Source organism: Microvirga vignae (assembly GCF_001017175.1).
Classification (GTDB): domain Bacteria; phylum Pseudomonadota; class Alphaproteobacteria; order Rhizobiales; family Beijerinckiaceae; genus Microvirga; species Microvirga vignae.
Genome location: NZ_LCYG01000028.1, coordinates 1 through 55,140, shown reverse-complemented (window position 1 = coordinate 55,140; position 55,140 = coordinate 1). Strand labels below are relative to the sequence as shown.

Annotated in this window: 59 protein-coding genes and 1 other RNA gene (1 of these 60 only partly in view); 34 read left to right on the top strand and 26 right to left on the bottom strand. The window is 63.7% G+C overall.

Annotated features, from left to right (window positions below; all coding sequences use genetic code 11):
* The 3 genes from AA309_RS11870 to AA309_RS11860 all read right to left on the bottom strand — a co-directional run.
* Positions 1-1,174, bottom strand: the 5' portion of a protein-coding gene (locus AA309_RS11870) for a peptidoglycan L,D-endopeptidase MepK (protein ID WP_244470330.1). 491 nt of this gene lie to the left of the window's left edge; 1,174 of the gene's 1,665 nt are visible here — the first part of the coding sequence; its start codon is at positions 1,172-1,174; its stop codon lies off the left edge, out of view.
* A 139-nt stretch (positions 1,175-1,313) separates the two neighbouring features.
* Positions 1,314-3,089, bottom strand: coding sequence for a L,D-transpeptidase family protein (locus AA309_RS11865; RefSeq protein ID WP_047189230.1), 1,776 nt, complete (start codon positions 3,087-3,089; stop codon positions 1,314-1,316).
* A 108-nt stretch (positions 3,090-3,197) separates the two neighbouring features.
* Positions 3,198-4,232, bottom strand: coding sequence for a sigma-54-dependent transcriptional regulator (locus tag AA309_RS11860; RefSeq protein ID WP_052954653.1), 1,035 nt, complete (start codon positions 4,230-4,232; stop codon positions 3,198-3,200).
* A 191-nt stretch (positions 4,233-4,423) separates the two neighbouring features.
* Here AA309_RS11860 and AA309_RS11855 point away from each other — a divergent pair, with 191 nt between their 5' ends.
* The 8 genes from AA309_RS11855 to AA309_RS31920 all read left to right on the top strand — a co-directional run bounded on the left by AA309_RS11855 (position 4,424) and on the right by AA309_RS31920 (position 13,233).
* Complete coding sequence (locus tag AA309_RS11855) at positions 4,424-6,247, top strand: M3 family oligoendopeptidase (RefSeq protein WP_425286869.1); 1,824 nt, start codon at positions 4,424-4,426, stop codon at positions 6,245-6,247.
* Between the two features lie 88 nt (positions 6,248-6,335).
* A complete protein-coding gene (locus AA309_RS11850; protein WP_047189228.1) occupies positions 6,336-7,703 on the top strand; it encodes an ABC1 kinase family protein in 1,368 nt (455 codons plus the stop codon).
* 129 nt (positions 7,704-7,832) lie between these two features.
* A complete protein-coding gene (locus tag AA309_RS11845) occupies positions 7,833-9,050 on the top strand; it encodes a glycosyltransferase (protein WP_047189227.1) in 1,218 nt (405 codons plus the stop codon).
* Positions 9,051-9,161: 111 nt separating this feature from the next.
* Positions 9,162-9,455, top strand: coding sequence for an aa3-type cytochrome c oxidase subunit IV (locus tag AA309_RS11840; protein WP_047189226.1), 294 nt, complete (start codon positions 9,162-9,164; stop codon positions 9,453-9,455).
* Between the two features lie 62 nt (positions 9,456-9,517).
* Positions 9,518-10,654: a Re/Si-specific NAD(P)(+) transhydrogenase subunit alpha gene (locus AA309_RS11835; protein ID WP_047189225.1), complete on the top strand. Its 1,137-nt coding sequence runs from the start codon at positions 9,518-9,520 to the stop codon at positions 10,652-10,654.
* Positions 10,655-10,671: 17 nt separating this feature from the next.
* Entirely contained in the window at positions 10,672-11,121 is a 450-nt protein-coding gene (locus AA309_RS11830) for an NAD(P) transhydrogenase subunit alpha part 2 (RefSeq protein ID WP_047189224.1), read from the top strand.
* Positions 11,122-11,125: 4 nt separating this feature from the next.
* The gene (locus AA309_RS11825; RefSeq protein WP_047189223.1) at positions 11,126-12,523 is read left to right on the top strand and encodes an NAD(P)(+) transhydrogenase (Re/Si-specific) subunit beta; all 1,398 of its coding nucleotides are present in this window, start codon (positions 11,126-11,128) and stop codon (positions 12,521-12,523) included.
* A gap of 230 nt (positions 12,524-12,753) precedes the next feature.
* On the top strand, positions 12,754-13,233 hold the full coding sequence (locus AA309_RS31920) for a GNAT family N-acetyltransferase (RefSeq protein ID WP_052954652.1): 480 nt from the start codon (positions 12,754-12,756) through the stop codon (positions 13,231-13,233).
* Here the strand turns inward: AA309_RS31920 and AA309_RS11815 are convergent.
* The 7 genes from AA309_RS11815 to AA309_RS11790 all read right to left on the bottom strand — a co-directional run bounded on the left by AA309_RS11815 (position 13,203) and on the right by AA309_RS11790 (position 17,314).
* The gene (locus tag AA309_RS11815; RefSeq protein ID WP_160310442.1) at positions 13,203-13,763 is read right to left on the bottom strand and encodes a nucleotidyltransferase family protein; all 561 of its coding nucleotides are present in this window, start codon (positions 13,761-13,763) and stop codon (positions 13,203-13,205) included. The two genes, AA309_RS31920 and AA309_RS11815, sit on opposite strands and share 31 nt — an antisense overlap.
* Positions 13,718-13,918 carry a hypothetical protein gene (locus tag AA309_RS35660; protein WP_052954650.1) on the bottom strand — a complete coding sequence of 67 codons (201 nt, stop codon included), beginning with the start codon at positions 13,916-13,918 and terminating at the stop codon, positions 13,718-13,720. Before AA309_RS35660 ends, AA309_RS11815 begins: the two co-directional genes overlap by 46 nt.
* Before the next feature lie 19 nt (positions 13,919-13,937).
* Complete coding sequence (locus AA309_RS11810; protein WP_047189222.1) at positions 13,938-14,801, bottom strand: tetratricopeptide repeat protein; 864 nt, start codon at positions 14,799-14,801, stop codon at positions 13,938-13,940.
* 239 nt (positions 14,802-15,040) lie between these two features.
* Positions 15,041-15,274 carry a 30S ribosomal protein S21 gene (gene rpsU / locus AA309_RS11805; protein WP_047189221.1) on the bottom strand — a complete coding sequence of 78 codons (234 nt, stop codon included), beginning with the start codon at positions 15,272-15,274 and terminating at the stop codon, positions 15,041-15,043.
* A gap of 167 nt (positions 15,275-15,441) precedes the next feature.
* Positions 15,442-16,521: a 5-(carboxyamino)imidazole ribonucleotide synthase gene (locus tag AA309_RS11800; protein ID WP_084731129.1), complete on the bottom strand. Its 1,080-nt coding sequence runs from the start codon at positions 16,519-16,521 to the stop codon at positions 15,442-15,444.
* Between the two features lie 4 nt (positions 16,522-16,525).
* A complete protein-coding gene (gene purE, locus AA309_RS11795; RefSeq protein ID WP_047189219.1) occupies positions 16,526-17,017 on the bottom strand; it encodes a 5-(carboxyamino)imidazole ribonucleotide mutase in 492 nt (163 codons plus the stop codon).
* Between the two features lie 96 nt (positions 17,018-17,113).
* A complete protein-coding gene (locus AA309_RS11790) occupies positions 17,114-17,314 on the bottom strand; it encodes a YdcH family protein (RefSeq protein WP_047189218.1) in 201 nt (66 codons plus the stop codon).
* Between the two features lie 187 nt (positions 17,315-17,501).
* Here AA309_RS11790 and AA309_RS11785 point away from each other — a divergent pair, with 187 nt between their 5' ends.
* The gene (locus AA309_RS11785; protein WP_047189217.1) at positions 17,502-17,684 is read left to right on the top strand and encodes a YdcH family protein; all 183 of its coding nucleotides are present in this window, start codon (positions 17,502-17,504) and stop codon (positions 17,682-17,684) included.
* A gap of 75 nt (positions 17,685-17,759) precedes the next feature.
* Here the strand turns inward: AA309_RS11785 and AA309_RS11780 are convergent, their stop codons facing one another.
* Positions 17,760-18,518: a sulfite exporter TauE/SafE family protein gene (locus AA309_RS11780; protein WP_047189216.1), complete on the bottom strand. Its 759-nt coding sequence runs from the start codon at positions 18,516-18,518 to the stop codon at positions 17,760-17,762.
* Positions 18,519-18,795: 277 nt separating this feature from the next.
* Between AA309_RS11780 and AA309_RS11775 the strand changes: the two genes are divergently transcribed.
* Together AA309_RS11775 and AA309_RS11770 are read left to right on the top strand one after the other, a co-directional pair.
* Positions 18,796-20,709 (top strand): propionyl-CoA synthetase, encoded by a 1,914-nt coding sequence (locus tag AA309_RS11775; protein ID WP_047189215.1) that lies wholly within the window; start codon positions 18,796-18,798, stop codon positions 20,707-20,709.
* Positions 20,710-20,720: 11 nt separating this feature from the next.
* Positions 20,721-20,933 carry a hypothetical protein gene (locus tag AA309_RS11770; RefSeq protein WP_047189214.1) on the top strand — a complete coding sequence of 71 codons (213 nt, stop codon included), beginning with the start codon at positions 20,721-20,723 and terminating at the stop codon, positions 20,931-20,933.
* Positions 20,934-21,102: 169 nt separating this feature from the next.
* On the opposite strand, the gene AA309_RS11765 is transcribed toward AA309_RS11770, so the two are convergent.
* Positions 21,103-21,816: a DUF1013 domain-containing protein gene (locus tag AA309_RS11765; protein ID WP_047189213.1), complete on the bottom strand. Its 714-nt coding sequence runs from the start codon at positions 21,814-21,816 to the stop codon at positions 21,103-21,105.
* 150 nt (positions 21,817-21,966) lie between these two features.
* A complete protein-coding gene (locus AA309_RS11760) occupies positions 21,967-22,965 on the bottom strand; it encodes an NAD(P)H-quinone oxidoreductase (protein WP_047189212.1) in 999 nt (332 codons plus the stop codon).
* Between the two features lie 102 nt (positions 22,966-23,067).
* On the opposite strand from AA309_RS11760, the gene AA309_RS11755 reads away from it, so the two are divergent.
* A complete protein-coding gene (locus AA309_RS11755) occupies positions 23,068-23,274 on the top strand; it encodes a DUF1192 domain-containing protein (protein ID WP_047189211.1) in 207 nt (68 codons plus the stop codon).
* A gap of 265 nt (positions 23,275-23,539) precedes the next feature.
* Positions 23,540-24,070, top strand: a complete 531-nt coding sequence (gene rcdA / locus AA309_RS11750; RefSeq protein ID WP_047189257.1) for a protease adaptor protein RcdA — start codon at positions 23,540-23,542, stop codon at positions 24,068-24,070.
* A gap of 212 nt (positions 24,071-24,282) precedes the next feature.
* Here rcdA and rpmE read toward each other — a convergent pair whose 3' ends face one another.
* Positions 24,283-24,522, bottom strand: a complete 240-nt coding sequence (gene rpmE / locus AA309_RS11745) for a 50S ribosomal protein L31 (protein ID WP_047189210.1) — start codon at positions 24,520-24,522, stop codon at positions 24,283-24,285.
* A gap of 256 nt (positions 24,523-24,778) precedes the next feature.
* Here rpmE and AA309_RS11740 point away from each other — a divergent pair, with 256 nt between their 5' ends.
* A complete protein-coding gene (locus tag AA309_RS11740; protein ID WP_047189256.1) occupies positions 24,779-26,578 on the top strand; it encodes an ABC transporter transmembrane domain-containing protein in 1,800 nt (599 codons plus the stop codon).
* 88 nt (positions 26,579-26,666) lie between these two features.
* Positions 26,667-26,846: a DUF3606 domain-containing protein gene (locus tag AA309_RS11735; RefSeq protein WP_047189209.1), complete on the top strand. Its 180-nt coding sequence runs from the start codon at positions 26,667-26,669 to the stop codon at positions 26,844-26,846.
* 2 nt (positions 26,847-26,848) lie between these two features.
* Here the strand turns inward: AA309_RS11735 and AA309_RS11730 are convergent, their stop codons facing one another.
* The 9 genes from AA309_RS11730 to tkt form a co-directional block, all read right to left on the bottom strand.
* Positions 26,849-27,877 (bottom strand): peptidoglycan -binding protein, encoded by a 1,029-nt coding sequence (locus tag AA309_RS11730; protein ID WP_047189208.1) that lies wholly within the window; start codon positions 27,875-27,877, stop codon positions 26,849-26,851.
* A complete protein-coding gene (locus AA309_RS11725) occupies positions 27,877-28,836 on the bottom strand; it encodes a MotA/TolQ/ExbB proton channel family protein (protein WP_047189207.1) in 960 nt (319 codons plus the stop codon). The genes AA309_RS11730 and AA309_RS11725 overlap by 1 nt, the downstream gene beginning before the upstream one ends.
* A 116-nt stretch (positions 28,837-28,952) precedes the next feature.
* A complete protein-coding gene (locus AA309_RS11720) occupies positions 28,953-29,747 on the bottom strand; it encodes an inositol monophosphatase family protein (protein ID WP_047189206.1) in 795 nt (264 codons plus the stop codon).
* A gap of 272 nt (positions 29,748-30,019) precedes the next feature.
* Positions 30,020-30,919, bottom strand: coding sequence for a tetratricopeptide repeat protein (locus AA309_RS11715; RefSeq protein ID WP_047189205.1), 900 nt, complete (start codon positions 30,917-30,919; stop codon positions 30,020-30,022).
* Entirely contained in the window at positions 30,919-31,569 is a 651-nt protein-coding gene (locus AA309_RS11710; RefSeq protein ID WP_047189204.1) for a thiamine phosphate synthase, read from the bottom strand. The genes AA309_RS11715 and AA309_RS11710 overlap by 1 nt, the downstream gene beginning before the upstream one ends.
* Before the next feature lie 186 nt (positions 31,570-31,755).
* A complete protein-coding gene (gene fba / locus AA309_RS11705; RefSeq protein ID WP_047189203.1) occupies positions 31,756-32,844 on the bottom strand; it encodes a class II fructose-bisphosphate aldolase in 1,089 nt (362 codons plus the stop codon).
* A gap of 120 nt (positions 32,845-32,964) precedes the next feature.
* On the bottom strand, positions 32,965-34,155 hold the full coding sequence (locus AA309_RS11700) for a phosphoglycerate kinase (RefSeq protein WP_047189202.1): 1,191 nt from the start codon (positions 34,153-34,155) through the stop codon (positions 32,965-32,967).
* A 13-nt stretch (positions 34,156-34,168) separates the two neighbouring features.
* Entirely contained in the window at positions 34,169-35,176 is a 1,008-nt protein-coding gene (gene gap / locus AA309_RS11695; protein ID WP_047189201.1) for a type I glyceraldehyde-3-phosphate dehydrogenase, read from the bottom strand.
* Between the two features lie 43 nt (positions 35,177-35,219).
* Positions 35,220-37,154: a transketolase gene (gene tkt, locus AA309_RS11690; protein WP_047189255.1), complete on the bottom strand. Its 1,935-nt coding sequence runs from the start codon at positions 37,152-37,154 to the stop codon at positions 35,220-35,222.
* Between the two features lie 353 nt (positions 37,155-37,507).
* Here tkt and AA309_RS11685 point away from each other — a divergent pair, with 353 nt between their 5' ends.
* Both AA309_RS11685 and AA309_RS11680 read left to right on the top strand, forming a co-directional pair.
* Positions 37,508-37,816 carry a DUF4164 domain-containing protein gene (locus tag AA309_RS11685; protein ID WP_047189200.1) on the top strand — a complete coding sequence of 103 codons (309 nt, stop codon included), beginning with the start codon at positions 37,508-37,510 and terminating at the stop codon, positions 37,814-37,816.
* Between the two features lie 2 nt (positions 37,817-37,818).
* Complete coding sequence (locus tag AA309_RS11680) at positions 37,819-38,241, top strand: cell division protein ZapA (RefSeq protein WP_047189199.1); 423 nt, start codon at positions 37,819-37,821, stop codon at positions 38,239-38,241.
* Positions 38,242-38,309: 68 nt separating this feature from the next.
* Here AA309_RS11680 and AA309_RS11675 read toward each other — a convergent pair whose 3' ends face one another.
* On the bottom strand, positions 38,310-38,594 hold the full coding sequence (locus AA309_RS11675; protein ID WP_150117510.1) for a hypothetical protein: 285 nt from the start codon (positions 38,592-38,594) through the stop codon (positions 38,310-38,312).
* A 183-nt stretch (positions 38,595-38,777) separates the two neighbouring features.
* Here AA309_RS11675 and ssrS point away from each other — a divergent pair.
* From ssrS to tolB, 13 genes are all read left to right on the top strand, one after another.
* A non-coding RNA gene (gene ssrS, locus AA309_RS33035) (6S RNA) lies at positions 38,778-38,934 on the top strand.
* Between the two features lie 4 nt (positions 38,935-38,938).
* Positions 38,939-39,523, top strand: coding sequence for a 5-formyltetrahydrofolate cyclo-ligase (locus AA309_RS11670; protein WP_047189197.1), 585 nt, complete (start codon positions 38,939-38,941; stop codon positions 39,521-39,523).
* A 9-nt stretch (positions 39,524-39,532) separates the two neighbouring features.
* Positions 39,533-40,354, top strand: coding sequence for a TIGR00282 family metallophosphoesterase (locus AA309_RS11665; RefSeq protein WP_047189196.1), 822 nt, complete (start codon positions 39,533-39,535; stop codon positions 40,352-40,354).
* 72 nt (positions 40,355-40,426) lie between these two features.
* Positions 40,427-41,119 carry an exopolysaccharide biosynthesis protein gene (locus AA309_RS11660; protein ID WP_047189195.1) on the top strand — a complete coding sequence of 231 codons (693 nt, stop codon included), beginning with the start codon at positions 40,427-40,429 and terminating at the stop codon, positions 41,117-41,119.
* Between the two features lie 130 nt (positions 41,120-41,249).
* Complete coding sequence (locus AA309_RS11655) at positions 41,250-41,996, top strand: YebC/PmpR family DNA-binding transcriptional regulator (RefSeq protein WP_047189194.1); 747 nt, start codon at positions 41,250-41,252, stop codon at positions 41,994-41,996.
* A 111-nt stretch (positions 41,997-42,107) separates the two neighbouring features.
* Positions 42,108-42,611, top strand: coding sequence for a crossover junction endodeoxyribonuclease RuvC (gene ruvC, locus AA309_RS11650; protein ID WP_047189193.1), 504 nt, complete (start codon positions 42,108-42,110; stop codon positions 42,609-42,611).
* 136 nt (positions 42,612-42,747) lie between these two features.
* On the top strand, positions 42,748-43,365 hold the full coding sequence (gene ruvA, locus AA309_RS11645; RefSeq protein ID WP_047189192.1) for a Holliday junction branch migration protein RuvA: 618 nt from the start codon (positions 42,748-42,750) through the stop codon (positions 43,363-43,365).
* Positions 43,366-43,474: 109 nt separating this feature from the next.
* Complete coding sequence (gene ruvB / locus AA309_RS11640; protein ID WP_047189191.1) at positions 43,475-44,521, top strand: Holliday junction branch migration DNA helicase RuvB; 1,047 nt, start codon at positions 43,475-43,477, stop codon at positions 44,519-44,521.
* Entirely contained in the window at positions 44,514-44,969 is a 456-nt protein-coding gene (gene ybgC, locus AA309_RS11635; RefSeq protein ID WP_200901980.1) for a tol-pal system-associated acyl-CoA thioesterase, read from the top strand. The genes ruvB and ybgC overlap by 8 nt, the downstream gene beginning before the upstream one ends.
* Before the next feature lie 649 nt (positions 44,970-45,618).
* Positions 45,619-46,338 carry a protein TolQ gene (tolQ, locus tag AA309_RS11630; RefSeq protein WP_047189190.1) on the top strand — a complete coding sequence of 240 codons (720 nt, stop codon included), beginning with the start codon at positions 45,619-45,621 and terminating at the stop codon, positions 46,336-46,338.
* A gap of 18 nt (positions 46,339-46,356) precedes the next feature.
* Entirely contained in the window at positions 46,357-46,803 is a 447-nt protein-coding gene (locus AA309_RS11625) for an ExbD/TolR family protein (RefSeq protein ID WP_047189189.1), read from the top strand.
* Positions 46,804-46,831: 28 nt separating this feature from the next.
* Complete coding sequence (gene tolA / locus AA309_RS11620) at positions 46,832-47,956, top strand: cell envelope integrity protein TolA (RefSeq protein WP_047189188.1); 1,125 nt, start codon at positions 46,832-46,834, stop codon at positions 47,954-47,956.
* Positions 47,957-47,989: 33 nt separating this feature from the next.
* Positions 47,990-49,318, top strand: coding sequence for a Tol-Pal system beta propeller repeat protein TolB (gene tolB / locus AA309_RS11615; RefSeq protein ID WP_084731123.1), 1,329 nt, complete (start codon positions 47,990-47,992; stop codon positions 49,316-49,318).
* 202 nt (positions 49,319-49,520) lie between these two features.
* On the opposite strand, the gene AA309_RS11610 is transcribed toward tolB, so the two are convergent.
* Both AA309_RS11610 and AA309_RS11605 read right to left on the bottom strand, forming a co-directional pair.
* On the bottom strand, positions 49,521-50,141 hold the full coding sequence (locus tag AA309_RS11610; protein ID WP_047189187.1) for an HdeD family acid-resistance protein: 621 nt from the start codon (positions 50,139-50,141) through the stop codon (positions 49,521-49,523).
* 73 nt (positions 50,142-50,214) lie between these two features.
* Positions 50,215-51,717 carry a phospholipase D-like domain-containing protein gene (locus AA309_RS11605; RefSeq protein WP_244470329.1) on the bottom strand — a complete coding sequence of 501 codons (1,503 nt, stop codon included), beginning with the start codon at positions 51,715-51,717 and terminating at the stop codon, positions 50,215-50,217.
* 231 nt (positions 51,718-51,948) lie between these two features.
* On the opposite strand from AA309_RS11605, the gene pal reads away from it, so the two are divergent.
* The 4 genes from pal to AA309_RS11585 form a co-directional block, all read left to right on the top strand.
* Positions 51,949-52,446: a peptidoglycan-associated lipoprotein Pal gene (gene pal / locus AA309_RS11600; RefSeq protein ID WP_150117509.1), complete on the top strand. Its 498-nt coding sequence runs from the start codon at positions 51,949-51,951 to the stop codon at positions 52,444-52,446.
* A gap of 109 nt (positions 52,447-52,555) precedes the next feature.
* Complete coding sequence (gene ybgF, locus AA309_RS11595; RefSeq protein ID WP_047189185.1) at positions 52,556-53,506, top strand: tol-pal system protein YbgF; 951 nt, start codon at positions 52,556-52,558, stop codon at positions 53,504-53,506.
* A gap of 30 nt (positions 53,507-53,536) precedes the next feature.
* Positions 53,537-54,550, top strand: a complete 1,014-nt coding sequence (tilS, locus tag AA309_RS11590) for a tRNA lysidine(34) synthetase TilS (protein ID WP_244470328.1) — start codon at positions 53,537-53,539, stop codon at positions 54,548-54,550.
* A 153-nt stretch (positions 54,551-54,703) separates the two neighbouring features.
* Positions 54,704-55,140 (top strand): ATP-dependent metallopeptidase FtsH/Yme1/Tma family protein (locus AA309_RS11585; protein ID WP_047189184.1); only part of this gene is annotated, 437 nt, incomplete at its 3' end.

Here is a 55,140-nt window from a genome sequence, read left to right as displayed (position 1 = left end):
TGGCAATCGACATCTCGTTCTGCGCTCCCGGTCCCTGTTGCCATGCGAGCGTCGGGCCGCTTGGCGTATCGACCGTGCTCGGCATGCCGCTGATGCGCGTCGGCGGCAGAGGAGCCGATGCAGGAGGTGACAGATCCTCGCGTAGGGCCGGTGCCATTGCGGCCACCACGGCAGGTGCCGGAGCAGGCTCGGGCCGCGCCTGCGCCACCATCACAGGAGCCTGGCGCGCAACCGGCGCGTTCCTGTTCTCGTATTGCTGCAGGACGGTCTGGGGCGACACATCGTCCGTATAGGAGCTGCCCGGCGGATAGCTGGTGCTGCGCGATGCCACGAGCGTGCGGCCTGGGCGGGAAGCGGTGCGGATCTCCTCCGCATCCTCCTCCTCATCCTCAAGACCGAACAGGGTCGCCCAGAAGCTCTTGCGGCGCGGCTGCTGGGCGGCAATCGCCTCTTCCGCATCCGCATAAGCCGAGTAGCCCGCCACAGTGCCGCCCTTGGCCAGCACTTCGGCACGGGCCATGTCGTAGCCGGGCAAAGGCCTGCCATCGGCCGGAATATGCACCGTCTTGCCGTCGGGGAACAGGCCCACGAGCTGATCGCGCGTCATGCGTGGCCAGGCGCGAACGCTGCCCACATCGAGATGGACGAACGGCGTATAGGCATTGGGATAATAGCCGACGCCACCATTCTGGAGCTTCATGCCGACGGCGCGCAGGCGCGCGGCAGACACGTCGGGCAGATAGAAGTCCATGGCCTTGCCCTGCATGTGCTGGCTGTTCTTGGCCACGGCACTGGAACGCCGGCGCAGCATGGAATTGGTCTGAGGCGATCGGTAAGCCGAGTTCACGTGCACGGGCGCGCTGGAACCTACCTCTCGATAGACCTCCCACACCGTATCGAACAGGCGCGGGTCCATGCGAGTCGGCTCGTCGCGCCGCCAGTCGCGCAGGAACCAGTTGAGCTGCTGCAGGGCGGCAGAATCGTACTGGCCGTTGCGCCGGAACGTCACGGTGAGAGTTTCCTTGGTGTTGTTGTGATAGAAGGTCAACGTGCGCGTATCGCCGTTGGCGATGGCATCCTGCGTGCCGCGCACGCCGCCGACCATGACGGCCAAGAAGGCCGCAAGACCAATGCCGGCGCGACGCACCAAGCCGTCCGAACGCAATACTCTCACTGGGATACTCGTCTCGTACTCGCTGCACTCGGGGCAGTGCAGTAATCACTTATAGTGAAAGGATCTTTGCCGAAGACGGTTACGTTGAAGTTAAATAGGCCACAAAAAAGCGGCCTTTAAAGGCCGCTTTTGAAGGAAATCAGGGAGCGAGGCTGAGAGCCGCCCGGACCTTCTGATCCAGGCCGTAGAGATCGGGGAAAGACTTGAGCCCGCCCTTCTCGTCAGCCGCGAGCGTAAAGTAAGCCAGGTGCACGGGTAGGGGTTTCGGCAGGAACACCGTGCGTTCGCCCTTGCCGATCAGGCCCCGCAGCTTCTCCTCGGTCCATTTGCCGCCCTCGCCCATGATCTCTTCCGCAAGCGCGAAGGGCTTGTCCACGCGCACGCAGCCATGGCTGAAGGCGCGTTTGGAGGCCGAGAACAGATTGCGGTTGGGTGTATCGTGCAGATAGACCGCGTGCTGGTTGGGGAACATGAACTTCACGAAGCCCAGCGCGTTGCGCTCGCCCGGCGGCTGCTGCACCATGATGCGATCACCCCTGCGGATGATCTTGTAGCCCTTCCTCGCGGCGTAATACGGATCGTTCGCGAGAGCAGGTAAAATCTCTTTCTTCATGATGGACGGCGGGATCGTCCAGGACGGGTTGACCACGAGGTACTTCATGTCCTCGGAGAAGATCGGTGTCTGCGATTGCTCCTTACCGACAATCACCCGCGTCTCGTGTGCAACCTTGCCGCCCTCCATGAGCTGCAGGCGGAATTCCGGTACATTCACCATGATGTGGCGTGCCCCAAGGTCCTCGGGCAGCCAGCGCCAGCGCTCCATATTGGCGATCAATCCCGCCTCCCGCTGCGCCAGCGAGGGGCCGGACAAGGCAGCGACCGTCTGCGGCGTGAGAATGCCGTTGGTGGGCAGGCCCTTTTCCTTCTGGAAAGCCGCGACCGCTGAGGCCAGACGCTCGTCATAGACATTCTGGTTCCGGTCGTCCTTCAGATTAAAGCGGGCGCGGATCAGCGGTACGCGCGGATCTTTCATGCCGACCCGAAGCGCCGGGCCCTTGGGCACACGCACGCTCGGCTGCGAGGGATGATTGGCGCGCAGTTCCGCAAGCCGCTCTTTGAGAGCACGATAGCCCGCATGCGGCGGGTTATAGGAGGCAAGCGCCGCATTCGCGTCCTTTGCGAAGGCGACTTTCGTCAGAACGTCGTCGGCACTGGGAATCGCCAGTTTCGGCGTCACCAGCCGCGAGAGGCTGGACGGCTCGATGCGTCCGCCGCGGGCGTCGCGTGCGTAGCGGATCACGGAAGCCGAGAGCTTGAGGTCGGCTTCTGCCCATTGAGAGGGAGAGGCGTCTTTCCGCAGCTTCAGATCGGGCAGGGGATAGGCCGCTGAATCGAGCCCGTCCTCGTCGGCAGCCTTGAGCCGCGCGACGGCCCCCATGGCGGCGGGTGTGAAAGCGCCATCCTGCGCCCAGGCCAAAGGACGCTCGGCCTGCGCATAGAAGGATGTCAGAGCCTCGCGTTCCTTCTTGCTCAAGCCCAGATCGCGCATGGCTGCATCATCGGCGAGCAAGCCTTCCATCATGATGCGCAGCACATCCTGCTGCATGAGTGCGGTGACGGGTGCGGCATCAGGTAAGGGGATCTCGATAGCGGGAGCCGGCTTCAGACCGGCAGTGTCGAGGGTCACCGGCGCGGGATCGGGCACAGGGATCGCCTGGAGGGCCGTGTTCTCCTTTTCCGTTGCGGGAGGCATCGACACATCGTGGAACGATGGTTCGGCGGGGCTCAGTGCAAGAACAGGCTGGGGCGCATCGGTCGTGCCGCTCGTAACGGTCTGCGCCATTGCGGAGAGAGACAAGAGTGACGCCGATCCGATCAGGCCCAGCCATAATGCCGTCTTGCGCAAATCACGCATGACCCATCTCCCTTATCGCAATGGGTTGGAGGACGTTGCATCCTCCGCCTTCAAATGAGATTCGTCAGTGTGCGGGCACACGTCTGCTACGCTTAACGCACGAAGGCGTCATGCGGCTGCATCGCTTAAACCAAGTTCTTTCAATTTTCGGTAAAGGGTCGAGCGGCCGATTCCGAGATGACGTGAGATAGCCGACAGATGCCCTTGATAATGCTGAAGGGCAAAGCGGATCGCGCGCTCTTCCAGCTCCGCCAATGTCAGCATGTCGCCGCTCTCACGAATCAGCGAAAGCGCGTGCGGAGCAGGTTTCTCAGGCGGTTCCTGCATGCGAATGGGCGCAAGCGTTCTTGCCGCCGGAACCGGCGGGATCTCAATGCGGAAGCCCTCCACATGGGCCGCAATTTGGGGAAACTCGCTAGGTGTCAGAAAAGCTCCATCGGCGAGGATCACCGCGCGATAGACGGCATTTTCGAGTTGTCGGAGATTACCCGGCCAGTCGTAGCGGGTCAGCAAGGTCAGTGCATCCGCCGACAATCCCCGGATCTTCTTCCCTTCGTCCTTTGCAAAGCGCTCGGCGAAAAAGTGAGCCCATTCGGCGATCGTTTCGCGCCGAGCCCTTAAAGGACGTAGAGCAAGAGGCATCGCTTGGAGGCGATAATAGAGGTCTTGGCTAAATCGACCTTTGCGCACCTCGTCGGCCAGGTTGAAGCCAGCGCTCGCGATGATCCGCACATCGAGGCGGCGGGCCGGCCGCGAGGCTGTATCCTGGTGGAAAATCGTCTCCGTCAGCTGGGTTTGAGCTTCCTGCGACAGGTGCTCCACGCCTTCGATGAACAGCGTGCCGCCATTGGCTTCCTTCAGGTGCCGGAGGAGGCTGGCCTCCTGAGTGCTTCCCTCCCAGAAGGCCTCTTCCGTCAGCAGACTGATGAAGGGGCGGGTCCTGCGATCGCTGTTCTCGTGGATCGCCATGGCCAGCGCCTTGGCACCGCTGCCGGCCTCCGTCTCGATCAAGACTGGGAGGGCCGAACGTGCCCCCCGGTCGGCGAGCCGAGCCGTCCTTTCCCGCTCCGAGCTCGTGACGAAACCGGCCGTGCCCTGGCGAAGAGCTCGGATATCGTCTGCGAAGAACCGGTGGAGGGGCATGAGGGAACAAGTTTCAAGGGAATCGCTCCCGGCGATGCTGGGCGACAAGGGTAAACCGGGACTTAACGCCGGCCGCTTTTGAGGGGGACCCTTCCCCCAAACGCCTGGGTTGATCCGAGAGGCTAGGCAGCCAATATGTGGTGCAACCTCTTTCAACCTTTCTTTCAGCAATGTCCCAGAAAGCTTCTCCCGTGAATCAGCCATCCTCAACCGGCGCCGCTCAGGTCGATCTCGGCTCACTTCCTGAGTGGAACCTGTCCCACCTCTACCCGGGCATGGACAGCGAGGCGTTCAAGAGCGATCTCGCGAAAGCCGCGGAAGAGTGCAAGGCCTTCGCCGAGGCCTATCGCGGCAAGCTCGACGGGATCGCTCGGACCGAGAACGCTCCCCAGGTCCTTACTGACGTGATCAAGCGTTATGAAGCGCTGGAGGACCTGCTTGGACGTCTCATGTCCTATGCCGGACTCATCTATTCCGGGGATACGACCGATCCGGTTCGGGCCAAGTTCTATGGCGACACGCAGGAGAGCCTCACCGCGGCCTCGACGGAACTGCTCTTCTTCGGGCTCGAGCTGAACCGTATCGAGGATGAGGTGCTGGACACGGCGGTGGCTCAGGCCCCGCTGTCTCACTACAAGCCCTGGATCGAGGACCTGCGGAAGGACAAGCCCTATCAGCTCGAGGACAAGATCGAGCAGCTTTTCCATGAAAAGTCTGTGACGGGCCGCTCCGCCTGGAACCGCCTGTTCGACGAGACCATCGCCTCCTTACGCTTCACCGTGCGCGGCGAGGAGCTTCCCATCGAGCCGACCCTCAACAGGTTGCAGGATCCGGACGAGAGCGTGCGCAAGGATGCCTCCGATGCGCTCGCCAAGACCTTCAAGGCGAATCTTCGCACCTTCACGCTGGTCACGAACACACTCGCCAAGGACAAGGAAATCTCCGACCGTTGGCGCGGCTTCCAGGATGTGGCGGATTCCCGTCACCTCGCCAACCGCGTCGAGCGCGAGGTGGTGAATGCCCTGGTCGCCGCCGTGCGCGAAGCCTATCCGCGCCTGTCGCATCGCTATTACTCGCTGAAAGCCAAGTGGTTTAACAAGGACAAGCTCGACCATTGGGATCGCAACGCGCCGCTTCCCAAAGTCGAGCAGCGCACCATTCCCTGGAACGAGGCGCGTGAGACCGTGCTGTCCGCCTATTCCGCCTTCTCGCCGCGCATGGCCGACATCGCCCGCCGCTTCTTCGACGAAGGCTGGATCGATGCGCCGACGCGCCCCGGCAAGGCGCCGGGTGCGTTCGCACATCCGACCGTGCCGTCTGCACACCCTTACGTGCTGCTCAACTACCAGGGCAAGCCGCGAGATGTGATGACGCTCGCCCACGAGTTAGGCCACGGCGTGCATCAGGTTCTCGCCGCGCCTAACGGTGCGCTGATGGCACCGACGCCGTTGACGCTCGCGGAAACGGCGAGCGTGTTCGGTGAGATGCTCACCTTCCGCCGCCTGCTCGACCAGACCAAGGACCCGGTGCAGCGAAAGGCGATGCTGGCGGCCAAGGTCGAGGACATGATCAACACGGTCGTACGCCAGATCGCGTTCTACTCCTTCGAGCGCAAGGTGCATCTGGAGCGCCGCAACGGTGAGCTCACCGCCGATAAGCTCTGCGAACTCTGGATGTCCGTGCAGGACGAGAGCCTTGGTCCGGCAATCCGCCTCGGTCCCGGCTACGAGACCTTCTGGACTTATATCCCGCACTTCATCCACTCGCCGTTCTACGTCTATGCCTATGCCTTCGGCGATTGCCTGGTGAATTCGCTCTACGGCATCTACGAGCGCTCGAACGAGGGCTTCGTGGATCGCTATTTTGCGCTGCTCTCAGCCGGCGGCTCCAAGCCGTACTCGGAGCTTCTCGCCCCGTTCGGCCTCGACGCCCGCGATCCGTCCTTCTGGCAGATCGGTCTGTCCATGATCGAGCGGCTCATCGGCGAGCTGGAGGCGATGGAAAAGGCGGCGTGATGCCCGCGTCGGCGCAATAGGCTTGAGGCGCTCCTTCATTAAAGAGCGCTCAAGCCCATTTGTGACGTCATCGGAAAGAACTGTTTTTATGGCTGAACGCGACAACGAAGCAAACCGCTTCTCCGCCCGTGCTGCGCGCTATGCGCGGGTGGGTGCCAACATGGGCGGTGTGGCCGCGCGCATGGCGGGAGCACGCCTCTTCGGCGGCGATGCGCGGGATGCCTCCAATGCGGCGGCGCTCGCGCAGGCCCTGGGCGGTCTGAAAGGACCGATCATGAAGGTGGCGCAGCTGCTTGCCACCATTCCCGATCTCATTCCGCCGGAATACGCCTCCGAACTGCAGAAGCTGCAGAGCGAAGCGCCCCCCATGGGCGCGGCTTTCGTCAAGCGGCGCATGCAGGCTGAACTCGGGCCCCAATGGCAGAGCCGCTTCGGCTCCTTCGACTTGAACCCATCGGCCGCAGCGTCGCTCGGCCAGGTTCATCGTGCCATGACGAAGGACGGCGAGAATCTCGCGTGCAAGCTGCAATATCCCGACATGCAATCGGCCGTGGAAGCGGATCTGAAGCAGCTCGAATTCGTGTTCGCCCTGCATCGGCGCATGGATCCCGCCATCGATACGCGTGAGATCGCGAAGGAAATCGGCGAGCGCGTGCGCGAGGAACTCGATTACGAGCGCGAGGCCAGGCACGCCTCGCTCTATGCCAAGGCTCTGGCGGACGTGGACGATGTGCACGTTCCGCAGGTTCATCCAGAGTTATCGACCAAACGGCTCTTGTCTCTGCAGTGGCTTGAGGGCGAGAAGATCCTGCAATTCGTGGAGAGCCCGGTCGAGATCCGCAATCGTCTCGCGATTGCGATGTTCAAAGCATGGTGGCACCCCTTCAGCCACGCCGCCGTCATTCACGGCGATCCTCACCTTGGCAATTACACCGTGTTCTCCGAAGGCCGAGAGGCGAGGGGGATCAACCTTCTCGATTACGGCTGCATCCGCATCTTCCATCCCCGTTTCGTCGGCGGCGTGGTCGATCTCTATCGCGGGCTCCAGACGAATGATCGCACCCGGATCGTCCATGCCTACGAGACCTGGGGCTTCAAGAACCTGTCGAACGAGCTGATCGACATTCTCAACATCTGGGCGCGCTTCATCTACGCACCGCTTCTCGACGACCGCGTCCGCACGGTGGCAGACGGTGTGAAGCCCGGCGAATACGGCCGCCGCCAGGCTTTCGAGGTCCACAAGGCGCTTAAAGAAAAGGGGCCGGTCACGGTCCCGCGCGAGTTCGTCTTCATGGACCGGGCGGCGGTGGGCTTGGGGGCCGTGTTCCTGCATCTCAGGGCCGAGCTGAATTACCACCAGCTGTTCGAGGCCGAGATCGCGCGCTTCTCCCTTGAGGGGCTGGCACAACGCCAAACCGAGATTCTCGGCGCCTCCGGTTTACCGATTCCGCTGTAATCAAGTTGCGTCTTGCGCGGAACGGCCTTACAGGCCTTAACCCAGCGCATCGTGCGGCACCCGAGGTCCGCGTCAGCAAAAATGGACCCGGTTCCCGCTATAACGATGCTCTAGCGTCAGGGGCAGCCCATGAAGATCGTTTTCGTTCACCAGAATTTTCCAGGCCAATTCCTGCGCCTGTCCCAGAGCTTCGTTGCCGAAGGGCACGAGGTCGTGGCACTGGGTATGACCAAGCAATGCGCTCTCAAGGGCGTGAAATATTATCCCTATAACCCGGCTCCCGGCCCTGAGGACCCGCAGTTCGAGGCTCGCTTCTCCCCGGTCATTCCCCGCCTGCGACGGGCCTATGGCGTCGCGCACAAGGCACGGGAGCTTGCGAGCCGGGGCTTTGAGCCCGACGTGGTGGTGGTCAATACGGGCTGGGGCGAAAACCTGTTCCTGAAGGATGTTTGGCCGAAAGCCAAGCATGTGGCCTATTTCGAATATTACTACCACGCCAAGGGCCAGGATCTCGACTTCGATCCCGAGTTCCCTGTCACCGACGAAGAGGTAATCTGGCGGCTCCGCCTAAAGAACTCCATGCAGCTCGGCGCGCTCGACGCCGCCGACCTCGCCGTCGCCCCGACGAAATACCAGCGCGATACCTTCCCGACCTATCTGCATGATCGCGTCGCCATCATTCACGACGGCATCGACACCGAGCGGCTCGTGCCCAATCCCACCATGGGCATTCAGATCGGCAAGGACGGCCCCAAGCTGAGCCGCCAGAAGCCCGTGGTCACCTATGTCACCCGCAACATCGAGCCGATGCGCGGGGCGCATATCGTCTTCAAGAGCCTGCCCTACCTGCTCGATGTCGACCCCGAGCTTCGGGTCGTCGTCATCGGCGGCAAGGGCAACAGCTATTCGGGCAGGGCCCCGGGCGGCAAGTCCTGGTACGACCACTTCGTGTCAAAGATCGATCGGCCGGTGGACTGGTCGCGCGTCCATCTCGTCGGAAACCTGCCGTACGACCAGTTCGTGAAGGTGCTCCAGGTCTCCTCGGCCCATATCTACATGACCTATCCTTTCGTCCTATCCTGGTCCTCCATTGAGGCCATGGCGCTCGAATGCCGGATCGTGGCCTCGGATACGGCCCCGGTCCGCGAGATCATCACGGATGGGGTGAATGGGCGTCTCTTCCCCTTCTTCGACCACAGGGCGCTCGCCGAGCGGGTGCGCGAAACCTTGATCGACAAGGAGAAATCCGCCGCCATTGCGAAGGAGGCCCGCCGGATCGCGGTGGAGCGCTACGACTACGAGACGGTCTGCCTGCCGCAATGGCGCGAGTTCTTGGGGATAATATAACGCTCCCGCGCGTTCATAAAGTTTTCCTGAGTGCGTCGCGAAAGATTGCGGCGCCTCACCGCATGCGCTAAACGCAGCAATTAACAACCGATGCTAATAGGGCGTTGAACCATGGCCGATACAAAACATGCGCCGCATGGGGGTTATAGTCCGGAGATGGACGGCCCTGCCCATGAGGTGACCTACAACGGGTTCGTGCGGTTTGCCGAGATCGGCACGGCCGTCGTCGTCTGTCACGTTCTGGCTCTGGCCGTTGGCGGCATCAAGCATGCCTGGCTGACGGCGATTTTCGGGGTCATCCTGTCACTTGCTGCGGGGGCAATCGGGGCAATCGCTCCCTCGATCGGGGTTCGTGCCCCGGCCGCCGTGGGCGTGCTTCTGCTTCTGGCACTCTTCCTCTACTGAGCAGCAAAAGGCCCTGTTTCCAGGGCCTTTTCTTTGTCTCAACCGATCGCAAGGGGGCATTTATGCGAATCGCCGTTCTTTCCGAAACCGAGGGAGCGGAGACTCGCGTCGCCGCAACGCCAGACACGGTCAAGAAGTACAAAGGCCTTGGTGCCGACGTGGTGGTCCAGGCTGGAGCCGGCACCAAGGCCGGCATCACGGATGCCGAGTTCGAGGCGTCCGGCGCTGCAATCGCGCCCTCCCGTGAGGAATCCTTGAGGGATGCCGACATCATCCTGAAGGTCCGCCGCCCTGCCGACGGCGAACTCGCCGGCGCGAAGCCCGGCGCGCTTCTGATTGCCATCATGGACCCTTACGGCCAGGACGCGGCTTTGAAAAACCTGGCCGATGCCCAGGTCGCTGCCTTCGCCATGGAGCTGATGCCGCGCATCACGCGTGCGCAGGTGATGGACGTCCTCTCCTCCCAGGCGAATCTCGCCGGCTATCGCGCCGTGGTCGACGCCACTGCCGAATATGGCCGTGCCATGCCGATGATGATGACCGCAGCCGGCACGGTTCCGGCGGCCCGCGTCTTCGTCATGGGTGCAGGCGTCGCAGGCCTCCAGGCCATCGCCACCGCCCGCCGCCTCGGCGCGGTGGTGACCGCCACCGACGTGCGCCCCGCCGCCAAGGAGCAGGTGGAAAGTCTCGGCGCCAAGTTCGTTGCGGTCGAAGACGAGGAGTTCAAGCAGGCCGAGACGGCCGGCGGCTACGCCAAGGAGATGTCGGCGGAGTATCAGGCGAAGCAGGCGGCGTTGGTCGCCTCCCACATCGCCAAGCAGGACATCGTCATCACCACGGCCCTCATTCCGGGCCGTCCTGCGCCGAAGCTCGTGACGAAGGCTATGGTGGAATCCATGAAGCCCGGCTCGGTGATCGTCGATCTCGCGGTCGAGCGCGGCGGCAATTGCGAGGTCTCCAAGCCCGGCAAGGTGGCGGACCACAAAGGCGTGAAGATCGTGGGCCATCTCAATGTGCCCGGCCGTCTCGCCGCCACGGCCTCCAGCCTCTACGCGAAGAATCTCTATGCCTTCGTCGAGACCCTCGTCGACAAGGAGAGCAAGGCGCTCTCCGTCAAATGGGACGACGAGCTCGTCAAGGCGACCTGCCTGACCCGGGACGGCGCGGTGATTCACCCCGCCTTCCAGCCCAAAGCTTAAGTTACCAGGGGGATCTCATGGCGACACTCACGCCCGAACAGGCCGTCGAGCAGGCCCGCACAGCGGCCGAAACCGCGCAGCGCGCCGCAGAGCAAGCGCAAGTCCTAGCCGATCAGGTGGCCGCTGCCGCAGGTGCGGCCGTCGCCACCGTCACGCACGGCGCGGTGGATCCCACCGTGTTTCGTCTGGCCATCTTCGTGCTGGCGATCTTCGTCGGCTACTACGTGGTCTGGCAGGTGACGCCTGCCTTGCACACGCCGCTCATGTCGGTGACGAACGCGATCTCCTCGGTGATCGTGGTCGGCGCGCTGCTGGCCGTGGGCGTCAATGTGGCCGATGGCCTTGGCGACGGCCCGATCTGGGCGCGGGCGCTCGGTTTCGTCGGCCTCATCCTGGCAAGCATCAACATCTTCGGCGGCTTCCTGGTGACCCAGCGCATGCTCGCCATGTACCGCAAGAAGGGTTGAGGCCATGTCGGCGAATCTTGCCTCGATCCTCTATCTGGTCTCCGGCGTCCTCTTCGTCCTGGCGCTGCGCGGCCTCTCTCATCCCACCACCTCCCGCCAGGGCAATCTCTTCGGCATGGTGGGCATGGGAATTGCCATTCTCACCACGCTCATGGTGCAGCCCCCGGAAGGCTTTGGCGGCTGGTTCCTAGCCTTCTGGGGCCTCGCGATCGGCGGCGCCATCGGCGCGGTGGTGGCCAAGCGCGTGCCCATGACGGCGATGCCGCAGCTGGTGGCCGCCTTCCACTCCCTCGTGGGCCTTGCCGCCGTTCTCGTCGCCGCTGGCGCGCTCTATGCGCCGCAGGCCTTCGGCATCGGTGCTCCCGGCGCGATCCATGGCGGCTCGCTCTTCGAGATGGGGCTGGGCGTCGCCATCGGCGCCATCACCTTCACCGGTTCGGTGATCGCGTTTTTGAAGCTTGACGGTCGCATGTCCGGCAAGCCGATCCTGCTGCCGAGCCGCCACTTCATCAACATCGGCCTGGGGCTGGCGCTGCTGGTGCTGCTCGTCATGTTCATCCGCACCGAGAGCCACACTCTCTTCTGGCTTATCGTGCTGGTGTCCTTCGTGCTCGGCGTCACGCTCATCATCCCCATCGGCGGTGCGGACATGCCCGTCGTGGTGTCGATGCTCAACTCCTATTCGGGCTGGGCAGCCGCGGGCATCGGCTTCACCCTGGGCAATCTCGCGCTCATCATCACGGGCGCGCTGGTCGGCTCGTCGGGTGCGATCCTGTCCTACATCATGTGCAAGGGCATGAACCGCTCCTTCATCTCCGTCATCCTCGGCGGCTTCGGCGGCGAGACGGCGGGTGCTGCCGGCGGCGCGGTCGAGGCGCGTCCGGTGAAGCAGGGTTCGGCGGACGATGCGGCCTTCATCATGAAGAACGCGTCCAAGGTCATCATCGTGCCGGGCTATGGCATGGCGGTGGCGCAGGCGCAGCATGCCCTTCGCGAAATGTCGGACAAGCTGAAGGAAGAAGGCGTCGAGGTGAAATACGCCATTCACCCGGTGGCGGGTCGCATGCCCGGCCACATGAACGTGCTGCTCGCCGAGGCCAATGTGCCGTACGACGAGGTGTTCGAGCTGGAAGACATCAACGGCGAGTTCACGCAGGCTGACGTGGCCTTCGTGATCGGCGCCAACGACGTCACGAACCCGGCTGCGAAGACCGATCCTTCCTCGCCGATCTTCGGCATGCCGATCCTCGATGTGGAGAAGGCCAAGACCGTGCTCTTCATCAAGCGCGGCATGGGCTCGGGCTATGCGGGCGTGGAGAACGAGCTGTTCTTCCGCGACAACACCATGATGCTCTTCGGCGATGCCAAGAAGGTGGTGGACGAGATTCTGAAGAGTCTCTGATTCTGCTCGTCGGTTGTGAACAGGCCGGGCTTCAAGCCGGGCCTTTTTCGTTGCGCATTCGTCATCCCCGTCCCCGGACTTGATCCGGGGGTCAGTCCCGGGCATCCACGTCTCAGCCCGCAGAAGGCGTGGATGGCCGTAAACCAAGTGCGGCCATGACGAAGTGGGCATGACGAGAGAGACGAAAGCTGGTTTAAGAGGGGCCCTCGCAAGCCGTCCCGGATTCCGTCATGCCCTCCATCACCCTGCGCACAGCTCTGCCTCAAGACCGCGACACGGTCGTGGAGCTGATCCATCAGCTCAATGTCTTCGAGGCCGATCTCGTGGGCGACCGGCGGCGCGACTACGATGGAGCCAATGCCTATTACGACGAGCTCATGATTCGGCTCTCGCGGCGCAATGGGCGGATCGTTCTGGCCGAAGCGGGCGGCATTGTCGTGGGCGTCATGGGTTTTTCGCTCGATCAGGACGCAGCCTATGTCGCCGCAGAAGTCCGCAGCCACGGCACCGTGACGGATCTCATCATCCATGAGGAATGGCGCGGGAAGGGGATCGGCCGGATGCTGCTGAGGGAGGCCGAACGCCTCACGAAAGAGGCGGGCCTGACGCGCCTGATGATTGGCGCTCTCGTCGCGAACGAGCGTGCCGTGCGCACCTACAGCCAGTTCGGCTTCGAGCCTTACGTGTCGTTCCTGAAGAAGGAGCTATGAAGCGGATCGCATGGCCACTCGCTCGTCAGGAGGGTGAGCCTAGGCCAGCGGGCTGCCCAGTCCTTGGCCTGTATGCGCGCGCGGTAGATATCCATCTTGTGAGCAGACGCAGGCGTCGGCCTTACGATCAGGTTGACGAGATCATTGATGCCGCGAGGCGCGATGATCTCGACACGGCCTCGGACCGTTCTCGCTGCAATCGCGGTGGCGGTCTCCGGCCAGCGGGCGGTGGCATCGAACACGCTCGGGTAAGGCGCGTCCCCGTTACGTTGATGCATGCGGGCTTGGTTCTTCACCTCCCTAGAGCCGTTTCCCCTTACGTGGAATCGGCTCTCCTCATTGTTCTGCCGCATTTTCTGACGGCGAACCGGATCCACTTCGCCGGAAAATGCTCTAGGAACGCCCGGCGCAAGCAACTGGAGCCTGTTTGCAATGGCAACATCATGCGCTTCATGAGTATTGGCGGGATCGAGGAAAATCACGTCTACATCGTTAAGCCGCGAGGCATCGATGCGGCGGTCGTGAAGCACATCCCAAACGGCACTGCGGAGAAGCCTGCGCCGATCCAGCTATCCGGCAGATTTAGGCTCTCCACATGCAAAAGAAGCACATGCAGATCCGCATGCGCTTCCAGAAGTCGTGCAATATCGGTGACGCTCCGCAGGGGAGGGGCGGGGAGCTTCATGCCGATTCCCCGCTCCGGATTACCGGAACAGCGTCGCCACGCCGCCCTGGAGGCGGGAGTTGCCCTGGCGGGCCACCGAGTTCGAGCTGTCGAGGGCGAGGGCGCGGGAATAGCTCTCGATCGCGCCCTGGCGATCACCCTTGCGTTCCATCGCCACGCCACGCCAAGCCCAGGAATCGGCATCCTTGTTGTTCACGTTGAGCGCCGCGTTGAAATCCTCGATGGCCTTGTCGAACTGGTTCGTCGCCACGTAGCTCTGGCCGCGGGCCGCGTAAGGAGCCGCCACGAAGGGGTTGCGGTCGATGGTGGCGTCAAAGTCCAGGATCGCCTGCGGGTGCATGCCCTGGCGTTGATAGAGCAGGCCGCGCGAATGGAGCGCCTCGGCCGATTCGGGCAGGAGGCGGGTGGCCATGTTCAGGTCGTTCAGGGCTTCCTGATAGGCGCCCTGCGTCCGCAGCAGGTTGGCGCGGCCGATATAGGCCGGGCCGTAATTCGGGTCGGCCTGGATGGAGCGGGTGAAGTCCGCCAACGCCTGATCGTTCCGGTTTGTCTGACGCAGCGCCAAGGCGCGGTTCGCATAGGCTGGGGCGTAGTTGGGGTCGAGCTGGATCGCCTTGGTAAAGTCGGCCGTGGCGTCGCTGTAACGGCCCACGCGGGCATAGGCCGCGCCGCGGGTGTTATAGGCGCTCGGATCGTTCGGGTTGCGCTGGATGACATCGGACAGGGACGCGATGTTCACTTGGCTCGTGCCTTGCGTATCCTCTTCCACCACGGCGATCCGCTGGGTGGGGGCGCCGCCTCCCACCGTGCTGCAGGCTGCAAGGCTCAGGGCGGTCAGGGCCAGGCTCAAGGGCGCAAAACGGCGAATCGATGGGGCGATCACCTTTGTCTCCAACTTCTTTACTCAACAAGGTGAGGGATGGTTTAGCGGATAAACCTTAACAGCCGTGAAACACGGCAACACAAAGGCAGTATCAAGGAAAATAGTCCGTTAACCGTCAGAAGTTCGGGTCAAAAGGTCGCCGAAGCGGGGCCCAGACATGCAAACAGCGCCCCTGATTGCGCAGAAGGCGCTGATTCACAATCGACGGGCTGGCCTCGAGAAGAGGCCGGCGTAAAGCGTTAGCGAGCCGAAGTGCGCGGCTTGGAAGGCAGAAGGCCTTCGCGCTGCATGCGCTTGCGGATGAGCTTGCGAGCGCGGCGGACGGCCTCGGCCTTCTCGCGGGCCTTCTTCTCAGACGGCTTCTCGTAATGACCGCGGAGCTTCATCTCGCGGAAGATGCCCTCACGCTGCATCTTCTTCTTGAGAGCGCGGAGCGCCTGATCGACGTTGTTATCCCGGACAAGAACCTGCACGCGAATTCCTCGTGTTTTGAACCGTTTCGATTGTGTAAAAGAAAACGAGGCGCGTCATGCGCACCTCAATCTGGCTGGCGTCGATACCAGAAGAAGCCTTGCCTGTCCAGGGTTCCTTACGACAAAAGCGCCGCGCCAGGACATCAACGTCTGGGCTTTTGAAAGGTTCAGGCCTTTTCAGGAAAAACCCGGGTTACATGGCCCATCTTGCGGCCGGCCCTGGCCTCCGCCTTGCCGTAAAGGTGCAGATAGGCGCCGGGCTCGGCCAGAATCCGCTCCCATTCGTCCGCGTCATGGCCGATGAGGTTCTGCATCTCCACACGGCCCAGACGCGCGGCCGAGCCGAGAGGCCAGCCGCAGACCGCCCGGATATGCTGCTCGAACTGGGACGTCGAGGCCCCGCCGAGGGTCCAGTGGCCGGAATTGTGCACCCGGGGGGCGATTTCGTTCACCACCAGGCGCTCCCGGCCGTTTTCCGTCACAAGGAACAGCTCGACAGCCAGCACACCCACATAGTCGAGGGCATCGGCAATGCTCTTCGCAATCCGCATGGCTTCGGCTTCGGTCGCGGCTGAAACGCCCGCCGGGACCCGCGTCGTGTCGAGGATGTGGTGGCGGTGCTCGTTGGCGCAGAGATCATAGGCGGCGAAGGCTCCGGTGGCCGTGCGGGCTGCCACCACGGAGACCTCCCGGTCGAAGGGCACGAAGCCTTCGAGAATGCAGGGCGTGCGGCCCAGCTCGGCCCAGGCGGCGACGGGATCAGTCTCGGGCCGGATCATCATCTGGCCCTTGCCGTCATAGCCGAAGCGCCGGGTCTTGAGCACAGCGGGGCGGCCCAGCCGTTCCGCGGCCTCATTCAGCTCCGCCGCGTTGGAGAAGCCTGCAAAGGGAGCAACCGAAATGCCAAGTCCGGAGATGAAGGTCTTTTCCAGGAAACGGTCCTGCGACACGGCCAGAGCCTGAGCATTGGGCGCGAGCAGCGTATGGGCGCTCAACGTTGCGGCTGTCTCGCTGGGGACGTTCTCGAATTCATACGTCACCACATCCACGGCCTTGGCGAAGCGTACCAGGGCGGCTTCGTCCTCGTAGGGAGCGATGGTGACTTCCGCCGCGACGTCGAAGGCAGGGCTGTTCTCTTCCGGGGCGTAGATATGGGTTTTCAGGCCGAGCTGAGCCGCAGCCATGGCCATCATGCGGCCAAGCTGCCCGCCGCCTAAGATTCCGATGGTGCAGCCTGGACGGATCATGAGGTTAGCCTTCGTCGGAGGGGCGCTCTGTGACGCTGTCGCTCTGGCGCTTGCGCCAAGCATCGAGCCGTTCGGCAAGAGCGGGGTCGTGGAGAGCGAGCACGGCGGCGGACAGAAGCGCCGCGTTCACGGCGCCCGCCCTGCCGATGGCGAGCGTTCCCACCGGGATGCCGGCCGGCATCTGCACGATGGAGAGCAGGCTGTCCTGGCCCGACAGCGCCTTCGATTCGACCGGAACGCCGAAGACGGGGAGGGGGGTCATGGAGGCGGTCATACCGGGGAGATGTGCTGCCCCCCCTGCGCCTGCGATGATCACCTGGAAGCCTTCCGCCTTGGCGCCCTTGGCGAAAGCGACGAGCCGGTCCGGCGTGCGATGGGCGGAAACGATGCGGGCGTCGTAAGCGATGCCGAGCGCGTCCAGGGTCTCGGCGGCATGGCGCATGGTCGCCCAGTCCGACTGACTGCCCATGATGATGGCAACGGGGGCTTGCGCCATGATGTGCTCCGGCTTTCAAGGCCTGCGAATCTGAAAGCCGGACATAGCGAAGGCTCTCACGGCAGGCAAGCATTTGCGGCTGAAAGCGGGGCTTTATCAGGCAATGATGTCGGGCGTGAGCTGGTCTTCCAAACGGATGATCTGGTCCTTCAGGACGAGCTTGCGCTTCTTCAGGCGCTGAACCTGGAGCTGGTCCCCGGCGATCATGCTCTCGAGGGCGTCGATGGCCATGTCGAGATCACGGTGCTCCTGCTTGAGGCGCGCCAATTCCGCTTCCAATTCAGCCAGTTCGGTCATTGAAAATCAATCCAGATGTCCGTGTCCTAAAGGGACCCGGCGAGAGGGCGGAATTATGCTCCCAAGCCTCCCGAAGGGCAAGCTGAGGGGCGCATCTTCTACTCACGATTTTGCAAATTTTGCCTTCGACTCGCCACAGTGAGTCTGGCTAAATAAGTTTGTCAGGTATCGAACAGGAGGAACTGACATGCCGCTGCAGAACCATCTGACGGAGCTTGAGCGTAAGCATCGGGCTCTCGAGCGCGAGATCCAGGATGCTCTCAACAGTCCATCCATGGATGACATGAGACTCGCAGAGCTGAAGCGGAAGAAACTCCAACTGAAGGATGAGATCGCTCGCCTGAGAAGTTCAGATACGGCGGTGCATTAAAGACGATCTTCAAAACACCCCCACCGAAAGCCGTCGCTTCCTTTGAGGAGCGGCGGCTTTTCCTTGGGAGGGACCCTAGATGAGTGTGCCCGCGCCGTCATAGATGAGCTTTGCACCTACCAGCACCAGCAGAATGTAGACGGCCGTGTAGAAGCTCTGGCCGGACACGCGCCGCACGAGCAGGACGCCTGCCCAGGTCGAGGCGATCGCCACCGGAAAAAGCGCAGCTGCGGTCGTCAGATTTTCCATCGTGAACTGGCCAAGCGCCATATAGGGCGGCACCTTGATCCAGTTGATGATCGCGAACACGACGGCACCCGTTCCGACGAAGACGTCCCGCGGCAGCTTTTGTGGCATCACGTAGATCTGGAAAGGGGGGCCGCCCGCATGCGCGATCATGCTGGTAAAGCCCGTCACCCAACCCCAGAAGAGGCCACGCGGGGTATCGGCCGGGGCCGCTTCTGGCGGGGTGGCGCTGCGTTCCAGCACCATCCGGCGGATCGCAAAGGCGACGGAGATCACACCGACGGAGAGCTTGATCGCAGCATCCGACACCTGCGCCGCCAGGAGATATCCCGTGAGGATGCCCGACATCGCTCCCGCCACCAGCAGCACCACGTTGCGCTTGTCCCATGTGTAACGATAGGCCCAGACGGAGACGACATCCTGCACGATGAGAAGCGGCAGCGTGATGGCGGCCGCCTGCACCGGCGAGACCACCAGCGCCATCAGCGGCAGGGAGAGAAGCCCGAGCCCCGAGAAGCCGCCCTTGGCAAGGCCCATGAGCGTAACAGCCGGAATGGCGGCGGCATAGAAGAGGGGATTGGTGATCATCCGAAGCCTTGAGAGAACTCGCCGAAAGTCGCTTAGAACATCGGACCCAGAAGTGGAATGCACTTTTGGGTTCCAATTGATGCTCCCTTTCAGGCGGCGCATCGTTGGGTGCGGAACCGGGGTCCGCGTCAGCGACCCGAAGGGCCACGTCAGTCAAAACCGGGGCCACTTTTCCTCACCATGCGCTAGCCGAAAGTCGCCGCTGACCACGGCTTCTTTGCCTGCTACCACAACAGCAAACACAAGTCTCATGCGGTGACAGCAACTGGGAAACGCCATGCCATCAACCCAAAGCCGCTATCATGAGGTCTATGCGCGCTGGAAGTCCGATCCGGAAGGCTTCTGGCGCGAGGCCGGCCGGGAGATCGACTGGTTCAAGCCTGCCGATAAGGTGTTCGACGCCCAAGCAGGTGCCTATGGCCGCTGGTTCGATGGCGCACTGTGCAACACCTGCTACAACGCCGTCGACCGTCATGCGGAAACGCGCGGCGATCAGCCCGCCATCATCTACGACAGCCCCGTCACCAACTCGAAGCGCAGCATCTCTTACGCCGAACTGAAGGACGAGGTGTCCGCGCTCGCGGCCGTGCTGCACGACATGGGTGTCGGACGAGGCGACCGGGTCATCATCTACATGCCGATGATTCCTGAGGCTGCATTCGCGATGCTGGCCTGCGCGCGCATCGGTGCGATCCATTCCGTGGTGTTTGGCGGCTTTGCGGCGAAGGAGCTTGCAACCCGCATCGATGACGCGAAGCCGAAGGTCATTCTCTCCGCCTCCTGTGGCATTGAGGGCTCGAAGGTCGTGGCTTACAAGCCGCTGCTCGATGAGGCGATCCAGCTCGCTGCCACCAAGCCCGATGCTTGCCTGATCTATCAACGCCAGCAGCTCGAATGCTCGCGCATTGAAGGACGCGATCTCGATTGGGCGCAGGAAGTTGTCAACACCAGGGCTGCAGGCAGGCACGCCGATTGCGTGCCGGTTGCCGCCACGGATCCGCTCTACGTGCTCTACACCTCCGGCACCACCGGCAAGCCGAAGGGCGTGGTGCGCGACAATGGCGGCTACATGGTCGCGCTCAAATGGACCATGAGCAATTTCTACGGCGTGAAGCCCGGCGAAGTGTTCTGGGCGGCATCCGACGTCGGCTGGGTCGTGGGCCATTCCTACATCGTCTACGGCCCGCTGCTGCATGGCTGCACCGCAATCCTCTACGAGGGCAAGCCCGTGGGCACGCCGGATGCGGGCGCCTATTGGCGCGTGATCTCCGACCACAAGGTCGTCACGCTCTTTACTGCGCCTACCGCCTTCCGCGCGATCAAGAAGGAAGATCCGAATGCGGATCTTCTCAAGAAATACGACCTCTCGCATTTCCGCGCTCTTTTCCTCGCAGGCGAGCGGGCGGACCCCGACACGGTACGATGGGCCGAGAACATTCTCAACGTGCCCGTAATCGACCATTGGTGGCAGACGGAGACGGGCTGGCCAGTCGCGGGCAATGCGCTCGGTCTTGGTGCGCTGCCCGTCAAGCACGGTTCGCCCACGGTGGCGATGCCGGGATATGCGCTCGACGTGCTCGACGAGGGCGGCAAGTCCGTGGGGCCTGGCATCATGGGCACAATCGCCATCAAGCTGCCGCTGCCTCCCGGCTGCCTGCCGACGCTCTGGCAGGCGGATGAACGCTTCAAGGAATCCTATCTCACCACCTATCCCGGCTACTACAACACCTCGGATGCCGGCTACATCGACGAGGACGGCTATGTCTGGGTCATGGGGCGCACCGACGACATCATCAACGTGGCGGGCCATCGTCTCTCCACTGGCGGTATGGAGGAGGTTCTCGCGTCCCATCCGGCGGTCGCCGAATGCGCGGTGATCGGCGTGAAGGATGCACTGAAAGGCGAGGTTCCTTGTGGCTTCGTGGTGCTGAAATCCGGCGTCCAGCAAACGTCTGCCGAGGTCGAGAAGGAGCTGGTGGGCCTCGTGCGCGACAAGATAGGCCCCGTGGCGGCCTTCAGGCTCGCCATCACCGTGCCACGCCTGCCCAAGACGCGTTCCGGCAAGATCCTGCGCGGTACCATGAAGAAGATCGCCGATGGCGATGAGTGGAACATGCCCGCCACCATCGACGATCCCGCGATTCTTGAAGAGATCAGCGACGTGCTCAGGAATAGGGGCGTAGCGCACTGAAAGGCGTGAGGATGACGAAACCGTCGAAGGAGGATGCCGAGGCGCGCTTCGAGGCGCTTCTGGCGCAGGTGCTCACGACCGATGAGGAAGCCCGGCAGCATGCGGCACTGAAGAACGCACGCGGCTCCGCGAGGCAGGAAGCTGTCAGCGCCAAGGCCACATTCGAAAAGAACCGGGAGAGAGCCCCCAAGGCACGCAAGCGTGAGCCCAAGCGGCGCGCTTAAGCTCCTGACTTCACCGTGTCATGGCCGTCCCCGGACTCGATCCGGGGACCAGTCCCGGCCATCCACGTCTTAGGAACTCTTGCGCATGGAAGGCGTGGATCCCCGGGACAAGCCCGAGATGACGGCAGGTGGAATGAAAAAGGCCCGGAGCGTTCCGGGCCTTTTTGTCTTATTCCTCGTCATCCGAGCGCTTGAGCTGCTTGAGCTTGGCGAAGACCGAGTTGACGTCGATGTCTTCTTCCTGCGGCTTCGGGCGGCTCATGTCGGCGAAGGGCTCGTTGCGAGCGGGCTCGGCGGTGGAGATCTCCGCCGGCATCAGGGTGCCACCGTGATCCTGCGGCTCCACATGCGGACGGTCCTTGGCGGCGCGTTGCACCTCGAAGTCCAGGTCGATCTGCGAGCAGAGGCCCAGCGTCACCGGGTCCATGGGGGAGAGGCTGGCCGAGTTCCAGTGAGTGCGGTCGCGGACCTGCTGGATCGTGGTCTTGGTGGTGCCCACCAGACGCATGATCTGCGCGTCCTTGAGTTCCGGATGGTTGCGCACGAGCCAGAGGATCGCATTGGGGCGATCATGACGGCGCGACACGGGGGTGTAGCGCGGCCCCTTCTTGACCCGCTTCTGCTCGGGCAGCTTCACGCGCGACTCGGCGAGCTTCAGGCGGTGGTTCGGGTTGTTCTGGGCCTTTTCGATCTCCTCGCGGGTCAGCTGGCCCGTGGTGATCGGGTCGAGGCCCTTGATCCCTGCCGCGACTTCGCCGTCCGCGATGCCCTTCACCTCGAGCGGGTGGAGCTTGCAGAAATCGGCGATCTGGTCGAACGACAGGGATGTGTTCTCGACGAGCCAAACGGCCGTCGCCTTCGGCATCAGCGGTCCCTGGGACATGGGGCGAACCTCCTTCAAGCCGGGCACCGGACATCGGCGCCGCACGGCAAAACTCTCTTGCGCTCCGAACCGGCGTGGACCGGAGCATCTCGTCTCACGTTGTGAGGGAAACAGGGTGATTATAGGGAGCGTGGGGCGATGTTGCAAACCTTAAAGGCGCAAAACGATCTTCCCGATATGCTCGCCCCCATCCATCCGGGCATGGGCCTGGGCTACGTCCTCCAAGGCGAAGCTTGAATCCATCACGGGTTTGCAGCGCCCTTCGGCCAGGAGCGGCAGCACGTCGGTCTCCAAAGCCTCGGCGATGGCAGCCTTCTCGGCAACCGAGCGAGGACGCAGGGTCGAGCCCGTATGGGTGAGGCGTTTCAGCATGAGGCGGCGGAAATCAACCTCGACCTTGCTGCCCTTGAGGAAGGCGATCTGGACGATGCGCCCATCCTGGGCCGCGGCCTCGTGGTTGCGGGGAATGTAGTCGCCGCCCACCATGTCGAGGATGACGTCGGCGCCACGGCCTTCGGTGGCTTCCTTCGCGGCCGCGACGAAGTCTTGTTCCCGATAATTGACCGCCACATCCGCCCCGAGCCGCAAGCAGGCCTCGCATTTTTCAGCAGAGCCCGCCGTCGCGATCACCTTGGCTCCAAAAGCCTTGGCGAGCTGGATCGCCGTGGTGCCGATGCCCGAGGTGCCGCCATGGACGAGCAGCGTCTCGCCAGGTTTGAGGGCGCCGCGCTCGAACACGTTGGTCCAGACGGTAAAGTAGGTTTCCGGCACCGCGCCGGCCTCTTCCGGGGAAAGGGTTTCCGGGACGGGGAGGGCATTGCTCTCATGGACCACGGCGTAATCGGCATATCCGCCGCCCGCAACCAGGGCCATGACTTTGTCACCTGCCTTGAAGCGGTTGGCGTTCGGGTCCGAGCCCACCACCTCGCCCGCGATCTCAAGACCAAGGATATCGGGCGCACCGGGAGGAGGGGGGTAGCCGCCCTGACGCTGGATCACGTCCGGGCGGTTGATGCCCGCGACCCGGACCCGCACCAGGATTTCGCCCTCCTTTGGTTGCGGCACCGGCCGCTCGACCACCTTCAGGACCTCGGGTCCGCCGCTGCCGTCCGCGATCACCGCGCGCATCGTGCCTGGAATCGGCTCCATAATTTCCCTCCTTTGGTCAAGCTCCGCCCATATAGGGCGAAGTTGGCAAGGAATGCATGCCGGATTAACGTCCAGTGGATACCCATTGAGAAGGAGAATGCCATGGCCTTCGATCCCTTCGCCGACGAGCCCCGCAAAACGTTGGGCGCCCACGAAATCGGGCAGGATCTGTCGATGCTCTCCGTCGACGAACTCGATGAGCGCATCGCCCTGCTGGAAAAGGAAATCGCCCGCCTGAAGGAGGCGAAGGCCGCCAAGGAAAATTCCCGCGCCGCCGCCAGTGCCTTCTTCAGGCTTGGACAGGGTTAACGCGGTTTTAATGATTTCGGTGTCTCATGAGGACGTCCAGTTCTCTCCCGCTGGACGTTCCGAGTGGTTCTTCCTCCCACTCTGTTTGACGCCTCCCTGTTGAACTTCCCAAGAGCCGCTTCAGCGGCTCGATTTTTGCCGGGCTCCTCGGTTTAACCTTAAGAAGAGGTTACCAGAGCATCCTTGGAAAGCCCGTTCTATATTCCTTTCGACAACGAACATTTTTCCGGCTTTTGACCGGGAGAACGCCTTGGGAGACGGTCTCTTGAACGAGCCCGAAGTGATCAAACTTGACGTCGATCCTGTCCGTTTCGGGCAGAACTTTGTGGGATCCGAAGCCTTCACGGCTCTCTTCCAGGAGGGCATGGAGCTGGTCGAGGAGACGGCCGCTTATCTCGACGGCCCCGGCCGTGAGGAATCGCGCCTCCTGCAGCGTGAGGCGAGCGTGGCTTATGCCAGCGAGAGCATGCGCCTGACGACCCGCCTCATGCAGATCGCCTCATGGCTTCTGCTCCAGCGCGCGGTCGCCGAAGGCGAGATCACCCTGGACCAAGCCCGGGCCGAGAAAGCCCGTGTGCGCCTGAACTCCCACGAAACCACGACGACGCTTGTCGAATACGAAGCCCTGCCTGCGCGCCTGCGCGAGCTGATCGGACTTGCGACCCGGCTCCACGCCCGCATCCTTCATCTCGAGCGCCTGCTCGCGGAGGCAGCAGAGGCACCGCCTCTGCCTCAGGAGCCAAACCCGGTGGCCCTTCAGCTCGGGATGCTGGAGCGGGCCTTCGGCCCCAGTTGAACAGCCATCATGTCCTAGTAATGACCTCATCCTGAGGAGCCGCGAAGTGGCGTCCCGAAGAATGATCCCGTGCGCTCTGGAGACGCCCTCATCCTCCGAGGCGGCCTTTCAGGCCTCCTCAGGACGAAGGATCTGTTGTAGGTCCAGCAACAAAAAGCCCCGCGAAAGCGGGGCTTTTTGCTTGTCCGTCGAAGTGTCCGGAATGAACCGGATTACTTCTTGCCGCCGATGCCCAGGTTGCCGAACTTCGAGGTGAAGCGCGACACGCGGCCGCCGCGGTCGAGCAGCTGCTGCGTACCGCCGGTCCAGGCCGGGTGGGTGTTCGGGTCGATGTCGAGGTTGAGGGTGTCGCCCTCTTTGCCGTAGGTCGAGCGAGTGGTGTACTCGGTGCCGTTGGTCATGACCACCTTGATGAAGTGGTAGTCGGGATGATCGGTTTCTTTGCGCGCCATTGCCATAGTCCTTCTTGCGGCCAGCCACATCTGGTCAGCCCGCAGCGTAAGATCGAGCCTGAATTGGTGAATGCGCGCCTATACCTCACTTACAACCTTGAAACAAGCCGGGGCAAAGGTGTTAAACCGCTCCAGAGCACTTTTCGGCGAAGTGGATCCGGTTCGACGTCGAAAATTGAGGCACCTCAAGGAAAAGAGCTGATTCCATGCACATGGAAACAGCTCCAGTCCGTGAATTCCGCAAATGAAGGCTTCCATGGCCGATCTACCAAACGCACGACACCGCCCCAAAGCCGCACTCAGCGCGCTCAGACCGCTTATTCCCTATGGCCTGGCTTACAAGGGAAGGATCGCGGGCGCGCTGGCTGCGCTCACCATGGCCTCGGCCGCGACCCTCGTGGTGCCGATCGCCGTGCGCCGGGTGGTGGATTTCGGGTTCTCGGAGGAGGGGCGGGCCTACATCAACGCCTACTTCACCCTCCTCATCGTGGTGGTGGCCGTACTCGCGATTTCGAGCGCGCTTCGCTATTACTTGGTCATTACCTTGGGCGAGCGGGTGGTGGCGGACCTGCGCTCCGCCGTGTTCCGGCATCTGACGTCGCTTGACCCCGCCTTCTTCGATCAGACCAAGAGTGGCGAAATCGTCTCGCGGTTGACCGCCGACACGACCCAGGTGAAGGCGGCCTTCGGGGTCAGCATCTCGATCGCGCTTCGTAACGCCTTTCTTTTCCTGGGTGCCGTGACGCTCATGATCATCACGAGCCCGAAGCTCTCGGCCCTCGTGCTGCTCGCGATCCCCGTGATCGTGCTGCCCCTCATCCTTTCGGGCCGAGCGGTGCGGCGGCGCTCCCGGGCGGCACAGGATCGGCTGGCCGACGCCTCGGCCTATGCGGCGGAGGCCATCGGCGCGGTCAGGACCATGCAGGCGTTCGGCATGGAAAGCCTCACCGCCTCCCGCTTCTCCCTGGCTGCCGAGGAGGCTTTCGATGCTGCCAGGCTTTCCACGACCATGCGCGCGTTTCTCACGGGCGCCGGCATCTTCATGATCTCGGCAAGTGTGGTAGGCGTGCTCTGGTACGGCGCGCAGGATGTGCTCGCGGGCGTCATGACCGGCGGGCGGCTGTCGCAATTCGTGCTCTATGCGGTCTTTGCAGCAAGCTCCCTCGGCCAGCTCTCCGAGGTCTACGGCGAGCTGTCGCAGGCCGCAGGCGCGGCGGAGCGTCTCGGCGAAATCCTGGCCGCCAAGCCTGCCATCGAGGCTCCGCGCAATCCGAAGCCCTTGCCGCAACCTCCGCTCGGCACCGTGGCTTTCGACGATGTGCATTTCGCCTATCCCACCCGCGCCGAGCAGCGCGCGCTGCATGGCTTGAGCTTTGCAGTGGCCTCGGGCGAGCGGGTTGCCATCGTCGGCCCTTCAGGGGCGGGCAAGAGCACCATTCTCCAGCTGCTGCTGCGCTTTTATGATCCTCAAAGCGGCACGATCCGCGTCGATGGGGTGCCGATCACCGAGGCCGACCCGTTTGCCGTTCGTGCCCGCATGGCCCTTGTGCCGCAGGAGCCCACGATCTTTGCGGCAAGCGTTCTCGACAATATCCGCTACGGACGCCCCGAAGCCTCGGAGGAGGAGGTGCGCCATGCGGCGGAACTCGCCTCGGCCCATGGGTTCATCGGGGCTCTGCCGCAGGGCTATGCGACCCTCATCGGCGAGCGCGGCGTGACGCTCTCCGGCGGCCAGCGCCAACGGCTTGCGATTGCCCGCGCGATCCTGAAGGACGCGCCGATCCTGCTCCTCGATGAGGCGACCTCGGCGCTGGATGCCGAAAGCGAGCGCAAGGTCCAGGAGGCCCTCGACCGGCTGATGGAAGGCCGCACCACCCTCGTCATCGCCCATCGCCTCGCCACCGTGCGCTCGGCAAACCGTATCCTCGTCATGGAAAAGGGCCGGATCGTGGAAGAGGGGACCCACGAAACCCTTCTCAATCAGGGTGGGCTCTATGCCCGTCTTGCACGGCTTCAATTCACAGGTGCACAAGAGCACGGTCTAGCGGCCGAGTAGACGTATCGCACCGAACGAATCCCTTACTTTTCGGTTGTTTTCAGGGGCCGGCGCAGATCGGCCCTTTGAGCGCTCGGGGAGACGGGAAATGGCGGCGACCGTCAGGAGGCATCCGCAGGATTCGGCCCGCATCAACCTCTATGAAGATTGGGAGATGCGCTATTGGTCCGACAAATGGGGCGTTCCACGCCAGCAGCTGGTCGAGACCATCAAGCGCGTCGGCGTCCAGGTGAAGGATGTCGCCCGTGCGCTCGGCAGAGACGCCTGATCCTATCGTTCCGTCAGCTTCAGCTCGATACGCCGGTTGCGGGCGTAAGACTCTTCCGTTGTGCCGTTGTCGAGGGGCTGGAACTCACCGAAACCTGCCGCGACGAGGTGCTGGGGCTGCACGCCCCGGGCAATGAGAGCCTGCACCACCGCGATGGCGCGGGCGGAGGAGAGGGCCCAGTTCGACGGGAATTGGGGGGTGTTGATCGGGCGCTGGTCCGTATGGCCGTCGACGCGGATCACCCATGGGATATCCGGCGGAACCTGTTTTTCGAGTTCCACGAGGGCGCTGGCGATGCGGTCGATCTCGCCCGAGGCTTCAGGGCGCAGGAAGGCTTGGCCGGCGGGGAAAAGCACCTCCGACTGGAAGACGAAGCGGTCGCCCACGATGCGCACATCGGGACGGTTGCCGAGGATCTGGCGCAGGCGGCCGAAGAAGTCGGAGCGATAGCGCGCGAGTTCCTGCACACGCTGGGCCAGCGCCACGTTGAGGCGGCTGCCGAGATCGGCGATGCGGGCCTGACTTTCCTTGTCCCGATTCTCGGAGGCCGAGAGGGCCTCTTCAAGCGCTGCGAGCTGGCGGCGCATGGCCGCAATCTGCTGGTTGAGGATTTCCACCTGGCTTAAGGCACGGCCGGTGGCCTGCTTCTCGGCTTCAAGGGCAGCGTTCAACTCGCCAGCCTCGGCCTGCGCCGCACCGCCGGATTCCACGAGGCCTTGCAGGCGGGCCCGCTCGGCCTCGGCGGCTCTCAGCGTGCTCTGCAGGGACGTCAAGCTTTCTTCCGCGGTGCGGCGGCCAGAGCGTTCGAGAGAGAGGAGATCGGTGAGTTCCGCGATCTGCCGATTGAGACGGTCGAGCACGGTGTCGCGGCCCGAAAGTTCGCGGGACAGGAAGAACTGTCCCACCGTGAACACCGAGATCAGGAAGATGATGGCTAGAAGCAAGGTGGACAGGGCGTCCACGAAGCCCGGCCAGTAATTGATCTGGCTGCTGCGCCCGCGCCTGCGTCCGCCTGAGCTCGAGACCGGCATCAGGAGAGCCTTTCACGGGAGATGCGGTCGAGCACCTGCTTCAGCTCCTTCTCGCGGGTGGCCTGGGCTTCCACCCAATCGCGGATCATCTGCTGCTCCGCGCGCATGTGCTGGACGAGTCCCTGCACCCCTTCGGCGAGGTTCGCCATCGCCTGCGTCGCAGCCCGTCCGCCCGCGCCATCGTTCACGGCGGCGGTCAGCCGGTTGAGGGCGACCGTCAGGTCATGCGGGGTTGTCGAGCGCAGGGGAGTATCGCTGGGTGTGTCAGAGGTGGAGGTGGCAAGCCAATCCTCCAGCTCGGTGTAGAAACGGCTCTGGGCTTGGCCCGCCTGGAGATCGAGGAAGCCGAGAACGAGCGAACCGGCCAGACCGAAGAGCGAGGCCGAGAAGGAGAGGCCCATGCCCTGGAGAGGGCCGGCCAGCGAATTCTTCAGCTCATCGAAGAGTACGGCGGTGTCCTGACCTGTGCGGAGCGAGCCGATGATCCGCCCGACGGATCCAACCGTGTCGATGAGGCCCCAGAAGGTGCCGAGCAGGCCCAAGAAAACCAGAAGGCCGGCCATGTAACGCAGGATCTCGCGGCTCTCGTCCAAACGCGCGCCGACTGAATCCAGGAGCGAGCGCATGGCCGCGATGGAGAGCGAGTTGCCCGAGCGGTTGCTGATGAAGGCGGCCATGGGGGCCAGCAGCACAGGCGAGGTCGGGGCGACTAACCCTTCCTCGGTCTGCCGCAGGGTGTTGACCCAGCGCACTTCAGGAAACAAGCGCCAGACCTGCCGGATGGCGAGCACGATGCCGATGAACATCACGCCCAGGATCAGGGCGTTGAGGCCGGGGTTCGCCTGGAAGGCAGCCCAGATCTGCCGGTACAGGATGAAAGCGATAAACCCTGCCAAAACCAGAAAGACCGCCATGCGGATAAGGTAGATCCGCGGTGGGGTAAGGGGTTGGTCCGCCATCGTTATCCTGTGCTCAAGTGCTTCGGGACGGTTCTAATGTGACCGTCCCGGTCTCAAGGATCAAGCACGAGCATAGCCTCGCTTGGGGACAGGAGCAGAAATATCCGTCCCCGGCCTCAGCCTTTGGCCTTTTTGAGCAGCTTCAGCAGCTCGCGATGCATGTATTCGTTGCCGCAGGCGATGGAGCCGGTGGCCATGGGGTTCGGAACGCCATCCGCATCGGAGACGAAGCCGCCGGCCTCGCGGACCATCAGAATGCCCGCCGCCATATCCCAGGAGCTCAGGCCGCGCTCCCAATAGGCGTCGAAGCGCCCGCAGGCCACATAGGCGAGATCGAGGGATGCTGCGCCCCAGCGACGCATGCCACCCACATTGGCCATGACGGAGGCGCATTCACGCAGGAAAAGGCCGTGATCGCCTTTGCCGATATGCGGCAGGCCGCAGGCCACGACCGCATCGGGTACTTCGGTGCGGGCCGCCACGCGGATGCGGCGGTTGTTGAGATAGGCGCCCTTGCCCTTCTCGGCGATGAACAGCTCGTCCTTGGCGGGATCGTAGATCACGCCGGCCACGATCTGACCGTCGCGCTCAAGGCCGACGGAGATCGCGAATTGAGGCAGGCCGTGGAGGAAGTTCGTGGTGCCGTCGAGCGGGTCGATGTGCCAGCGGTGGCTGGTGTCGGTGCCTTCGACGACGCCCTGCTCCTCCATGACGAAGCCGTAGCCGGGGCGGGCCTTCTCGAGCGCCTCACGCAGGATCTTCTCCGCCTTGCGGTCGGCGGCGGACACGAAATCGCCGGGGCCCTTGCGGGAGACCTGCAGATTCTCCACCTCGCCGAAATCGCGCTTCAGCGAGCGCGAAGCCTTCATCACGGCATCGGTCATGACGGTCATGAGGGGCGAGCGGATCATGGTGGGCAGGTCCTGGCAAAGAGCAAAGTTTGAGACAGTGGTCGATGGACCACGGGAGGGTCGGCGTCAAGCGGAGGATAACCGGAGGACATCTCAATTGATCCCACGCCGTTGCCATTTTGTGCGTGCGATCAGTCGGTCCGAGCCGGTTTTCATTCAGGGTAGACCTCTCCCGTCATGCCCGCGCTTGTCGTGGGCATCCACGTCTTCGAACCGCACCGTCAAAAGACCGTCATCCCCGGGCTTGGCCCGGGGATGACGGTGAAGCTGCATTACCGCATCCCGAGTCGTTCGGCGACGAGCCTCTCGGCGCGGGTCCGTTCCTCGGTGGTGAGGTCCTTCAGGGCGTTGTCGAGCCATGGATCGGTGAGGCCCTGGGCCGCAGCAAGAATATGCCAGGCGGCGGCGTCGATCTTGTTGGCGGGCACGCCCCGTCCGGCCACCAGCAGACGGGCCAGGCGGTTCTGGGCGATGGCGTTGCCCTTGGCGGCGGCGCGGCGGAAATAGCGTGCGGCCTGGGACTCACTTGCGGTCACGCCCTCGCCGTTGAAGAGCAGGATCGCGTATTCGACCTCGCCCACGGAGCTGCCGTTCTTGGCCGCGCGCTCGAAGAGGCGGGCGGCCTCCGAGGCGTCCTTCGCCACGCCACGCCCTTTCAGATAGAGCACGCCGAGCGCATGCTGGGCGTCAGGGATCTCTGCATCCGCTGCCTTGCGCAGCAGCTCGACTGCCTGCTCCAGATCCATGTCGGAGCCGCTGGTGAGAAGCAGCAGAGCGAGGTTGTGGCAAGCGACGCCATTGCCCTTGGCCGCAGCCTGCTCGAGCCAAGCTTTGCCCTGGGCAGGGTCTTTCTGCACGCCGCGCCCGTCGAGTGTCATGAGGCCCAGGGACGACATGGCATTGGCGTCGCCGCGCTGCGCGGCGAGCAGATACCATTCGGCGGCCTTCTTCGGATCGAGCGCCACACCAAGGCCCTGGTTGTAGAGCTCGCCCAGAAGGGTCATGGCGGCGGCATCGTTCTTGTTTCGCTCCAGCCGCAAGGCCGCCTCGCGGAAGGCCGTCTGGTAGAGGCCGCGCTGATAGGCGCCATAGGCGAGATCTGGCTCGGCCGCGCGCACTCCGACAACGGAGGCCAGCAGGAGAACGCCGCCGATAAGACCGGACGCCCGCATCAATGCGAGGCCCCCAGCCGGGCGAGGGCCTCAGCTGCAGCCTTCACGGCGGCAGCCGGGCCGTCCGGATGGCTCCAGACCGAATCCCCGAGGGCGATGAATTCCGCATGGGTGGCCGCCAGCGTCTCGACGGCCTCCAGGCTCGGTGCATAGGCGACGCAGGGCGTCTCGAATATCTCGGCCCACCAGGCGGCGCGCTCGGCAACACTTTCGAGCGAGGGGAGGGAGCCGTCACGGCGAGGCTCGCCGAAGAGCAGGTAGTCGACCCCGGCCTCACCGAGGCTCATGGCATCGTCCTTGGTACGGATGTCGCCTGCGCCGATGGCGCGTTCGGCCTTCAGGCGCTCGCGCAGTTCGCGGATCTGCGCTGGAGTCGCGCCCGAGACGTGGGCTCCGTCCGCGCCGCCGCGCACGGCCACATTGGCGAGATCGACCTCACCCTCGGCGGTCACGATAAGGGCCGCCCCGTGATCCTGAGCGGAGGGGCCAAGCGCCTTCACTAGGTTGGTGAGGCTGCGCTCGTCAGCGGCCCTCAAGCGCAGCAGCACGGCGGCCACGGCTCCGCCCTTGCAGGCCTCGGCCAGCTTGGGAGCGAAGGAGGCATCCTCCAGAACGGGAGTGATGAGATAAAGGCGGGCGGGCTCGGACATCGATCACGGAACTCGAAAAACGAAAGACAAGCATCCCATAACGAAAACGGGGCCATCTTGCGAGGCCCCGCTTGTCGATGAGGATTACGGCGACTGTGTGAGCGGTTGAACGAGACCGCTCAACGTCATCCCGGAACAAGTCCGGGGACGGCCATGACGCCGTGAGGCAGGTGCTTTCAGGTGCCTTTACTCAGCTGCCTGACGGCTGGAGCCGAAGGTTGGGTCGAGTTCGCCGGAGGCGTAGCGCTTGGCCATTTCGGAAAGCGTGAACACGCGCTTGATCTTCGAGGCCTGGCCTGCGGTATTGAACTCCTGCAGGCGCTGCTTGCAGAGCTTCGTCATCGCTTCCATGGCAGGCTTCAGATACTTGCGCGGATCGAACTCGCCGGGATTCTCGGTCAGAACCTTTCGGATCTGGCCGGTCATCGCCATGCGGTTGTCCGTGTCGATATTGATCTTGCGCACGCCGTGCTTGATGCCGCGCTGGATCTCCTCCACCGGCACGCCCCAGGTCGGCTTCATCTGGCCGCCGTACTGGTTGATGATGTCCTGCAGCTCCTGCGGAACCGAGGACGAGCCGTGCATCACGAGGTGTGTGTTGGGGAGCTTCTTGTGAATCTCCTCGATCACGTGCATGGCAAGGATCGCGCCGTCGGGCTTGCGGGTGAACTTGTAGGCGCCGTGCGAGGTGCCCATGGCGATGGCGAGCGCATCGACCTTCGTCTCGGCCACGAACTTCACGGCCTCGTCGGGGTTCGTCAGCAGCTGATCGTGCGAGAGCTTGCCCTCGGCGCCGTGGCCGTCTTCCTTGTCGCCCATGCCGGTTTCGAGAGAGCCCAGAACACCGAGCTCACCTTCCACCGAGATGCCGCCGAGATGGGCCATCTCGACCACCTTCTTGGTGACGCCGACATTGTAGTCCCAGTCGCCCGGGGTCTTGCCGTCCGCTTTCAGCGAACCGTCCATCATCACCGAGGTGAAGCCGGCCTGGATCGCGGTCATGCAGGTGGCGGGCTCGTTGCCGTGGTCGAGATGCACGCAGACCGGGATATGCGGATAGATCTCGGTCACCGCGTCCATCATGTGCTTGAGCATGACGTCGTTGGCGTAGGAGCGCGCGCCGCGGCTGGCCTGGATGATCACCGGCGCATCGACCTCGTTGGCCGCAGCCATGATCGCGAGCGCCTGCTCCATGTTGTTGATGTTGAAGGCAGGCACGCCATAGCCTTGCTCGGCTGCGTGATCCAGAAGCTGCCTCATCGTGATGCGGGCCATTTCATCCTCTCCGGGTTGGTTTTGGCTCTTTAAACGTGCGGAACCTGAACCTGAGCTTAAGCGATCCCGTCAGCGTTTTGTTTCGGCAAAGTGGGTACCCACTTTGCCGGAGCATGGTGTTTAAGCGCGCAGAGCTTCCACGCCGGGAAGCGCCTTGCCCTCGAGCCATTCGAGGAATGCGCCGCCTGCCGTGGATACATAGGTGAAGCTTTCCGCAACGCCAGCGTGGTTGAGGGCCGCCACCGTGTCGCCGCCGCCAGCGACCGAGACGAGTTTGCCTTCCTTCGTGCGCTGCGCCGCATGACGGGCAGCCGCCACGGTGCCCTGGTCGAAGGGCGGGATTTCGAAGGCGCCGAGCGGGCCGTTCCACACGAGCGTCGCCGCATCGTTGATCGCCGCATTGATGCGCTCGACCGATTGCGAGCCCACGTCGAGGATCATCTGGTCCTCGGGGATCGCATCGATGCCGTAGGTCTGGTTGTGCGCACCGGCCTTGAACTCGTAGGCGCACACGCCATCGACCGGCAGAATGATCGCGCAGTTGGAAGCGCGCGCCTTCTCGATGATGCGCATCGCGGTCGCGGCGAGATCCTTCTCGGCCAGCGACTTGCCGATGTTGAGGCCTGTCGCGTGCACGAAGGTGTTGGCCATGCCGCCGCCGATGACGAGGGCATCGACCTTGGTGACGAGGTTTTCGAGAAGGTCGATCTTGGTCGAAACCTTCGCGCCGCCCACGATGGCGACCACGGGGCGCTTGGGAGCCTCAAGCCCTTTGGTGAGCGCATCGAGTTCCGCCTGCATGGTGCGGCCGGCATAACCGGGCAGCACGCGGGCGAGGCCTTCCGTCGAAGCATGCGCGCGGTGCGCGGCCGAGAAGGCGTCGTTCACATAGATGTCGCCGAGCTTCGCGAGGGCCGAGACGAAGGCCGGATCGTTCTTCTCCTCGCCCGCGTGGAAGCGGGTGTTTTCGAGAAGAAGCACCTCGCCCTCTTTCAGAGCAGCGACCGCGTTGGAGGCTGCTTCGCCGATGCAGTCATCGGCGAAGGCCACATTCTTTCCGAGATGCTGCGAGACCGCTTCCGCAACCGGCTTCAGCGACTCCTTCGGGTCGCGTCCCTTCGGGCGTCCGAAATGGGCGAGCAGGATCACCTTGCCACCCTTGTCGGCGATTTCCCGGATGGTGGGAAGGACGCGCTCGATGCGCGTCGCGTCCGTCACCTTGCCGTTCTCCATGGGGACGTTGAGGTCCACACGGACGAGGACGCGTTTTCCCTTGACGTCGGCTTGGTCGAGCGTGCGGAAGGCGGTCATTGAGGCAGCCTCCTTAGATGAGCTTCGCCAGAGCGATGGCGGTGTCCGCCATGCGGTTCGAGAAGCCCCACTCGTTGTCGTACCAGGACAGGACGCGCACGAAGTTGCCCTCCATCACCTTGGTCTGATCCAGGTGGAACACGGAGGAGTGCGGATCGTGGTTGAAGTCCGACGAGACGTTCGGCTGGTTCGTGTAGCCGAGAATGCCCTTCAGCTCCTGATCGGCCGCGCGCTTGATCGCCTCGTTGATTTCTTCCTTGGTCGTCGCCTTCTTGGCGACGAACTTGAAATCGACCACGGACACGTTCGGGGTCGGCACGCGGATGGACGAGCCGTCGAGCTTGCCGTTGAGCTCCGGCAGGACGAGGCCCACCGCCTTGGCGGCGCCGGTCGAGGTCGGGATCATGTTCAGGGCCGCCGCGCGGGCGCGGTAGAGGTCCTTGTGCATCTGATCGAGAGTGGGCTGATCGTTGGTGTACGAGTGGATCGTCGTCATGAAGCCCTTCTCGATGCCCACCGTGTCGTGAAGCACCTTCGCCACGGGGGCGAGGCAGTTCGTGGTGCAGGAGGCGTTCGAGATGACGATGTGGTCCTTCGTCAGCTTGTCGTGGTTCACGCCGTAGACGACCGTGAGGTCGGCGCCGTCGGCGGGAGCCGAGACGATGACGCGCTTGGCGCCGGCGGTGAGGTGAGCGGAGGCCTTCTCCTTCGAGGTGAAGATGCCCGTGCACTCCATCGCGATGTCGACACCGAGTTCCCGGTGCGGCAGCGTCGCCGGATCCTTGATCGCGGTGACCTTGATCTTCCGGCCGTTGATGACGAGGAACTCGCCCTCGACCTGCACGTCGGCCGGGAAGCGGCCGTGGACGGAGTCGAAGCGCAGCAGGTGGGCATTCGTCTCCACCGGGCCGAGATCGTTGATGGCAACCACCTCGATATCCTTGCGGCCGCTCTCCACGATGCCGCGGAGGATATTGCGTCCGATGCGACCGAAACCGTTGATCGCGACCTTCACCGTCATAGTCTTAGCTCCCTTGTGATGAGGCCCTTGGCCTCTTCCAGTCTCAGAGATTATGCGTCCTGAGAACTTTTTCCGCCACTGCCTCGGCGGTGATGCCGAAGTGCTTGTAGAGGTCCTTGTAGGGCGCGCTGGCGCCAAACCCATGCATGCCGACGAAAATTCCGTCCGGACCGATCACCGAATCCCAGCCGAAACGCACAGCTGCCTCTACGGCAACCTTGATCGGCGCATCGCCGATGATCTCACGGCGCACCTTCTCGGGCTGGGCCAGGAACAGGTCGAGCGAGGGCACCGAGACCACGCGGACCTCGAAGCTCTGCTCTGCAAGGAGCTTCTGGGCCGCGAGCGCGATCTCGACCTCGGAGCCCGAGGCGAAGATGGTGGCGCGAGCCTTGCCGTTGGCTGGCGACAGCTCGTAGGCGCCGGTGGCCGAAAGATTCCTCGCGCCGCCGTCCTTGCGCACCTGCGGCAGGTTCTGGCGGGTGAGCGCCAGGGTCGTTGGGCCATCCGTGCGCTCAAGGGCCATCTGCCAGGCCTCCGCCGTCTCGATGGCATCCGCCGGGCGGAACACGCGCATCTTCGGCATGGCACGGAGAGCCGCCAGGTGCTCCACCGGCTGGTGGGTCGGGCCGTCTTCGCCCAGACCGATGGAGTCGTGGGTCATGACGTAGACCGCCGGAATGCCGGCGAGCGAGGCGATGCGCATGGCAGGGCGCGCATAGTCCGTGAAGACCAGGAAGGTCGCGCCGGCCGGGACGTAGCCGCCATGGAGAGCGATGCCGTTCATGGCCGCCGCCATGCCGTGCTCGCGGATGCCGTAATGGATGTAACGGCCCGCATAGCTGCCGGGCGAGATGGCGGTGAGGTTCTTGGTCTTGGTGTTGTTGGAGGGCGTCAGGTCCGCCGAACCCAGCACCAGTTCCGGTACGGCCTCGGTGATGACCTCGAGCGCGATCTCGCTCGCCTTGCGGGTGGCGACGTTCTGGGGCTCGGCCACCAGACGGTCCTTCAGCTTGGCGACGGCATCGGCGAGGCCTTGCGGGCGCACGCCCTTCACGCGGCGCTCGAACTCGGCGCGCTGCTCGGCGGGGCGGGCCTTGAGACGGTCGGTCCAGGCCTTGCGCAGGCGGCGGCCCTTCTTACCGGCCTTGGCCCAGGCGTCACGGATGCTGTCCGGGATCTCGAAAGGAGCGTGGCTCCAGCCGAACGCAGCCTTGGCGCCCGCCAGCTCCTCGGAGCCGAGCGGCTCACCGTGGGCCTTGGAGGTTCCGGCCTTCTTCGGAGCGCCGAAGCCGATGGTGGTCTTGCAGGCGATGAGGGTCGGCTTGTCCGACTTCTGCGCGCGGGCAATGGCGCGCTGGATCGCCTTCGGATCATGGCCGTCGATGCGCACCGCGTTCCAGCCGCAGGCCTGGAAGCGCTTCACCTGATCGACCGAGTCGGAAATCGAGAGCGGGCCGTCGATCGAGATCCCGTTGTCGTCCCACAGGACGATCATGCGGTTGAGCTTCAGGTGGCCGGCAAGAGCGATGGCCTCCTGGCTGATGCCTTCCATCAGGTCGCCGTCGGAGGCGAGCACATAGGTGTAATGGTCGACGAGGTCGTTGCCGTATTCGGCGTTGAGCATGCGCTCGGCGAGCGCGAAGCCCACTGCGGTCGCAATGCCCTGGCCCAGCGGACCCGTGGTCGTTTCGACGCCGGGGGTCATGAAGTTTTCCGGGTGGCCCGGGGTCTTCGAGTCGAGCTTGCGGAAGTTCTTCAGCTCCTCGACGGTCATGCCCTTCACGCCGGTCAGGTGGAGCAGGGCATAGAGCAGCATGGAGCCGTGGCCGGCCGAGAGGATGAACCGGTCGCGGTCGGGCCAGGTCGGGTCGGCGGCATCGTATTTCAGGAACTTGGTGAACAGCACGGTCGCAATATCGGCGGCGCCCATGGGCAGGCCCGGGTGACCGGATTTGGCTTGTTCGACGGCATCCATGGCGAGGACGCGCACGGCGTTCGCCAGATCGGAATGGGTGACGCGATCGGCGGGGACGGTATTCAGCACGGCGTGATCCACAAGTCTTGAAGGCCCCTGAAAGGGCGGTCTGTCTGAAAGCGTGGGCTCCTTAACACGGGGGAGGGGCGAGTCAAAGGCTTCAGGGGTCGTAATCCTCCGATCGGCCGTTGCTCCTTCAGGATTCGCCGCCTAGAGCATCGGATCCCAGAGTGGACTTGCACTTTTGGGAACTATCCGATGCTCATTCTTGAGAGTAGCGCATCGTCCTGAGCGGAAAACCGGGTCCACATTTCCGCATGATGCGCTAGTCTCAACCGATTCCAGGAGGCAGAATGACATCCCCTCTCGACGATGCGATGAAACGGCTTGATGTGGCCCTGGGGCTTTTGGAAGCCTCGGTGTCCCGCCGTTTAGAAGCCGACCGGCGCAAGGGGAGCCTGGAGACCGAGTTGCAGCTCATGCAGGACGACCGCTCCCGTCTCGCCGAGGAGCTGGATGGGGCGCTCACCCGCCTTCACCGCTTCGAGGTGGCGACCGACGACGTGAGCCGGCGCGTTCAGCTCGCCATCCTCGCCGTGCAGAACGTGCTTGCCCAAGCCGGGCAGCTCGAGTCCGGGCAGCTCGCGCTGGAAGAGGGTTGAGCATGGCCCAGGTCACGGTCACCATCGCCGGCCATACCTATCGCATTGCCTGCGCCGAGGGTGAGGAGGCGCATCTGGAGCGGCTGGCGGCGGCCTATGATTCCAGGATCGCGGAAATGCGCGCGGCTTTCGGCGAGATCGGCGACCTGCGCCTCCACGTCATGGCTGCCATGACACAGGCCGATGAGCTCGATGCGACCAAGAGGCGCCTCGTGGCGCTTGAGGCGGAGCTCGCCGGCCTGAAGTCCTTCGGCTCGTCAGGCGATGAGCGCACACTGATGATCGAAGCCAGGCTCGCGGAGGGAGTCGTCAAGGCCGCCGAGCGGATCGAGCAGCTGGCGCGCAGCCTGAATGCGACGGGGCAGGGGGAGACTCTGAAGCCATCCCGGACGGCGTTAGCCGATCCGGGATCATGCGCCGAATGAGGCGCTATTATCGTTGAACGATCCCGGGTTCCGCTTCGCAGCTCCGGAATGACACTTTTGATTATCGCTTATTGAGCGAACGACAGCCGATGTTGGCGCTGTCTCAGCGTCGTCAGAAGCTCCACATAAGGCTCCCGTCGCTCGTAATGCGCGGCCGTGATCTTCTTCTTGATGTGGCTCTTCAGCTCCTGGTCGGCGCAGCTGTGCTCGACCTGATCGAGCCGGATTTCGTACTCAACGTCGATATCGCCGAGCCGTTGCAGCACCTCCCGCATCATGGCGTCGATGCTGGGGGAACCGTTGCAGTCCTTACAGTACAGTTCTTTGTAATTGTTCTGTTTCAGATGGGCCATGTTTCCTCCCGTCGATGGATGGCTCATCCCCCACGAGACCCAGTATAGGGACAGGCTTGCGAGCATGGCCATCCGTAGTTTCCCTAGGGATCAGGCACGCCGCGCAGCCGAGTCTCGGAAGATCTCGGAGACCTGCTCACTTTCCCCCTTCCCCCCGACCTCTCCAGTCCCTACATAGGGAAGGCGGGGCTGCGGGGCGCGTTAGGAGTTCATATTCCCCGGGGCCTTATCGATCCTGAAGGGAGCTGTCCCTGACCCGGTCCGTGGACCGGGACATACGGCGCCCACCTACTTTGTAGGTTCCCGGGATCGTTTCTCCGACGGCTTTTGTGGCTCCGCACTTCATGCATTCTTGTCCTCCTCCCGCCTTGAAAGAACAGCTTCGCACCGAGGCGCTTGCCCGCCGTGACGGGCTCGACAAGGTTTTTCGCGAGGCGGCGGCTCAGGCGATTGCCGAGCAAGCCCTCGGCCTTTCCGATCTTCAGAACGTGACCCCGGTAGGGGGCTATTGGCCCATCCGCAGCGAGGTCGATCCGCGCCCGCTCATGGAAGCGCTCCTGGAGCGCGGGCAAGATGTCGCGCTCTCCCAGATCCTCCATCCCCATTTGAGCTGGCGCCTCTGGCAGCCCGGCGACGCACTCATCAAAGGCGGTTTCGGCGTGCGGGAGCCCGGACCCGATGCGCCGGAGGTTTTCCCGAAATGCCTCATCGTCCCCCTCGTCGCCTTCGACCGCAGGGGAGGGCGCATCGGCTACGGCAAGGGGCACTTCGACCGCGCCATCACGGCGCTCGAATCGCAGCATCCTATCTTGACCATTGGCTTGGCTTATGCGGTTCAGGAGATCGAGCAGGTTCCGGTCGAGGACCACGACCGCCTGCTCGACGTTATCATCACGGAAACCGAGCTTATTCGGACCAAGCCTGTTTAAGGGACCACCATGCGTCTTCTCTTCCTCGGCGACATCGTCGGGCGCGCCGGCCGCAATGCCGTCATCGAGCGGCTGCCGGGCCTTCGCGAACGCTGGAGCCTCGATTGCGTGGTGATCAACGGCGAGAACTCGGCCGGAGGCTTCGGCATCACCGAGACGATCTGCGACGAGATCCTGAACGCAGGCGCCGATGCGATCACGCTCGGCAACCACTCCTGGGACCAGCGCGAGACCCTCGTCTTCATCGAGCGTCAGCCGAAGCTCCTTCGCCCCATGAACTACCCGCTCGGCACGCCGGGACGGGGAGCGAACCTCATCGACACCCGCTCAGGCCATCGGGTTCTGGTGGTGCAGGTGATGGGCCGCCTCTACATGGATCCGCTCGACGATCCCTTCGTGGCCGTCGATCAGGCCCTTGAGGATTGTCCGCTGGGGCAGGTGGCGGATGCGATCATTGTCGATATCCATGCCGAGGCGACCAGCGAGAAGGAGGCCATGGGCTATTACCTCGACGGGCGGGCGAGCCTCGTCGTCGGCACTCATACCCATGTGCCCACCGCCGATCACCGGGTGCTGCCCGGCGGCACGGCCTATATGTCGGATGCGGGCATGTGCGGCGATTACGACAGCGTGCTCGGGATGCAGAAGGAGGAGGCGATCCGCCGCTTCATCCAGAAGACCCCCGGCACCCGTCTCGAACCCGGCCTCGGCGAGGGCACGCTCTCCGGCATCGCTGTGGAAACCGACGACCGGACCGGCCTGGCCCTCCGCGTGGCGGCGGTCCGGCTCGGGCCGAACCTGGAAGAAACCTGGCCCCGTTTCTGGGATTAGGGAGCCGCCTTTCTGACGCCGAGCCTTGGCCTCCTGAAAAAACATCCCCATCTTTGCGCCACGGAGGAACCGGTGGACGCCAAGACAGAATCGACCAGCGCCAGACGACGCCCTTACCGCGAGGATAGCGAGTTTCATCAGGCGCATCAGCATGATAGCGCCTCCGCCATGCTGCGATCCGTGATCGACGACGCCAAGGGAGAAGTGATCTCCATTGGCGAGATCATCGAGGCTTTCGGCGAGCGCGCCTTCGGTTTCGTGCTGATCCTGTTCTCCCTGCCCAATTGCGTGCCGAACGTGCCCGGCATCGCGGGCATCGTCGGCACTCCGGTCCTGATCTTTGGCATCCAGATGATGCTGGGCCACAAACGCCCCTGGCTGCCGGGCTTCATCATGCGGCAGACGGTGTCGGTTTCGAAGTTCAAGCGCCTGATCGACATTGCCGAGCCGAAGCTCCAGAAGCTCGAAAGCTTCTGCCGGCCGAGATTGACCGGCCTGTTCGGCCCCCTCGGCGACCGAGTGGTGGGGCTTTTCGCCGTTCTGGTGGCACTCTCCGTCCTCATTCCCTTCCCGGGCACCAACTTTCCGCCCTCCATCGCTCTCGTCATCGCCTCGATCGCGGTGATGGAGGAGGACGGCTATCTCTTGATCGCGGGCTATCTCATCGGAATCGCGGGGCTTGCCTATACGGTGACGGTGCTGGGGGCTTCCTACCAGCTCGTCATGGCGGCGATTGCCAATGTCCCGTACTGGCTCGGCTTTTAAGTTTTGAAGCATTATGCGCGGGGGGCTTGGCCTCAGGCCCCTCGCCGCCTTATAAGCCTGCAATCGTCAACATCCGCGAGCCTGACGAGCGCCCGTACGGGCAGCTCTCGGCCGCATCTCGGAGGCCCCGATGGCCGGACATTCGCAGTTTAAGAACATCATGCATCGCAAGGGGCGCCAGGATGCGATGCGCTCCAAGCTCTTCTCCAAGCTCGCCCGCGAAATCACCGTGGCGGCCAAGATGGGTACGCCCGACCCCAACATGAACCCGCGCCTGCGCGCCGCGATCCTCGCCGCCCGCGCCGAGAACATGCCCAAGGACAACATCCAGCGCGCCATCAACAAGGCGGCGGGCAATGATACCGAGAACTACGAGGAAATCCGCTATGAGGGCTACGGCCCCGGCGGCGCTGCGATCATCGTCGAGGCGATGACCGACAACCGCAACCGCACGGCCTCCGACATCCGCTCCTACTTCACGAAGAGCGGCGGCAATCTCGCCGAGACCGGAGCAGTGTCCTTCATGTTCGACCGGGTCGGCCTCGTGGAGTTCGGCCCCGAGGCAGCCGATGCCGACACGATGCTGGAAGCCGCCATCGAGGCTGGCGCCGATGATGTGGTCTCCACCGAAGATGGCCACGAGATCTATTGCGACCAGGGCTCGCTCAACGAGGTGACCAAGGCGCTCGAGGACAAATTCGGCGAGCCGAAGGCCTCCAAGCTCGTCTGGAAGCCGCAGACCCCGGTTTCCGTCGACGACGAGACCGGCGAGAAGCTCATGAAGCTCATGGAGTCGCTGGAAGAGCACGACGACGTCCAGAACGTCTACGGCAATTTCGAGCTCTCCGACGCTCTCATGCAGAAGATGGCGGGCTAATTTGCCATTGGACGGGATGCCCGGGCTTGTCCCGGGCATCCACGTCTTCTAACCACGCAAAAGGCGTGGATGGCCGTAAACCAAGTGCGGCCATGACGGCGGAGAACAGAAGTGACTGAACGCGTCCGCATCCTCGGCCTTGACCCCGGCCTGCGCAACACGGGCTGGGGCATCATCACCGTCGAGGGGACGAAGCTCTCCTATGTGGCTTGCGGGGTCGTGACCTCCGATGGCGATCTCGACCTCGCGCTGCGCCTCAAGCAACTCCATGACCGCCTGACCGAAGTCATCCGCGCCTGGACGCCCGACGAGGTCGCGGTCGAGGAAACCTTCGTCAACAAGGACGCGCAGGCGACCCTCAAGCTCGGCCAGGCCCGTGCCATGTCGCTCCTGGTGCCCGCGCTCCACAACCTGCCCGTGGCGGAATACGGCGCCAACCAGGTGAAGAAGACCGTGGTGGGCGTGGGACACGCCGAGAAGGATCAGGTGCAGGCCATGGTCAAGATCCTGCTGCCCAAGGCCGACTTCAAGAAGGCCGACGCGGCCGACGCGCTCGCCATCGCCATCGCCCATGCCCATCACCGCAAGGCGCGCGCTTTGGCGGCCAGCCTTTAAGATGTTACAGAGCAGCCGGTGTCATCCCCGGCGGCCCGAAGGGCCGGGAAGGGGATCCATGGCGGAGCACGTGAGTGGATTCCCTTCCCCTCCGCTGCGCTCCGGCCAGGAATGACAAGAAGAACAGGAGACGCGGGTGATCGGCAAACTCAAAGGCGTGGTGGATTCCTACGGCGAGGATTTCGTCATCATCGACGTCCACGGGGTCGGCTATGTGGTCCATTGCTCCTCCCGCACGCTCCAGAACCTGCCGCCCGTCGGCGAGGCGGCATCGCTCGCCATCGAAACCCATGTCCGCGAGGACATGATCCGCCTGTTCGGCTTCCGCTCGGATTCGGAGCGCGAGTGGTTCCGCCTGCTGCAATCCGTGCAGGGCGTGGGCTCCAAGGTGGCGCTCGGCATCCTCTCGGTGCTCGATCCCGGCAGCCTCGCCACGGCGATTGCCACCGGCGACAAGGCGTCGGTGGCGCGAGGCCCCGGCGTCGGCCCTAAGCTCGCTCAACGCATCGTCTCCGAACTCAAGGACAAGGCTCCGGCCTTCGGCGCCGTCGACCCGGCCCTCATTCGTCTTTCGGGGGCGGTGGAGGACAAGAGCGCCCCTGCTCCGGTGGCAGATGCCATCTCGGCCCTCGTCAATCTCGGCTATCCGCAGGTCCAGGCCTCCGCTGCGGTGGCCGCCGCCATGAAGCAGGCGGGAGACGAGGCCGAGGCGAAGACGCTGATCAGGCTGGGTTTGAGGGAGCTTGCGCGGTAAGCCCGAGAGGGCTTGGCCTGCAGCCAATCGACGTTCCCGTTTTGATCTCGTTAAGAATAGCGTATTAGTGTCTCGCCGCCTATATGAAGCCTTTGGAAGGTAAGCCTCTTTGACCGATTCACGCCGCCTGCTCAGCCCCGAAAAACGCGAGGACGATGTCGATGCGTCGATCCGGCCGCTGTCGCTTTCCGACTTCACGGGCCAGGCCGCCGCACGCGCCAACCTCCAGGTCTTCATCAATGCCGCCAAAGCCCGAGGCGATGCGCTCGACCACGTGCTCTTCGTCGGTCCTCCGGGCTTGGGCAAGACGACGCTCGCGCAGATCGTGGCCCGCGAACTCGGCGTGAACTTCCGCTCGACCTCGGGCCCCGTCATCGCGAAGGCGGGCGATCTCGCGGCTCAGCTCACAAACCTCGAAGAGCGTGACGTGCTCTTCATCGACGAGATCCATCGCCTCAATCCGGCGGTGGAGGAAATCCTCTATCCGGCCATGGAGGATTACCAGCTCGACCTGATCATCGGCGAAGGCCCCGCTGCGCGCTCGGTGAAGATCGAGCTGCCGAAATTCACGCTCGTCGGCGCAACCACCCGCGCAGGTCTGCTGACGACGCCGTTGCGCGACCGCTTCGGCATCCCGATCCGCCTCGAGTTCTACACCATCGAGGAGCTGGAGCTTATCGTGCGCCGCGGCGCGCGCGTGCTGGGCCTCGGCATGAGCGACGAGGGCGCCAACGAGATCGCCCGCCGTGCGCGCGGTACGCCGCGCATTGCAGGGCGCCTGCTTCGTCGCGTGCGCGATTTCGCCATCGTCGAGGGAGTCCAGATCGTGTCCCGCGATCTGGCGGATCGGTCACTGCGCCTGCTCGACGTGGACCCCATCGGCCTCGATCTGATGGACCGCAAATACCTCACCATGATCGCCAATTCCTTCGGCGGCGGTCCGGTGGGCATCGAGACGATCGCGGCAGCGCTTTCCGAGCCGCGCGATGCCATCGAGGACATCATCGAACCCTATCTCATCCAGAAGGGCTTCGTGCAGCGCACGCCACGCGGACGCATCCTCACGCCGCACGCCTTCAAGCATCTCGGGATTCCGGAGCCGACGCGCGAGACCACCGCACAGTTCGGTCTGTTCAATGGAGACGAGGATGAGTGAGGCAGGCTGTCCCTGGCCCCATCTCTCCGGCCTCATGCAGGATGGCGCGCATATCCTGCCGGTGCGCGTCTATTACGAGGACACGGATTTTTCCGCCCGCGTCTATCACGCGAGCTATTTGCGCTTCCTGGAGCGCGGCCGCACCGAGATCCTGCGCGCGGTGGAAGTGGCGCAGTCTGATCTGCATGCGGAGATGGGTGGGCTCGCCTTCGTGGTCCGCAAGATGAATATCGATTTTCTCGGCGCTGCCGTCATGGATGACGTGCTCACCGTCGTGACACGCTCGAGGGAAATCCGTGGGGCCTCGATGACCCTGCAGCAGGAGGTGCGCCGGGGCGATGACGTTCTGGTTCGCGCCGACGTGATGGTGGCGGCCGTCCGCGACGGCCGGGCAGTGCGCATTCCCGACAATCTCCGAGCGGCGCTTTCAGCGGGCCAGGAGATCTAAGCACATCCCCTCTCCCTGAGGGAGAGGCTCGGGTTGCGTCTCACGGGTTTCAGGGCTCGCAGCCGCTATCCTCGTCGTGGCCGCGCTCGTTTTTTGCGTCATGGCCGGCCTTGCGCCGGCCATCCACGTCTTGGGGAACACCGCGCGAAGAAGACGTGGATCCCCGGGCCAAGCCCGGGATGACGAGGTGAAGGCGGGGTGACGGGGATGACGGCGAGGGCGAGGCCCATTCCGGGCGGAGCGCAGCGGCGACCCGGGATCGTTGTCAGGGCCGGGCCCAGCTCTTTTCCTTGTTGGGAGGGGGCGAGAGTCCGCTTTCGGCATGCATTCCAACCAAGGGCTTCTTGGTTGCGGACATGCCGCAGAGGCATGTCGCCCCGCTCTGCTTCCGGCGCATGGCAGCCCGGACTTTGCCGGGCCATAAGGCTGATTTCAAAGCTCTTTGGCCCTGCTTAAACCAAGCCTTAACCTTACTCAGTGCCTAAAAGAACACAGTCTGAAAGTCATTGGCTCCCCGGGAGTCCGCGCCCTTATTTTCGACAGATTCGCGGGCGAACGAGCAGGGTAAGCAAACAAGATTTTCCTAGACCTGAAAGCGGTGGGCCTTGGGACTTCCTCCAAGGTTGCTCGAAGAGCGAGGACGAGACTTATGAATCCGGCTGATGTGGCCCAGGCCGCTCCTGTGGCGCACGACCTGTCCTTTTTTAGCCTGTTCTGGCAGGCGCATTTCGTCGTCAAGCTTGTGATGATCGGGCTTCTGGCCGCTTCCGTATGGTGCTGGGCCATCATCATCGACAAGACGCTGCTCTATGCCCGCACCAAACGCGCGATGGACCGTTTCGAGGACGTGTTCTGGTCCGGCCAGTCGCTGGAGGAACTGTTCCGCTCGCTCCAGAGCCGCCCGGCCACGGGCCTTGCGGCCGTGTTCGTCGCCGCCATGCGCGAATGGAAGCGCTCCTTCGAGGGCTCGGCGCGCTCGTTCCAGAGCCTGTCGCAGCGCATCGACAAGGTTCTCGACGTCACGATTCAGCGCGAGGTGGAGCGTCTCGATTCCCGCCTCATGATCCTGGCCTCCATCGGCTCGGCCGGTCCCTATATCGGCCTCTTCGGCACGGTGGTGGGCATCATGAATTCGTTCACCTCGATTGCGGCCTCGAAGAACACGAGCCTTGCGGTCGTGGCTCCCGGTATCGCGGAGGCGCTGTTCGCCACCGCTATCGGCCTCTTCGCAGCCATTCCGGCGGTGCTTGCCTACAACAAGCTCCAGTCGGAAGTCGCCAAGCTGCAGTCGCGGTTGGAGGGCTTTGCGGACGAATTCTCCGCCATCCTGTCGCGCCAGATCGACGAGCGCCTCTCGCGCGCGGCTTGAGAGAAGGATCTTTAAGCCATGGCCATGGTTGCAGCAGGAGGCAGGGCAGGCGGACGTCGCCGCAGGCGCGGGAAGCGCGGTGGCGCGATCAACGAGATCAACATGACGCCGTTCATCGACGTCATGCTGGTGCTGCTCATCATCTTCATGGTGGCGGCTCCCATGATGACCGCCGGCGTGCCGCTCGATCTGCCGCAGACAAAGGCAGCACCGCTCAATTCGGATGCGAAGCCCGTCACGCTGTCCATCAAGGCGACGGGACAGGTTTTCCTCGGTGAGACCGAGCTGAGGGATGAAGCCATCGTCGGCAAGCTCGCCGAGGTGTCGAAAGCAGGTTTCGACGAGCGCATCTTCGTCCGTGGCGACAAGAAGGTTGATTACGGGCGTGTCGCCCAGATCATGAGTATCGTCACAACCGCTGGCTACAAGCGGGTCGCGCTCGTGACCGAGATGGAACAGCGCTGAAGGAATTGAAGGTAAGGGGCAAACACACGTGGCGTTGAAGGATCATTTCAACCCCTCCGAACCAGGCTTCTGGGTCTCCGGCGTCGCGCATGCGGCGCTGCTGACGGCCGCCCTGATCGGTTTGCCCTTCGCGGCCGAATTTCCCGAGGCGCAGGAAGGCATCCCCGTCGAGGTGATCACCGACAATCAGTTCTCGCAGATCACCAAGGGCGAGACGGATGCGAAGGCCGTGCAGCCCAATCCGAAGCCCCGCGCCGACCGTGTCGCCGACAAGGCCGAGCAGCGCGATCCCGGAGAGGACAAGGTCAACGCGCCCGCGCCTCCGAAGCGTCCTGAAAACATGAAGGTCGCCGACAAGGACGAGGCGACGGCGGCCCCGCCGCCACCGCCGCCTCCGCCGGCCAAGACCGCCGAGCAGAAGGCTGCCGAGGCGAAGGCCGAGGAAGAAAAGAAGATGGCCGAGAAGGCGGAAGCCGAAGCCATAGAAAAGGCCAAGGCCGCCGAGCAGGCGAAGGCCGAAGCGGAAGCAAAAGCCAAGGCCGAAGCCAAGGCGAAAGCGGAGGCCGAGGCCAAGCGCGTCGCCGAGGAGAAAGCCGCGAAGGCGAAAGCCGAGGCCGAAGCAAAGGCCAAAGCGGAAGCGGAAGCCAAAAAGATTGCGGAAGCGAAAGCCAAGGCCGAAGCCGAGGCAAAGGCGCGCAAGGAAGCGCAGGTCGCCAAGAAGTTCGACGAGGGTGACCTGAGGCAGTTCCTCGACAACAAGGACAAGAACCGCTCCACCGGTGCAACCGGGTCGGAAGTTCAGAAGACCGCGTCACTTGGCACCGCAACCGGCACGGCCGCGAAGCTCAATCCGAGCCAGCGCGATGCGCTCATGGGCATCTTCCAGGAGCAGATGAAGCGCTGCTACCAAGCCCCGATCAGCGCCTCGAATGGCGATGCGACACCGCCGCTCCTCGATATTCGCCTCAACCAGGATGGCACGCTTGCGAGCGAGCCGACCGTGATGCGAGTCGGTGGCACCACCACTGACCGTGCCGTGGCCGATGCTGCTGTGCGTGCCGTGCGGCGTTGCGCCCCCTATCGTGTCCCCACCCAGTACCTGCAGTTCTATTCGGACTGGAAGATCCTCAACGTCCAGTTCGATCTCTCCTGATCTTTAAGCCCATCACGCTTGAGACATGACATCATGATCATTCGCCTCGTCTCCCGTCTTCTTGTCGCGCTGTCCATCATCGTTCCGATGGCAGCGCTCGCGCCTGCGGCCCACGCGCAGCTCTCTTTCCGGGTCGGCCCGGGCGGACAGTTCCAGCCCATGCCGATTGCCATTGCCGATTTTTCGGGCGAGGGCGATCTCGGTCAGCGCGTATCCGGCATCATCACCAATAACCTGCAGCGCTCGGGCTATTTCGCGCCGCTCGACAAGTCGCGCTTCCCCGAGCGGCCGTCGTTCGACGCGGCACCGCGCTTTGATGCGTGGAAGATGGCAGGCGCACAGGCTCTCGTGACGGGCCGCATCTCGCGCGATCCGTCGGGCCGTCTGCGTGCCGAGTTCCGTCTGTGGGACATCGATTCCGGACAGCAGCTGACGGGCCAGCAATATGTGACGGATGCCAATTTCTGGCGCCGGGTCGGCCATATCATTTCCGATGCGGTCTACGCGAAGATCACGGGCTTCGGCGGTTTCTTCGACACGCGCATCGTGTTCGTCGAAGAATCGGGTCCGAAGGAGAACCGCCGCAAGCGTCTCGCCATCATGGATCAGGACGGTGCCAACGTGCGCTACCTGACGCAAGGCGATACGAGCGTGGTGACGCCGCGCTATTCGCCGGTGACGCAGGAGATCGCCTTCATGTCGCAGGTCGAAGGCCAGCAGCCGCGCGTGCAGGTGATCAACCTCGAGACCGGTTCGCGTCAGGTCGTCGGCAATTTTCCCGACATGACGTCGTCTCCGCGCTTCGCGCCGGATGGTCAGCGCATCGTCATGAGTCTGCAGCAGGGCGGCAATGCCAACATCTACATGATGAACCTCGGCTCGCAGGCGACCACCCGCCTGACCTCGACCGGCGCTATCGACACCTCGCCGTCCTTCTCGCCGGACGGTTCGCAGATCGTGTTCGAGAGCGATCGCGGCGGCAAGCAGCAGCTCTACGTGATGGGTGTGGACGGTTCGAACCAGCGCCGCATCTCGTTCGGCGACGGCTCCTATTCGCAGCCGGCGTGGTCGCCGCGCGGCGATTATATCGCCTTCACCAAGCAGCATTCCGGTGGTTTCGCCATCGGAATCATGAAGCCGGACGGATCGGGCGAGCGCATCCTGACGGAAGGCTTCCACAACGAGAGCCCGGTCTGGGCGCCCAATGGCCAGTACATCCTGTTCTTCCGCGATCCGGGCGGCCAATCCGGAGGCAAGCTCTACATGGTGGACATCACCGGCCGCGTGGAGCAGCCCGTGCCGACGCCATCCTTCGCGTCGGACCCGACCTGGTCTCCACTGCTCAGCGAGACGCGGCAGTGAGAAAAACAAAGGGGCGCTTCGGCGCCCCTTTTTCGTTGAGGTGGTTTCGCCCCTTCGGCTGATCCGGTACACCGCACGTCGTCACCGGCCTTGTGCCGGTCATCCCGATTGGGTCAGCGCAGTGCTCCTCAAAAGCGGGGTGGCCGGGACTGATCCCCCGATCAAGTCCGGGGACGGCCATGACAGGGAGGAAAACTCCGTATCATGCCCGCAGCGAGGCGCTGCCGGTGAACTCCTCCTTGCGGCTGCGCAGCTTGAACGCGAGGATGATGAGCGCGATGCCGAAGACCATCGCATAGGCACCGAGCCACCAGGTCAGGACGACAGCGCCGATGAGCGGCGCGATCAGAAGCGCGACGCCGAACAGAACCGACACGAGACCGCTGAAGATCAGCCAGCCTCGCCCGAAGGTCGGGCTCAGCTTGAAGGCTGCGACGATCATCAGGACGCCCGTGATCAGTGACCAGACCGCGAGCAGGGTGACGAAGAACACGACCGTGAGGCCCGGCATGAGGAAGGCAAGAATGCCGACGAGGATGTTGAGGACGCCTTCCAGGATCAGCAGGCCCCAGCGCTCATGCTGCGCAGCGGCGCGGATGCCGGAGACGATCCCGAACACGCCATCGACCAGCATGTAGGCCGAGAAGAAAAGCACGAAGGACAGGATCGTCGCATCCGGCCAGAAGAAGGCGATCAGTGCGAAGATGATGGCGAAGACGCCGCGAAGCGCCACGGCCCACCAGTTGCGCGCCAGAAGCACGCTCATGGATTCGGCGCGGTAGAGCGGGTCGTAGGAAGAGGGATTGGAGGTGCCGGAAGCCATCGTCGTCTCCTTCGCTCATGCCTCTTCATCGAGGCAGCACCCTATCAATGCCAAGCTTGGCGGCTGGTTTCCTTCATTCCCCAGCGGAGGCTTCTTCTTCCTTGATTTTACTCAACCGGCGCCTGATCGCCAGCTTGCGCCGCCTCAGGCGCACGCGCCGCTTGATGCGAAAGGCGCGGATGAGGAGCGCAAGACCGAACCAGCCAAGGGCGATCACGATGGGAGCGATGATCAGCGCCGGAAATACAGTGATCAGGACCGCCAGCGCCAGAAGGGCAAAGCCGATGATGGCGATGCTGCTGGTCTCGGTCGCGGTGAGCGAGCGTGACCCCATGGCCTTGCCGATGCTGCTCGAGAGCGCGAGAGCACCGGCGGCGAGCCTGCGCACGCCACCTCGCTTGAAGCGATGACCGCGGCGCGAGCGCATGTTGCGGGCCCTCTTGCGGCGGGATTGCCATCCGGGCACAATCTCGGTGGCGTTGGCGAGATCCTCCAGATACATCGCCTCCATGGCTTCGGCGAAACCTGAATCCTCGACGATCACATCGAGCTCCCAGTTCGTCGCCCAGCTCGCGAAATTGAGATTGGTGGAGCCCACCCGTGCCCAGCGCCCATCCACCACGGCGGTCTTGGCGTGGAGCATCGAGCCGTTCCATTCGAACACGCGAATGCCGGCTTCGATGAGCGAACGGTAGCCCGCGCGCACGATGGGCTGAAGCGCGGGCACGTCGCTCGAGCCCGGCACGAGAAGGCGCACGTCCACCCCATCGCGCGCCGCTTCGCCGAGCGCCTGCACATAGGATGTTGTCGCGACGAAATAGGCGTCGGTCAGCCACAAATTGCGCTGCGCGGTGGCGGCGATGAACTGATCGACGCGGTAGGTGCGGAACATGCCGGGCTCGCCGCTGATGAGCCTTGCTGCCATCGTGCCCGCATGCGGGATCATGTCGGCGTGGGACAGGTCGCATTTCGGGATCGCGCGCATGCCCGCGAGCACCCAGCTTTCCGCAAAAGCCGCATCGAGATCGGCAACGACCGGGCCTTCGAGCGAGATGCCCGTATCACGCCAAGGCTCGCTCTCCTTCCCGCCCTCCCAGCTGTCCGAGATGCACAGGCCCGACACGAAGCCGATTCGCCCATCCACCGTGATCAATTTGCGGTGATTGCGCCTGACCCAGAACGGGTCCGTCAACCGGGGCGGGTTGAACACCCGCGCTTCCACGCCTGCCTCGCGCAGGCGGCGCCAGAAGGCGGGGAGGGCACGAAAGGAGGAGCCCAGCCAGTCATAGAGCACGCGAACCTTCACGCCCGCCTGAGCCCGCTCCATGAGAGCATCCGCGAACATCCGGCCGGTCTCGTCATCGGCAATGATGAAGTTCTCGAAGTGAATGACGCGTTCGGCCGACCGGATCGCATCCAGCCAGGCCGGATAGTTCTCCTTCGAGTTCTTCAGCAGTTTAATGGCGTTGCCCAGGCGCAGGTCGCTGTCGGCAATGCGTGAGAACGCGCGCTCCATGCGGAGCTCGTCCAAGGCTGCACGATATGGCTGGATCGACAGTCCGGGCTGGTTCGTCATGAGATTCATGATCTTTCAACGCTCAAGGCAGGCATTCGGCGCACGAAAGGGAGTGATGAATACCTAAACCTGCCTTAACCTCCTGTTAACCCTGAGCCAAAGTTCCACAACTTGGCCATAATTCACCTTAATCCCGGCAGCGCCTCTTAAGGTTGACGGAACCCTCCCTTAACCATCGCCCGATATAAACCTCACAACGTTCGGCAAACGTGTGTGTAAGGAGTATTGCCTATGATGTCGCTGCGCGCCGTCAAATTCGCCGCTGCTATCGTCCTCGCCCTTGGGGCCGCAGCCTGTTCTTCCAACAAAGACGGCATGGCCGATGGATCTGGCGGCTTCGGCGCCGGTGGTGCTGCGACCCCCGGCAGTGCCCAGGACTTTGTCGTGAATGTCGGCGACCGCGTCTTCTTCGAGACCGACTCGACGGATCTCACGCCCACCGCCGTCGCCACGCTCGACAAGCAGGCCCAGTGGCTGCAGCGCTATCCGAACTACACTTTCATCCTGGAAGGCCATGCGGACGAGCGCGGCACCCGCGAATACAACTTCTCCCTCTCGGCCCGTCGTGCCCAGACCGTGCGTGACTACCTGATCTCGCGCGGCATCCCCGGCAACCGCTTCCGCACCGTGTCCTATGGCAAGGAGCGTCCGGTGGCCGTCTGCAACGACATCTCCTGCTGGTCGCAGAACCGCCGCGCGGTCACCGTCCTCGGTGGGGCCAGCTCGTAAGCCTTCTGGGCACTGAAACGTGAAACCTCGAAGCGTCGCCACATTATCGCCGTGGCGGCGCTTTTGTGTTATCGGCACAGTCGCCTAAGATCCCCTCACGGTATCCAGCATGTTACGACGCCTCTTTGTCTTTTTCGCCTTGGCTCTTGCTCTGGCAGCCCCTGCCGCCGCGCAGGACGCGGCCGACGCCATCGTGCGCCTCAATCGGCTCGAGAACCAGATGCGGCAGATGTCCGGCCAGCTTGAGCAACTCCAGTTCGAGAACCGCCAGCTGAAGGACCAGCTCCGCAAGTTCCAGGAGGATGTGGAGTTCCGCTTCCAGGATCTCGGCGGCCGCGGCGGCTCCAGGCCTGCCAGTCCGTCCGCAACGCCGGCTCCTCGTCCGGCGCAGCCCCAAGCTCAGCCCCAGGCGACGCCCCAGCGTCGCAGCGACGTGTTCGATCCATCTCAAGACCCCAATGCCCCGGGCGCTCCGCGCCCGCTGGGCGCCACGCCTCCGTCCGCGCCGCTCGCTGATGCGGAAGAAGGGCAGGGGGGTGAGCAGTTCGCCGGTATCGGCGAACTGATCGAGGAAGATGAGCAGGCTGCCCCCGACGCGGCAGGTAATGGCATGGCGATCCCCCAGGGCGCGCTCCCGGCCCGGCCGGGTCCGAGCGTTGCGGCGACCAGCGTCGGCAATCCGCGGGCCGATTTCGATGCGGCCTATACCTCCTTCACGCAGAGGGCCTATGACCAGGCCGAAATGGGCTTCCGCCGTTTCCTGCAGTCCAACCCCCGCGACAGGCTGGTGCCCGAGGCCACGTTCTGGCTGGGTGAAACCTATCTCCAGCGCAATCGCTACCGCGAGGCTGCCGAGCAGTTTCTGAACGTTTCCACCGATCATCCGGAGGCCGCAAAGGCTCCCGATGCGATGCTGCGTCTCGGTGTGGCTCTCAACGGCCTGGGTGCCCGCGACCGGGCCTGCGCCGTTTTCGCCGAACTCGACCGCAAATACCCGCAGGCTTCCGCCAATGTCCGCCAGGCTTCCGAGCGCGAGCAGAAGCGCAACAAGTGCACCTGATCCAGGCTGACCCGATCGAGCACCCGAACCGTGGCCGCTCCTGTGCCTGACGATCCGCTCCCGACCATCGATCCGGAGCTGCTTTTTTCCCATTTGAGCCATGCCACGGGCATCCTGGCGGCCGTCTCCGGCGGGCCCGATTCCATGGCGATGATGCATCTGCTCGCGCTCTGGCGCTCGGAGCACAAAACTCCCATTGTCGTTGCCACCGTCGACCACGGCCTGCGTCCCGAAGCGGCCGAGGAGGCCGCCTTTGTGGCCCGGGAGGCGGCTGCCTTGAGCCTTCCCCACCGCACCCTCGTCTGGACAGGCGAGAAGCCCAAGACCGGCCTGCAGGAGGCCGCACGCGAGGCGCGCTATCGCCTCCTCGTCCAATATGCCCGCGAGGTGGGAGCGTCCCATTTCGTTACCGCCCATACCCAGGACGACCAGGCCGAGACGATCCTGATGCGTCTCGCGAAGGGCTCGGGCCTGAAAGGGTTGACGGGCATGCGTCGGGAGCGGAACCGGGAGGGCGTCACCCATGCGAGACCGCTGCTCGGCTGGCCGAAGGCGGCGCTCCTCGACCTCTGCCAAACGAGAGGCTGGCGCTTCGTCACGGATCCTTCCAATGCAGACGAGCGCTTCGCCCGTGTCCGCTGGCGCAGGCTGATGCCGCTTCTGGCGGAGGAGGGGTTGACCGCAAGCCGCCTGGCTCGCCTGGCCGAGCGGGTCGCGCAGGCTGACGAGGCGCTGGAGATTAAGGCGCGTGAGGCTATGGAGAGCGCGACCCCGGAGGCAGGAGAGGGGGGATTTTCCTTCCGGGCGGCCTGCCTTGCCGACGAGCCCTTCGAAATCGGGTTGAGGATCCTGGCTCAGGCTCTGGGCCGGATCGAGCTCGACAATATTCGCCTTCAAAGGTTGGAGAGCTGCGTTGAACGCCTGCGGACGGCAATTCTGGCCGGTGAGAGCCTGCGTCTGACGATTGCCGGGGCGCTCCTCGATCTCGACCGGACCGGGCGCTTAAGAGTGAGGCCGGAACCGCCCCGCTCACGAGGCCGTTAGCAAATTCTCTTAGCCAAGACCTTCGGATGATGCCGCATACGCGCCGCATTCCCTTGGCAAGGGGGAACGGTGTGCCTACATTGAGTTTAGCCGCATGGGGAGGTTTCCCATCTTTCTCGTGCTTCATCTCCCTCTGGGGCAGAACCTGATCCGATGAATTCAAATTTCCGCAACTTTGCCTTGTGGGTTGTCATTTTCCTCCTGGTGCTGGCGCTCGTCACCCTTTTCCAGAGCCCGGGCCACCGAGGCGGCGGCAGCGACATCGCCTACAGCCAGCTTCTGAACGACGCTGACGCTGGGCGCATTTCAAACGTCATTATCTCGGGTCCCGAGATCAGCGGCACCTATACAGACGGTCGTACCTTCTCGTCCTATGCGCCCAATGACCCCACTCTGGTCTCGAAGCTGCAGCAGAAGGGCGTGCAGATCACGGCGCGTCCGCAATCCGACTCGACCCCCTGGTTCATCGCCGTGCTGATGAACATCCTGCCCATCGCGCTCTTCATCGGCGCCTGGGTGTTCCTGTCGCGCCAGATGCAGAATGGCGCAGGCCGGGCCATGGGATTCGGCAAGTCCAAGGCCAAACTCCT

Coding starts and splice junctions, on each gene's coding strand:
- AA309_RS11865 (WP_047189230.1), bottom strand. CDS start 3,089: ATGCGTGATTTGCGCAAGACGGCATTATGGCTGGGCCTGATCGGATCG.
- AA309_RS11860 (WP_052954653.1), bottom strand. CDS start 4,232: ATGCCCCTCCACCGGTTCTTCGCAGACGATATCCGAGCTCTTCGCCAG.
- AA309_RS11850 (WP_047189228.1), top strand. CDS start 6,336: ATGGCTGAACGCGACAACGAAGCAAACCGCTTCTCCGCCCGTGCTGCG.
- AA309_RS11845 (WP_047189227.1), top strand. CDS start 7,833: ATGAAGATCGTTTTCGTTCACCAGAATTTTCCAGGCCAATTCCTGCGC.
- AA309_RS11840 (WP_047189226.1), top strand. CDS start 9,162: ATGGCCGATACAAAACATGCGCCGCATGGGGGTTATAGTCCGGAGATG.
- AA309_RS11835 (WP_047189225.1), top strand. CDS start 9,518: ATGCGAATCGCCGTTCTTTCCGAAACCGAGGGAGCGGAGACTCGCGTC.
- AA309_RS11830 (WP_047189224.1), top strand. CDS start 10,672: ATGGCGACACTCACGCCCGAACAGGCCGTCGAGCAGGCCCGCACAGCG.
- AA309_RS11825 (WP_047189223.1), top strand. CDS start 11,126: ATGTCGGCGAATCTTGCCTCGATCCTCTATCTGGTCTCCGGCGTCCTC.
- AA309_RS31920 (WP_052954652.1), top strand. CDS start 12,754: ATGCCCTCCATCACCCTGCGCACAGCTCTGCCTCAAGACCGCGACACG.
- AA309_RS35660 (WP_052954650.1), bottom strand. CDS start 13,918: ATGAAGCTCCCCGCCCCTCCCCTGCGGAGCGTCACCGATATTGCACGA.
- AA309_RS11800 (WP_084731129.1), bottom strand. CDS start 16,521: ATGATCCGTCCAGGCTGCACCATCGGAATCTTAGGCGGCGGGCAGCTT.
- purE (WP_047189219.1), bottom strand. CDS start 17,017: ATGGCGCAAGCCCCCGTTGCCATCATCATGGGCAGTCAGTCGGACTGG.
- AA309_RS11790 (WP_047189218.1), bottom strand. CDS start 17,314: ATGACCGAACTGGCTGAATTGGAAGCGGAATTGGCGCGCCTCAAGCAG.
- AA309_RS11785 (WP_047189217.1), top strand. CDS start 17,502: ATGCCGCTGCAGAACCATCTGACGGAGCTTGAGCGTAAGCATCGGGCT.
- AA309_RS11780 (WP_047189216.1), bottom strand. CDS start 18,518: ATGATCACCAATCCCCTCTTCTATGCCGCCGCCATTCCGGCTGTTACG.
- AA309_RS11775 (WP_047189215.1), top strand. CDS start 18,796: ATGCCATCAACCCAAAGCCGCTATCATGAGGTCTATGCGCGCTGGAAG.
- AA309_RS11770 (WP_047189214.1), top strand. CDS start 20,721: ATGACGAAACCGTCGAAGGAGGATGCCGAGGCGCGCTTCGAGGCGCTT.
- AA309_RS11765 (WP_047189213.1), bottom strand. CDS start 21,816: ATGTCCCAGGGACCGCTGATGCCGAAGGCGACGGCCGTTTGGCTCGTC.
- AA309_RS11760 (WP_047189212.1), bottom strand. CDS start 22,965: ATGGAGCCGATTCCAGGCACGATGCGCGCGGTGATCGCGGACGGCAGC.
- AA309_RS11755 (WP_047189211.1), top strand. CDS start 23,068: ATGGCCTTCGATCCCTTCGCCGACGAGCCCCGCAAAACGTTGGGCGCC.
- rpmE (WP_047189210.1), bottom strand. CDS start 24,522: ATGGCGCGCAAAGAAACCGATCATCCCGACTACCACTTCATCAAGGTG.
- AA309_RS11740 (WP_047189256.1), top strand. CDS start 24,779: ATGGCCGATCTACCAAACGCACGACACCGCCCCAAAGCCGCACTCAGC.
- AA309_RS11735 (WP_047189209.1), top strand. CDS start 26,667: ATGGCGGCGACCGTCAGGAGGCATCCGCAGGATTCGGCCCGCATCAAC.
- AA309_RS11730 (WP_047189208.1), bottom strand. CDS start 27,877: ATGCCGGTCTCGAGCTCAGGCGGACGCAGGCGCGGGCGCAGCAGCCAG.
- AA309_RS11725 (WP_047189207.1), bottom strand. CDS start 28,836: ATGGCGGACCAACCCCTTACCCCACCGCGGATCTACCTTATCCGCATG.
- AA309_RS11720 (WP_047189206.1), bottom strand. CDS start 29,747: ATGATCCGCTCGCCCCTCATGACCGTCATGACCGATGCCGTGATGAAG.
- AA309_RS11715 (WP_047189205.1), bottom strand. CDS start 30,919: ATGCGGGCGTCCGGTCTTATCGGCGGCGTTCTCCTGCTGGCCTCCGTT.
- AA309_RS11710 (WP_047189204.1), bottom strand. CDS start 31,569: ATGTCCGAGCCCGCCCGCCTTTATCTCATCACTCCCGTTCTGGAGGAT.
- fba (WP_047189203.1), bottom strand. CDS start 32,844: ATGGCCCGCATCACGATGAGGCAGCTTCTGGATCACGCAGCCGAGCAA.
- AA309_RS11700 (WP_047189202.1), bottom strand. CDS start 34,155: ATGACCGCCTTCCGCACGCTCGACCAAGCCGACGTCAAGGGAAAACGC.
- gap (WP_047189201.1), bottom strand. CDS start 35,176: ATGACGGTGAAGGTCGCGATCAACGGTTTCGGTCGCATCGGACGCAAT.
- tkt (WP_047189255.1), bottom strand. CDS start 37,154: ATGGATGCCGTCGAACAAGCCAAATCCGGTCACCCGGGCCTGCCCATG.
- AA309_RS11685 (WP_047189200.1), top strand. CDS start 37,508: ATGACATCCCCTCTCGACGATGCGATGAAACGGCTTGATGTGGCCCTG.
- AA309_RS11680 (WP_047189199.1), top strand. CDS start 37,819: ATGGCCCAGGTCACGGTCACCATCGCCGGCCATACCTATCGCATTGCC.
- AA309_RS11675 (WP_150117510.1), bottom strand. CDS start 38,594: ATGGCCCATCTGAAACAGAACAATTACAAAGAACTGTACTGTAAGGAC.
- AA309_RS11670 (WP_047189197.1), top strand. CDS start 38,939: ATGCATTCTTGTCCTCCTCCCGCCTTGAAAGAACAGCTTCGCACCGAG.
- AA309_RS11665 (WP_047189196.1), top strand. CDS start 39,533: ATGCGTCTTCTCTTCCTCGGCGACATCGTCGGGCGCGCCGGCCGCAAT.
- AA309_RS11655 (WP_047189194.1), top strand. CDS start 41,250: ATGGCCGGACATTCGCAGTTTAAGAACATCATGCATCGCAAGGGGCGC.
- ybgC (WP_200901980.1), top strand. CDS start 44,514: ATGAGTGAGGCAGGCTGTCCCTGGCCCCATCTCTCCGGCCTCATGCAG.
- tolQ (WP_047189190.1), top strand. CDS start 45,619: ATGAATCCGGCTGATGTGGCCCAGGCCGCTCCTGTGGCGCACGACCTG.
- AA309_RS11625 (WP_047189189.1), top strand. CDS start 46,357: ATGGCCATGGTTGCAGCAGGAGGCAGGGCAGGCGGACGTCGCCGCAGG.
- tolB (WP_084731123.1), top strand. CDS start 47,990: ATGATCATTCGCCTCGTCTCCCGTCTTCTTGTCGCGCTGTCCATCATC.
- AA309_RS11610 (WP_047189187.1), bottom strand. CDS start 50,141: ATGGCTTCCGGCACCTCCAATCCCTCTTCCTACGACCCGCTCTACCGC.
- AA309_RS11605 (WP_244470329.1), bottom strand. CDS start 51,717: ATGACGAACCAGCCCGGACTGTCGATCCAGCCATATCGTGCAGCCTTG.
- pal (WP_150117509.1), top strand. CDS start 51,949: ATGATGTCGCTGCGCGCCGTCAAATTCGCCGCTGCTATCGTCCTCGCC.
- ybgF (WP_047189185.1), top strand. CDS start 52,556: ATGTTACGACGCCTCTTTGTCTTTTTCGCCTTGGCTCTTGCTCTGGCA.